Origin of the sequence: Streptomyces sp. NPDC086549 (assembly GCF_044746205.1) — a bacterium.
Taxonomy (GTDB): domain Bacteria; phylum Actinomycetota; class Actinomycetes; order Streptomycetales; family Streptomycetaceae; genus Streptomyces.
This window is the reverse complement of record NZ_JBIVBS010000026.1, coordinates 1-54,945: the sequence shown is the minus strand read 5'-3', so window position 1 is coordinate 54,945 and position 54,945 is coordinate 1. Positions and strand designations below refer to the sequence as shown.

Sequence of the window (54,945 nt, the reverse complement as noted above, 5' to 3'; positions counted from 1 at the left end):
CCGCTCAGGCCCCTATCTCGGGGGCGTAGGTACCGAAGCTCCAGATGTTGCCCTCGGTGTCCCGGGCCATGTAGTCCCGCGAGCCGTAGTCCTGGTCCGTCGGGGGCATCAGGATCTCCGCGCCGTGGTCCACCGCGCGCTGGTGGTGTGCGTCGGCGTCGTCCACCACGACGTACACCCCCGCGGAGCCCGCGTTCGTCATGGCCGTGTCGAAAGCGCCGCCGCGGCCCTTGGAGCCGAGCATCACCGCGCCGTTGCCCTGCACCAGCTCGGCGTGCAGTACCGAGCCGTCCTCGCCCTCGTACACCGACAGCTCGGTGAACCCGAAGGCCTCCGTGAGCTGTTTGATCGCCGCTTTCGCGTCCGCGTACAGCAACGTCGGAAAGATGCTCGGCCGCCCACCGCCCGTACCTGCCATGCCGATCACTCCCTGTGCATCGGTGATGAACCGGTGTCGTGGAAACCACCGGGAATTCCCGGGATCCAGCCTGCTGCCCAGTCTTGCACCCGCCACTGACAGCGCCCCGCGACAGGCAGCCGGGGGCCGTCCGTGCGAGGGGGACGCGGGTGTGCGGCCCGGACGTGCCGTACGTCACGTCGTGGTTCCGCCCGGCGCCCGGCCTGGTACGAAAGCGGTCCGGCGCGGTCACCAGGGCCCGCACGGGCGGGTCGAACACGCGCACGCAGAAAAAGCGCTTGCCCCGCCCCGTTAGAATCGGCTCATGGCCATTCTCCTCGCGCATTAGACAGCGGGAACGTCCTCAGCCGCCCACCCGCCAATCCCAGTCTGCCCTGGAGTCTGTCCGTGATCTCCGCCTCCGGTATCGAGCTGCGCGCCGGTGCCCGCATCCTCATCGAGAGCGCCACCTTCCGTGTCGCCAAGGGCGACCGCATCGGCCTCGTCGGCCGCAACGGCGCCGGCAAGACCACCCTCACCAAGGTCCTGGCCGGTGACGGCATCCCCGCCGCGGGCACCGTCACCCGCTCCGGCGAGGTCGGCTACCTCCCGCAGGACCCGCGCACCGGCGACCTCGACGTCCTCGCCCGTGACCGCATCCTCTCCGCGCGCGGCCTCGACGTGCTGATCCGGAAGATGCGCGACAACGAGCAGCGGATCGCCAACGGTCAGGGCGCGACCCGCGAGAAGGCCCTCAAGCAGTACGAGCGCCAGGAGACCGAGTTCCTCACCAAGGGCGGGTACTCCGCCGAGGCCGAGGCCGCCACCATCGCCGCCGCGCTCAACCTGCCCGACCGCGTGCTCGGCCAGCCCCTGCACACGCTCTCCGGCGGTCAGCGCCGCCGTATCGAGCTGGCCCGGATCCTGTTCTCCGACGCGGACACGCTGCTGCTCGACGAGCCGACGAACCACCTCGACGCGGACTCGATCATCTGGCTGCGCGACTACCTGAAGACCTACCGCGGCGGCTTCATCGTCATCTCGCACGACGTCGACCTGGTCGAGACGGTCGTCAACAAGGTGTTCTACCTGGACGCCAACCGCTCCCAGATCGACGTCTACAACATGGGCTGGAAGCTCTACCAGCAGCAGCGCGAGGCCGACGAGAAGCGCCGCAAGCGCGAGCGCGCCAACGCCGAGAAGAAGGCCGCCGCCCTCAATGCGCAGGCCGACAAGATGCGCGCGAAGGCCACCAAGACGGTCGCCGCGCAGAACATGGCCCGCCGCGCGGACAAGCTGCTGTCCGGCCTGGAGGCGGTCCGCCAGTCCGACAAGGTCGCCAAGCTCCGCTTCCCCGAGCCCTCTCCCTGTGGCAAGACCCCCCTGATGGCCGAGGGACTGTCGAAGTCGTACGGCTCGCTGGAGATCTTCACCGACGTCGACCTGGCCATCGACAAGGGTTCGAGGGTCGTCATCCTCGGTCTCAACGGCGCCGGCAAGACCACCCTGCTGCGGCTGCTGGGCGGGGCGGAGCAGCCCGACACCGGCGAGGTCGTCCCCGGCCACGGCCTCAAGCTCGGCTACTACGCCCAGGAACACGAGACCCTGGACGCCGACCGCACAGTCCTGGAGAACATGCGTTCGGCAGCCCCGGACATGGACCTGGTCGAGGTCCGCAAGGTGCTGGGTTCGTTCCTGTTCTCCGGTGACGACGTGGACAAGCCCGCCGGTGTCCTCTCCGGCGGCGAGAAGACCCGTCTCGCCCTGGCCACGCTAGTGGTGTCGTCGGCGAACGTCCTGCTCCTCGACGAGCCGACCAACAACCTGGACCCGGCCAGCCGCGAGGAGATCCTCGGCGCGCTGCGCACCTACAAGGGCGCGGTCGTCCTCGTCACCCACGACGAGGGCGCCGTCGAGGCGCTCCAGCCGGAGCGGATCATCCTGCTGCCGGACGGTGTCGAGGACCTGTGGGGCGCGGACTACGCGGATCTCGTCGCCCTGGCTTGATCGAATGAATGATCCACTGGCTATGGATCATTCGGTCCATCCGTGATCCATCATCTGTGTGAGATCTTCTCGTATCGAGGTGTGTCCTACATCGATTTCGCGGCCGATCCCTTTGTCGACAAGGGGTCGGCCGTACTGCGTCTCTGAGCTGGCACTTCGCGAAAGAACCCGTTCGGCCGTATGAACGCCATCGTTCGGAATGGCGGATTCCGCTTGTGGGGATGTGCTCCTGTCGTCACAACCTTGTCTCACGGACCTTGCCGAATGGGTGGCCATGAAGCCCCGGAGGGGTGATCATGAGGGGACCAGAGCGCACTTCCCATGAGGAGGCACGGGTGGCCGAGACTCTGAAGAAGGGCAGCCGGGTGACCGGCGCCGCGCGCGACAAGCTCGCGGCAGACCTGAAGAAGAAGTACGACTCCGGTGCGAGCATCCGGGCGCTGGCCGAGGAGACCGGCCGCTCGTATGGCTTCGTACACCGGATGCTCAGCGAGTCGGGCGTCACGCTGCGTGGGCGTGGCGGAGCGACTCGGGGCAAGAAGGCCGCATCGTCCTGACCTCGGGCGGCCCATCGGCTTCGATGGTGGCCACCCGGTCGGTCAGGTAATCGGCCGGGTGGTTACTGTGCAGTCACTTAGCTGTGTCGTCGTACGGCTCGATGTCGTACGGTGCGCAGGATGACCGCACTCATCGGAGGCGCCCCATGGCTTCGCCCGACCAGGACCTCGCTCCTGTACTCGACAAGGACGGCGTACGGCTCACCGTCGACGACGCGCTCGCCACGGTGACGCTGACCAACCCGGCCAAACGCAACGCCCAGAGCCCCGCACTGTGGCGGGCGTTGGCCGAGGCCGGGCGGGTACTGCCGGGCTCCGTCCGGGTCGTCGTGCTGCGCGGCGAGGGCAAGTCCTTCTCCGCCGGGCTGGACCGTCAGATGTTCACCCCGGAGGGGATCCCGGGCGAGCCGACGTTCACCGAGCTCGCGCGCCGCGACGACGCCGGACTGGATGCGTCCATCGCCGAGTACCAGGAGGGTTTCACCTGGTGGCGGCGGAACGACATCGTGTCCATCGCCGCTGTCCAGGGGCATGCCATCGGTGCCGGCTTCCAGCTCGCCCTCGCCTGTGACCTGCGCGTCGTCGCGGACGACGTGCAGTTCGCGATGCGCGAGACCGCCCTCGGCATCGTTCCCGACCTGACGGGGACGCATCCGCTGGTCGGGCTGGTCGGATACGCCCGCGCGCTGGAGATCTGCGCGACCGGGCGGTTCGTGCACGCCGAGGAGGCCGTGAGTACGGGCCTGGCGAACCTCGCCGTGCCGGCCGGTGAACTCGACGGCGCGGCGCGGGACCTCGCGTCGGCGCTCCTCGCCGCGCCCAGGGACGCCGTCGTGGAGACCAAGGCGCTGCTGCGCGGGGCGAGTGGCCGTACGTACGACGAGCAGCGTGCCGCGGAACGGCAGGCGCAGGCCCGGCGGCTGCGGGACCTGGCCGGCGTGGGCGAGTGAGCCTTCGGGCGCTCAGCTCACCGTGGTGACCAGCACCGCCACCGTCGGGTGATCCTCCAGCGACTCCCGCACGGCCGCACGCACCTGCCGGGCCACGTCCAGGGCCCGGTGCCGCCCGTCCACCGCCACCTCGACACTGACATGGCGGTGCGGCAGCGCGGCGCCCTCCTGCCGTTCCTCGATGTGCACCGCCCGGCCCAGGCCGGCCAGGGCAGCGGTCAGGTGGGTCACGCCCGGGACGGAGAGCGCCGCCGCTGCCGCACGGGCCTCGTCCGGATCCGTGCTCTCGCGAGCCCGCGCCGGCCGCGTCGGACCCACCGCTGCGGCGCCCGCCGGCTCCTCTTCCTGCCCCTCCTCCAGCAGGTCCGTCACCCGTAGATCGACCTCCGTGACCGAGAGGCCGAGGCGCTCCGCCGCCGTGGCCGCCAGCACCAGGCGCACGCGGGACGCCGTCGTCGGCAGGGGGTCGGTCGCCGCGGCCGCGAAGTCCGCCGTCACCCGGAGCGGGCCCGGGGGCAACGCGCTCGTCGGCGGCGGTACGACGGGCTCGTGCACGTCCTCCGGGTCGGCGAGCGTGATCCGCAGCGACCCCGGACGCACCCCCGGTACCTCCGCCACCGCGCGCCGCAGCACCGCCCCTGCCGCCGCCTCCGCGATCCACGCGCCGTCGCGCGGGCCGCCGAGCGGCAGCAGCCTGCCGGGCCCCAACTGGTGCCGTACGGCCTGTGTCCACCGGTCCGCCGTCATTGCTCCAGCCTGCCGCATCCCCGGCGCGCGACCGGGCATTCCTGCTTACCTTGGTCGGAGGGGACGACGACCGAAAGGGACGTGCGGCCATGACCGACATGACGGAGCAGAACCGGGCGACGACCCCCGAGGGCGACACGCAGCCGTCCGTGCAGACCCGCAAGGCCACCCGACGCGGTGGCGGGGACCCGGCGAGCCGGGGGCGGACGACCATCGCCGACGGCGTCGTGGAGAAGATCGCCGGACTCGCCGCGCGGGACGTCCTCGGCGTCCATGCCATGGGCAGCGGGCTCTCGCGGACCTTCGGGGCCGTACGGGACCGGGTGCCGGGCGGCTCGAAGTCGGTGACCCGCGGAGTGAAGGCCGAGGTCGGCGAGGTGCAGACCGCGCTCGACCTGGAGATCGTCGTGGACTACGGCGTGTCGATCGGCGACGTGGCCCGGGACGTGCGCGAGAACGTGGTCGCGGCGGTGGAACGGATGACCGGACTGGAGGTCGTCGAGGTCAACATCGCGGTGAGTGATGTCAAGCTTCCCGAGGAAGAGGAAGAGGAGCCGGAGCCCCGGATCCAGTGACGCCGGCGACCGGACAACGCACGGCTGAGGAGCTGAGGAGCGCAGCATGAGCATGGCCGTGGTCGGCATGATCGCCGGAATGGCGCTGGGCTTCGCCGGGTATTTCGGCGGGTTCGGTGCCTTCCTGCTGGTGGCGGCGCTGGGCGTCGTCGGGTTCGTCGCCGGCCGGTTCCTGGAGGGGGATCTGGAGTTGGGTGACTTCTTCCGCACCCGCGACGACCGGCGCGACCGGCGACGGTGACGGTGACGGTGACGTCCGTGAGCAGCGAGGCCGGTGAGCCGCGCAGATCCGCGGCCGCGGTGGCACCGGGTGAGCGCGGTGCGATCCGGATCGCCGACCGGGTCGTCGCGAAGATCGCGGCGCAGGCGGCGCGCGAGGCCGTCGGACCGCGGACGGCGGAGGTCGCGGCACCGCAGGCCACCGTGACCGTCCACCACGAGACGGCCCGCGTCCGTGTCCACCTCGAACTCGACTACCCGACCGACATCGGCGCCCGGTGCGCGGCCGTGCGTCGCCATGTCGCGGAGCGGGTAGGCGCGTTGGTGGGAATGGAGGTGCCGGAGGTCGCCGTCCACGTGGAACGGCTGCATCTGACACACCCACAGGGCACGGAACAGGGGAGGACGCGATGAGCGAGCCCCGGGGATCCGAGAACAGCACACAGCCACTGCCGGTCATCGAGAAGGAGCCCGAGCCGCCCCCGCCGGCGGTCGCGGAGCACGCCGACGGGGGCGGCGGCCGCTTCTGGTCGGCGCGCCGCGTCCCCGCGGGCATCGTCGCGCTGCTGCTCCTGATCGGCGCGGGCGCCTTCCTGTACGACGTCGCCGCCGTACGAGCCCACCGGCCCGCCATGCGCTGGCGCCGAGAACTGGCCGGGCAGCTCGCCGTGCGGCCCCTCGACGACACCTGGGTGCTGGTCGGCGCGGGCGTCGCCATGGCGCTCGGCGTGTGGCTGATCGTGCTCGCCGCCACGCCCGGTCTGCGGGCCCTGCTGCCGATGCGGAGCCCGCACTCCGACGTCCGGGCCGGGCTGCGACGGGATGCCGCCGCCCTGGTGCTGCGCGACCGGGCCATGGAGATCGCGGGCGTGCGGGCGGTGCGCGTGCGGATGCGGCGGAGGAGGGCCCACATCCGCGCGGTCTCGCACTTCCGTGACCTCGACGAGGTACGTGCCGACCTGGACGTGACGTTGGGCGACGCGATCAAGGGACTCGGCCTGACCCGGCCGCACACACTGTCGTGGCACGTCGCGCGGCCCGGACGGAAGGGGTGAGGGCGGTGCTCGGGGCGGTCAACCGCGTGCTGATCGGAGTCGTCGGGCTGCTGCTGGCTGTCCTCGGCGGCTCGGTGCTCGCCGTGGGCCTGGGCGTGCGGCCCCCGTCGTGGTGGCTCCACGACGGGCGGCACGACGTACTGCTCAGCCATGCCCGGCAGACGCGGTGGCGGGACACCGGCTGGTGGTGGCCGACCGTCCTCGCGGTGCTCGCGCTCCTCGTCCTGTTCGCGCTGTGGTGGCTTGCCGCGGTGCTGCACCGCCGTCGGCTCGCCGAGGTGCTCGTGGACACCGGTGACGGCGAGGGCGCGCTGCTGCGCGGGCGGGCCCTGGAGGGCGTACTCGCCGCCGACGCGGCGCGACTGGACGGCGTCGCCCACGCGCAGGCCACGCTGACCGGCAGGCGCGACGCGCCCGAGGCGCGTGTCCGGCTCCTGCTGGAGCCGGACGTGGACCCCGCGACCGTACTGCGCGAACTCGCCACCGAGTCCCTGGCGCACGCCCGCGGTTCGGCGGGCCTGGCGAAGCTGCCGGCGGAGGTGCGCCTGCGGGCGGTCAGGCACCGGGCGGAAAGGGTGACTTGACGGCCGACGCCGTCAGAACCCGTGACGCATCCCGCCATCGACGGGCACCATGATCCCGGTCAGATAAGAAGCGGCCGGAGACAGCAGAAACGCGGCCACCCGCCCGAACTCCTCCGGCGTTCCGTACCGCCGCAACGGAATCCGGGACTCATTGGCCGCACGCGTGGCCTCGGGATCCGCCGACAGGCCGTCCAGCTCGCGCACGCGATCCGTGTCGATCCGCGACGGCAGCAGCCCCACGGCGCGAATACCCCGCGGCCCCAGTTCGTCCGCGATCGACTTGGCGAACCCGGCGAGACCGGGCCGCAGCCCGTTGGAGATCGTCAGAGCCGGAATCGGCTCGTGCACCGAAGCCGACAGCACGAACCCGATGACACCGCCCTCCTCCAGCTCCGCGGCCGCCGCGCGCGCGATCCGCACCGCCCCCAGGAACACCGAGTCGAACGCCGCACGCCACTGTTCGTCCGTGTTGTCGGCGACGAAGCCGGGCGGCGGGCCGCCGACGCTGACGAGGATGCCGTCGAAGCCGCCGAAGTGCTCACGGGCGGCCGCGATCAGCCGCGCCGGGGCCTCCGGGTCGGCGTTGTCGGCGGCCACCCCGGCCGCGTTCGGGCCCAGTTCGGCCGCCGCGTCCGCGACGCGCTTCTCGTCCCGCCCCGTGACGACCACCTTCGCCCCGTCGGCGACGAGCTCGCGCGCGGCGGCGTTGCCCAGTCCGCGCGTGGCCCCGGTGACGACGTACACCCGGTCCTTCAGTCCAAGATCCATGGCCCCTATCCTGCCCCGTCGCCCCCGAACAGGGCGAGGGCGGTGCTGACCAGTGCGATGTGGCTGAACGCCTGGTGGAAGCTGCCGAGCTGACGGCCGGCCACCGGGTCGTACTCCTCGGCGAGCAGTCCCGCGTCGTCGACGGTCGTGTCGTCGGTGTCATGACAGCGCAGGAGGCCGCCGTGGCCGAGTTCCTCGCGGATCGCGTCGACCGTGCCGACCAGGGCCGCCGTCTGTTCGTCGCCGATGAGGGCGTAGTCCTCGATCCGGGGGTGCACGGGGTGCGGGTTCCCGGTGGGCGGCGGGGCCGATCAGGGGCGGGGCCGAGCGGGTGAGGCGCGGTCGGTCACACCCCGGCCGGTTCCGCCTCCGCGGTCGCCTCCGGAGCCGCCTTCTCCGTCCGCTCCCGGTCCTCGCGGCGTACCAGGACGACCCAGCCGACGGGGACGCCCGCGGCGAACAGCCACCACTGGATCATGTACGCGTAGTTCAGCGGGGCGTCTTCCTTGCCGGGGTCGGAGATCTGCTCCGGGGTGTCGCCCTTCGGCTCGGGGGCCGTCTGCTCGACATAGCCGCCGAGCACCACGGCGCCGAGGCGCCGTGCCTCCTGCCCGCTGTTGATCAGCATGACCTGCCGGTCCGGCAGCCCCTTGACGTCCTTGATGCCGCTCGCCGCGGTGGTCTCGTCGGCCTTCAGCCGCCCGGTGATGGTGGTCCGGCCGCCGGGCGGGGCGGGGATCTTCGGGAAGGCGGTCTGCACGCCGTTCGCGGGGATCCAGCCGCGGTTGACCAGCAGCACCTTGCCGTCCGTCAGCACGAACGGGGTCAGGACGTGGAAGCCGACCTCGTCGTCGGAGTTGACCCGGCGCCGGACCACGACTTCCCGGGAGGTGTCGAAGGTGCCCGTCGCGGTGACGGTGCGGTACCGCTCGGTGCGGGTCACGGTGTGCCCCGGGGAGGTCAGCTTCTCCACGGGGACCGGCTCGGCGTTCAGCGCGTCGGAGACCAGCTGGTTCCGGGCGCTGCGCTCCTGGTACCGGTGCTCCTGCCAGAAGCCGAGCCTGATCATCGTCGGGATCAGCGCGATCGCGACGAGGGTGAGGATCACCCACTGGCGGGTCAGCAGGAAGCGGTAGCGGTGCACCCCACGACGGTACAACTCGGTCGTGGGGTGCAATCGGGCGGGTACCGGCTCACACGCGGTCGACGATCCCCACCTTCCCCGCCTCACGGGCGCAGTGGGCGCCGCAGTAGAAGGCGCCGTCGGCCTCGGCGCCCTGGCCGATGATCGAGACCTTGCAGTGCTCGCAGATCGGGGCCATACGGTGGATCGCACAGGAGAAGCAGTCGAAGACGTGCACCGCGCCCTGCGCGTGCACCTCGAAGCTCATTCCGTAGTCATTGCCGCAAACTTCGCATTTCGCCATGCGCCACAGGGTGAGTGGTCGTCGCTGTCCGGGCGAGTGGGCTCCGGGCGAGTCGCACGGCAATCACCCATCCGTACGGTCACCGCTCCGACGCGGGCTCGACGTCCCTGAGGAGTTGCCCGAACGCCGCCTCGTCCACCACCGGCGTACCGAACTGCCGCGCCTTGGCCACCTTCGACGTGCCCGAGTCGGGGTCGTTGGTGACGAGCAGGCTGGTCAGCCGGGAGATGCTCGTCGCGACGTGCAGTCCGGCCTCGGCCGCCCGGTCCTCCAGCAGTTCGCGGTCGACCGAGGTGTCCCCGGAGAACGCGACCCGCATGCCCTGCTTGAGGTGTTTGCCCTCTTCGTACCGCCCCGGGTTGGGATACGGGCACGCGGGCCGCTTGCGGGACGGGCGCCAACTCGTCGGCCGGTAGCCGCCGTGACCGCCGCCCGGCTGCCGGCCGATCAGCGGCGCCGGCCGGTCGTTCCACTCGGTCAGCGGCCGGCATTCCAGCAGCGGCAGCCGTACGTCGCCCGCCGCCGCGGCCCGCAGACTGGGCCGGAACGCCTCCGCCAGCACGCGCGCGTCGTCCAGCGCGTGGTGCGCCCGCTGCTGCACGACACCGAAGTGCGCCGCCAGCGACTCCAGCTTGTGGTTGGGCAGCGGCAGGCCCAGCTCCTTGGAGAGCGCGATGGTGCACAGCCGCTGCCGCACCGGAGCCTCACGCTTCGCGCGCGCGTACTCACGCGCGATCATCTGCCAGTCGAAGACCGCGTTGTGCGCGACGAGCACCCGGCCGTCGAGACGGGCGGCGAACTCCTCCGCGACGTCCTCGAAGAGCGGCGCGCCCTCCAGCACCTCGCTGGTCAGACCGTGGATCCACACCGGGCCCGGGTCGCGCTCCGGATTGACCAGCGTGTACCAGTGGTCCTCGACCTCGCCGCGCGCGTCCAGCCGGTAGACGGCCGCGGAGATTATCCGGTCGTCCCGGGCCAGTCCGGTGGTCTCCACGTCAACGACCGCGTATCCCTTCGGATACGCGGCCGGCCACCGGGTGGGGGAGGACGCTGCGGTCGTGCGGTCTTCGAGCATGGTCATTGAGGATACGGGCCACAACTGACAGTGCGGTCGCGGAGCCTCCTCAGCGGCCCCGCCGACGCCGCTCGTTCGAACACCGGCCCTGTGCCGCGCATGTTCGTGCGCGCGGCTATGGACCTTTTCACCGCCCGGTGCAAGCGTGCTGCCGCCCGGCGGATGACGGCCGACGGAAGGGCGGTACGGCGTATGGCACGCGTACGGTACGGCGCACGGACCGAGGCGGAGATCACCGCCGCGCGCACCGCGAGCACGAAGCTCCCCCCTATCTGGTCCACCGGCGTGGTGGCCGTCTGGGAGACCGACCCGGACGCGGTCGCCGCGGTCCTGCCACCCCCGCTCAAACCAGCGGCACGACCACTCGTCCGGGTGAACATCAGCAAGGTCGACCTGCCCGGATACCCGCTCGGCGCCGGTTCGTTCTCGGTCGCCGCCGCCCACGACTCGGTGGAGGGCTGGTATCCGCTCGTCATGCCGATGACCCACGAGCGCGCCCTCACCGGCGGCCGCGAGGTCTTCGGGGAACCCAAGAAGCTCGGCGAGGTGACCGTGGAGCGCGACGGCCTCGGCGTACGCGCCGCCCTCGCCCGGCACGGCATCGCCTTCGTGGAGGTGCGCGGGGCGGTGACCGGCGAGCTGCCCCTGCCGGAGCCGTCCCGGAAGACCGACTTCTACTTCAAGTTCCTCCCCGCGGTGGACGGTTCCGGATTTGACGCCGACCCCGTGCTCGTGCATTGCGTGCGCCACGAGAAGGTACGCAGGCTGGAACGGATCACCGGGGACGTCGTCCTGCGGGAGTCCAGGCACGACCCGGTCTCGGACCTCCCCGTCGTCCGTCTCCTGGAGGTCACCCTCGGGGAGAAGACCAGCGACCAGCGCGGCCGGGTCGTCGAACGGGTCGACGCCCAGGCCCTGCTGCCGTACGTCCACCAGCGCTACGACGATCCTCTGCAGGTTCTCGACGCGCCTCCCGAGGGGAGCCTCTGATGGACCTGCGAGCGGGACAGGTCGCCGTCGTCACCGGAGCGGCGAGCGGCATCGGGCTGGCGATGGCCCGGCGGTTCGCCGCGGAGGGACTGAAGGTGGTCCTCGCCGACGTCGAGGAGGCCGCACTGGAGAAGGCCGCGTCGGACCTGCGCGCGGAAGGCGCCGAGGCACACGCGCGCGTGGTCGACGTCGGGGAGCGCGAACAGATCCTGGACCTCGCGGAGTCGGCGTACGCCACGTACGGAGCGGTCCACGTCCTGTGCAACAACGCCGGGGTCGGCTCGGGTGCCGAGGGCCGTATGTGGGAGCACGAGCCGAACGACTGGCAGTGGGCCTTCGCGGTCAACGTGTGGGGCGTCTTCCACGGCATCCAGGCGTTCGTCCCGCGGATGCTCGCCTCGGGCGAGCCCGGTCATGTCGTCAACACGTCCTCCGGCGACGGCGGCATCGCCCCGCTGCCCACCGCCTCCGTGTACGCCGTCACCAAGGCGGCCGTCGTCACGATGACCGAGTCCCTGTACGCCCATCTGAAGGCCGAGCACGCGCGCGTGGGCGCGTCGGTGCTCTTCCCCGGGCCGCACATGCTGCGCACGGGCCTGTGGGAGTCGCACCGCAACCGGCCCGCCCGGTACGCCAAGCAGCGGCCGCGCAGGACCCCGTACCGCAGCCTGGACCAGTGGGAGGCGGCGATGCGCGCGGCCGGACGTGAGGTGCGCTTCACACCGGTCGAGGAGGTCGCGGACCTCGTCGTGGACGGCGTCCGCGCGGACCGCTTCTGGCTGCTGCCCGAGAGCGAGCACAGCGACGCACAGATCCGGGCACGGGCGCGGTCGATGCTCGACCGGGCGAACCCGTCGTACCTGGAGAGCTTCGTCCTGGACTGAGGAGGCACCCCCGATGACGAACCAGGACCCGTACCTGATCATCTCCTCCGACTGCCACGCCGGGCTGCCCACCGAGGAGTACCGGCCCTATCTGGACTCCCGGTTCCACCGGGAGTTCGACGAGTTCCTCGCGGGCCGCGACCGGCGCCGTGAGGAGATGACACGGCTCGGCATCCGCAACGAGGCGTTCGCGAACAAGTGGTTCCAGGACAACGAGGAGGGCTTGCGCGGGGGATGGGACACCGCACAGCGTCTGAAGGAGCTCGACGGGGACGGGGTGGCCGCCGAGGTGGTCTTCCCGGACGCCGACGCCGTCGACAGCCGCACGGCCGCGCCCTTCGGGGTCGGCCTGGGCCTCTCCGGCGACCAGAACCCGGAGCTGGGCCTGGCGGGTGCACGGGCGCACAACCGCTGGCTGGCGGAGTTCGTGTCGCAGAACCCCGAACGGCACTGCGGAGTCGCCCTGTTGCCGATCACCGGCGAGGTCTCCGCCGTCGTCGCCGAGGTCCACCGGGCCAAGGAGTCCGGCCTGGGCGCCCTGATGATCCCCTCCATGTGGGTCGACAAGGAGCCGTACCACGACCGCCGTTACGACCCCGTGTGGGCGGCGGCCGCCGAGTGCGCGATGCCCGTCGTCACCCACTCCGGCGCCGCCCCGCGCCACGAGTACGGCGACCATCTGGGCATCTACGTCTCCGAGGTCACCTGGTGGCCCGCGCGGCCGCTCTGGTTCCTGCTGTGGTCGGGGGTGTTCGAGAGGCACCCCGGCCTGAGGTTCGGTGTCGCCGAGTCGGGCTGCTGGTGGCTGCCCAACCTGCTGTGGTTCATGGACCGGCTCTACCTCGGTGCGCACGGCGGCAAGAAGCTCTCCCCCTTCGAGGAACTCGGGCGCCCCCCGCACGAGTACCTCGACCGCCAGGTCTTCGTCTGCGCGACGAACACCAAGCGCCGCGAACTCGCCCAGCGCTACGAGATCGGCGTCGACAACATCCTGTGGGGCAGCGACTTCCCGCACCCCGAGGGCACCTGGCCCGACACGCGCGCGTGGCTGCGGCGCACCTTCCACGACATCCCGGTGACCGAGACGCGCCGCATGCTGGGCCTGGCGGCGGCTGACGTCTTCGGCTTCGACGTCGAGAGGCTGACGCCGCTGGCCCGCCGCATCGGTCCCACCCCCGCCGACCTCGGCCAGCCGGACGACCAGGCGGCCGTCGAGGCGTCCTGGGCGCGCTCGCGCGAAGTGGGCCGCCACTGGCTGACGGACAACGACTTCCCGGTCCTGGGGGTGACGTCATGAACGACGACCGCTACACGGTGATCTCCGCCGACTGCCACGCGGGGGCCGATCTGCTGGACTACAAGCCGTACCTGGAGAAGCGCCACCACGACGCGTTCGACATATGGGCCGCCACGTACGTCAACCCGTACGAGGACCTGCTCGCCGACACGGCCGACCGGAACTGGAACTCCGAGCGGCGGGTGGCGGAGCTGGAGGAGGACGGCATCGTCGCCGAGGTCGTCTTCCCGAACACCATCCCGCCGTTCTTCCCCTCCGGCTCGCTGATGGCCCCGGCACCGACGGCGGGGGAGTTCGAGCTGCGGTGGGCGGGCCTGCGCGCCCACAACCGCTGGCTGGCGGACTTCTGCGCCGCCGCGCCGGGCCGCCGGGCAGGGGTCTTCCAGATCCTCCTGAACGACGTGGAGGAGGCGGTGAAGGAGATCCGGTGGGCGGTGGCGGCGGGCCTCAAGGGCGGCCCCATGTTGCCGGGCACCCCGCCGGGATCCGGCCTGCCCGAGCTGTACTCGAAGGCGTACGACCCGATCTGGGCCGTCTGCGAGGAGCTGGGCGTCCCCGTCAACCACCACGCGGGCTCGGCCTCCCCGCCACTCGGCGACGAACCGGCCGCCCGCGCGGTCTTCATGGTCGAGACGACATGGTTCTCCCACCGCGCGCTGTGGCACCTGGTGTTCGGCGGTGCCTTCCGCCGTCACCCGGGGCTGAAGCTGGTCCTGACCGAGCAGGGTTCGGGCTGGATCCCCGGCGTGCTCGACATGCTCGACTACTACCACGGCCGCATGATCGCGGCGGCGACGAAGGCGGCCACGGCGGAGGCCAGGTTCGGCGCGGGCCTCGCCGCCGACATGGGGGAGGCGCCGTCCCGGGTGTGGCGCGACAACTGCTTCGTCGGCGCGAGCTTCATGCGCCCGCACGAGGTACCGCTCCGCGACCGCATCGGCCTCGACAAGATCATGTGGGGCAGCGACTACCCGCACGACGAGGGCACCTACCCCTACTCCCGGGAAGGCCTGCGCTTCGCGTACGCGGGCGTGCCGCGGGAGGAGGTCGCCGCGATGCTCGGGGGCAACGCGGCCCGGGTGTACGGCTTCGACCTGGACTTCCTCGACCCGATCGCGGCGAAGGCGGGCCCCACGGTCGAGGAGCTGGCGGAGCCCTTGGCGGAGCCGCCCGCAGACGCGACGAGCCCGGTGTTCGCCCGGGGAGCGTCGGTACGGGTCTGGTGACATCAGGGGTGCGATCCTCGGTCATATGACCGAACCAACCCATGACGAGGCGCACGGCGGCGCGCTCGGCTCCCGGCTGAACTGGCTGCGGGCCGCGGTACTGGGCGCGAACGACGGCATCGTGTCCACCGCGGGGCTCGTCGTCGGCGTGGCCGGGGCGACGGGCGCCCGGGCCGCCCTGCTGACGGCGGGCCTGGCGGGGCTGCTCGCCGGGTCGATGTCGATGGCGGCGGGGGAGTACGTGTCCGTCTCCACGCAGCGCGACTCGGAGCTGGCCGCGCTGGCCATGGAGAAGCGGGAGCTGCGGGAGCAGCCGGAGGCCGAACTGGAGGAGCTGACCGAGTTGCTGGAGAGGCGCGGGCTGTCCCGGGACGTGGCGCGGGAGGCCGCGGTCCAGCTGACGGAACGGGACGCCCTGAAGGCCCACGCGCGCGTGGAGCTCGGTATCGATCCGGACGACCTGACCAATCCCTGGCACGCGGCGTGGGCCAGCTTCCTGGCCTTCACCGTGGGCGCCCTGCTCCCGCTCCTCGCCATCGTCCTGCCGCCGGCGCACCTGCGGCTCCCGGTCACCGTGGTGTCCGTGCTGGCCGCGCTCGCCCTCACCGGCTGGAGCAGCGCACGGCTGGGCGCGGCCGACCCAGGGCGGGCGGTGCTGCGGAACGTGGCGGGCGGGGCGCTGGCCATGGGGGTCACCTATGCCGCGGGGAGCCTGCTGGGGGCGGTCGGCGTGTAGCACCCTCGGGGAGCGGTCGGCGTCCGCGACGACGTACGGTGAAGTGCGCTCGACCACCCCCTGAGCGCACTCGAACGCGGATCAGAGAAGGACCCTCGCCATGCGCGCCACCACCATCCACGCCCCGTACGACATGCGGGTGCAGGACGTTCCCGAGCCCGTGGTGCAGCTGCCCACCGACGCCGTCGTGCGGGTGCTGCGCGCCTGCATCTGCGGCAGCGACCTGTGGGCGTACCGCGGCGAGGCGGCCCGGCAGCCGGGCCAGCGGATCGGCCACGAGTTCCTCGGCATCGTCGAGGAGACCGGCTCCGAGGTGAGCACCGTCCGGCGCGGCGATCTGGTCGTCGCACCGTTCATGTGGTCCGACGGCGTGTGCGACTACTGCCGCGAGGGCCTGACGACGTCCTGCGAGCACGGCGGCTTCTGGGGCTCCGTCGGCTACGACGGTGGCCAGGGCGAGGCCGTGCGCGTGCCGTTCGCCGACGGCACCCTCGTGCAGCTGCCCAAGGACGCGGCCTCCGACGAGCACCTGCTGTCCGCCCTGCTCACCCTGTCCGACGTGCTCGGCACCGGCCACCACGCCGCCCTCGGCGCGGGCGCCCGGCCCGGCGCCACCGTGGCCGTCGTCGGGGACGGAGCGGTCGGCCTGTGCGCGGTGCTGGCCGCCAAGCGCCTCGGCGCCGAGCGGATCATCGCCCTCGGCCGCCACCAGGTCCGCACCGACATCGCGCGTACCTTCGGCGCCACCGACGTCGTCGCCGAGCGCGGGGACGCGGCGGTCGAGGCGGTACGCGAACTCACCCGCGGCCAGGGCGCGCACGCCGTCGTCGAGGCGGTCGGCACCGAGCAGTCCATGCGTACCGCGGTCAGCATCACCCGCGACGGCGGCGCGATCGGCTTCGTCGGTGTGCCCCACGGCAGCGGCACCGGTCTCGACCTCGGCGTCATGTTCGACCGGAACATCGCGCTGCGCGGTGGCGTCGCGCCGGTCCGCGCGTACATCCCGGAGCTGCTGCCCGACGTCCTGGAGGGCACCATCGACCCGTCGCCCGTGTTCGACATGACGGTCGGCCTGGAGGGCGTGCCGGACGGCTACAAGGCGATGGACGAGCGCACCGCGCTCAAGGTGCTGGTCACCAACGGCTGATCAGGACCAGCGGATCGGCAGCGGCAGCGCCGTCAGCAGGCCCGACACCGCGACCACCACACCGAGGACGACCACCTCGGCCCGCGCGGGCACGTGCGCGCTCAGCGGGTCGGGGGCCCGGCCCAGCCGGATCCGCGCCCACAGCGCGAGCAGGGCGACGGCGGCCACGAGGATCACCTTGGCGAACAGGGCCCGGCCGTACGCCGTCGTCGTCAGCTGGTGCAGCACCGTGTCCGCCGGCATCCGGCGCAGCGCGCTCCACACGCCGGTGGCGGTGATCGCCGCGAGCAGAACGGCGGCCACGCGCGCGTAGAGCCCCAGCAGCGCGGCACCGGCACCGGCCTCGTCGCCGCGCCCACGCCAGAGCCGAAGCGTCCGCAGCACCCGCAGCAGGGCGCCCGCCCACAGGGCCGCGCACGTCAGGTGCACGAGTGTCAGGCCCGATCCGACCAGGGGGCCGTGCTCCGTCGTGGGGTGTGCCCGCAGGGCCTCCGCGAGGACGACCGCGGCCAGCGGCCAGACCTGGAGGGCGGGCCGGCGCGAGAGGGCGCACAGACCGGCCACGAAGAAAGCGTTGACCTCCACCAGCGCGAGCGCGCCGTCACGGCTGCCGTACAGCCCGCCGACGTCGATCTGGGAGAGGCTGTGCGGCACCAGATTGCCGGTCGCCACGACCGACGCGAGCCCGAGCGCGGCGACGAGACCGGCGGCCGCCGCGTACGCGGACCAGCTGCGCGGTGTGTCCGGAGGCGCGCCGGGTAACCGGCGGGCCAGCCGGTCCACGAACAGCTCGCCCACCGGTACGCACAGCGCCGCGAACAGCGCCGTGCGCAGCAGGGCTATGCCGCCGACGCCGGGCGCGGCGGCCTCACCGGTGCCGTCCAGCGCGGCGGACGGGCCGAGCAGGGATATCAGCGCGGCCAGGGCCACCAGGGCCAGGACGGCGCCGGCCCGGAGCGCTCCGGGCCGGCGGCCGGCCGGGCTCGCACCGTCCGTCTTCGCGGTCGGTCGTATCAACGTCACCCCTGGATCCTCGCCAGTGGTCACAAATCGGGGCAAGCAAAGGAAAGCAACCGGGGGACGGGCGTTCCACCCATTGGTACGTTTCCGGCCACCCCGGCGCTCAGGACCACCCCGGCGCTCAGCACCACCGCAGTGCGTCCGACCCCCAGGGCACCGGCGGCCGTGCCCAGTCGACCGGCCCCCCGGCGAAGGACACCGGCGGCGGGGCGTACCGCAGCCGTCCGAGCGCGCTGTCCCGTTCGGCGAGCCGGGGATCCGCCGCGTCGTACGCGGTGTCGCCCGCCGCGCCGTGCTCGATCCCGTGCGTCAGCCAGGCCCCGGTCCGGGCCAGCGCCAGCCGCACGAACCGGCTGCCGCCGTCGTAGGACTGCTCCGTCAGCGCCCGCAGCACCGCGGCCGCCAGCAGATAGCCCGTGCCGTGGTCGAGGGCCTGTGCGGGCAGGGCACCGGGGTGCCCGGCCGATCCCTCGATCGCCGCGATGCCGGTCGCGACCTGCACCAGGCTGTCGAAGCCCCGCCGCCCGCCCCACGGCCCGTACGCGCCCCATGCCGACACCTGCGCCACGACCAGCCCCGGCCGCCGCTCGGCCAGTGCCCGCGGGGACAGCCCGAACCGGTCCAGGGCGCCCGGACGGTAGCCGGTGACCACGACGTCCGCCCCGGCCAGCAGATCCTCGAAGGCCGCGCGGCCGGTGGTGAGGTCCAGCGTCGCCGACCGCTTCCCGATGCCCGTGTCCGCGTGCAGGTCGGGGAGCTCGGGCAGCTGCGGGGCGTCCACGCGCAGCACGTCCGCGCCGAGCAGGGCGAGCGTGCGGGTGGCGACCGGGCCCGCGAGGACCCGGGTCAGGTCCAGTACGCGCAGTCCGGCGGCCGGCAGCAGCGGGCTGTCCCCGACGTGCGGGAACACCCGCGCGGGCGCCCGGTCCAGCCGTTCGCGCTCCACCAGCGGCCGCTCCGCCAGCACGGCGGACTGCCCGTGCGCGGCCCACTCCTCGGGCGTGCGCAGGGCGACGGCGAGGCCTCCGGCGCCGTACACGGTCTCCTCCACCTCCAGGGCGGACCGCTCGGCGAACCGGGCGGCGACGTCCTCCACCGGGGCCGAGGCGCCCTCCGGCAGTCCCAGCGCGCCCAGCAGCCGCGCCCGGTGGTGCGGATAGTTGGCGTGCGTGCGCACCCAGCCGTCCGCGGTCCGCCAGAATCGCGACAGGGGCGCGAAGGCGACCGGTGCCCGCCCGTCCACCTGCACCAGCCGCTCACTGTGGAAGGCGGCCGCCACCGCCGCGTCGTCCACCCGGACCTCCGGCACCTCGGCGAGCCCGGCCCGCCGCGCCCCCAGTTCGGCGCCGGCCAGCGCGCAGGCGCCCACACAGGCGCGGGCCAACTCCCGCACGGGCAGCCTTGCTTCGAGCGCTCCCCGGCGTACGACGGTCGAGACGTGCGAGAGAAGGGCGGGATCGCCGCCCACCGCGTCCCATGCGAACTTGATTCCAGTCATGACTGCACTATGCAGTATTGATTCAATCAACCTTGGAGGGGACGGCCCACTCCAGACGTACCGCCTCGCTCACGGCCGAGAAGCGCAGTTCCCATCCCTGCGCGAGGGCCAGGTGACGCACCAGGAGGGCAGATACGCGACGGTCGCGGCGAAGCGGAGCACCAACTGGCGCCGGGGCCTGACCGGTTCGGGTGCCCAGGCCGTCGGGTCTCGGTACAGGTCCATGGCGCGGATCATCCCGCACAGGTGAGCGGGCCGGACACGTGCCCGGCCCGCTCACCTGTGTCAAATCCCTACTTGGTCACCGCGGTCAGCGCGTTGACGACACCGAAACCGTAGAAGCCGTTGACGCGCTTGCCGCCCACGCAGGTCGCGTCCACGACTCCGTCGCCGTCGCCGTCGTACGGGTCCGTCGGGCAGCCCGGGTTGTCCGCCTCGGCCTTGAGCAGCGCCTGCAGCTGGGCCGGGGTGGCGTGCGGATGGGCGGACTTCAGCAGCGCGGCCACGGCGGCCACGTGCGGGGAGGCCATGGAGGTGCCCTGGAGGAAGCCGTACTGGTTGTTCGGCAGCGTCGACAGGATGCGGCCGTTCTTCGACGGCGTGTCCGGGATCTGGTACTTGTCGCCGCCCGGGCCCGCGACGTCGACGACGCCGTTGCCGTAGCTGGAGTAGTACGACTTGGCGCCCTTGACGCCCACCGCGCTCACGGTGACCACGCCGGGCAGCTGGGTCGGCACGTCGAAGCACTTGTGCGGGTCGACCGTCCGGGACGCGGCGGTCGAGTCGTCGGGGCTGGAGTCGTCGACGAGGGCGTCCGAGTCGAGGTCGTCGTTGGAGTTGCCCGCCGAGGCGACATTGAGCGTGCCCTTGTGCTGGGCGTACAGCTGAGCCCTGTTGACCGCGTCAACGATGGCACGTTGATCGGGGTCGTCCATGCAGTTGTACAGCCACGGATCAACGTAGTAACTGTTATTGGTGATCTCCACGCCGTGGTCGGCGGCGAACACGAAGGCGCAGACGACGCTCTCCGGGTAGAACAGCTGCGTCGAGTCGGGCTGGGCGACGGTGATGCTCGATACCTTCACGCCGGGCGCGACACCCGCCACACCTATGCCGTTGCGGGCCGCGGCTATCTCGCCCGCCACGTGCGTGCCGTGGTAATGGTTGGCGTCCGCCGGCCGCCAGGCGCCGTACGTCGTGTCCGCCTTGCCGCTCACGCAGTTCGCCGACTGGGAGGCGGAGAAGTTCGGGGCGATGTCCGGGTGGGTGTCGTCGACGCCGGTGTCGATGATGCCGACGGTCACGTTCCTGCTGCCGGGGTTGATTCCGGCCGCCTTGTCGGCGCCGATCGCCCGAAGGTCCCACTGGTCGGCCTCAAGGGGCTCCTCCCCGGACGCCGAACTCTGCGCGACCTTCGCGGCCTCGGCCTTCGACAGGACCTGCACCGCGCCCTCGTCGGTCGTGCCCGCGGCGCTGAGCGGCGCCGTCCGCGTGGCACCGGCGGACTGCACCCCGCGGACCGCGCGTATCTCCTTGCCGAAGTCCGGGTTCGACGAATGGACGACGATCACGCCGATCCGGTCGTACGTCACCACGATCGAGCCGCCGTGCGCCGTGATCGCCTTCTGCACCGACGCGATCGTGCGCTGGTCCAGCCTGGTGTTGACCACGTAGGCGAGGTTCGGGCCGTCGGCCGCCTGGGCCGCGGTGCTCGTCAGCGGGAGCGCCGAGGCCCCGGACGGCAGGAAACCGAGCGAAGCGGTCAGCGACAGTACGACCGGCACGGCGAGAGCGAGCCGGCGTCTGGAGCGCAGATGAGCCATGGGATCTCCACATCATCCTGAAACGAAACCGCCCGGGCACAGGTGGTGCTCGGGCGGGTACATGACGGGTGGTGCAGGGCGAAGCTATCTTCCCCGGCCGAGTTCCGAAAGAAGTCGGGGCAGTTGAACCACCCCTCGCGTGGCGCCGTGACCTTGGGCAGGAAGCACAAGGACGATGTGCTCTCCGTCACAATTGAGCCCGTAACTCGAGGAGACTCCGTGGCTACCGAGACACCGCCCCCCTCGAAAGCGCAAGCCCAACTCCCTTCAGCCGAGGAGTTCGCCGAGGTGCAGCAGAGCGCGGAGTTCGGTGATCTGCGCCGCTCGTACCGCTCCTTCGCCTTCCCGCTGACCGTCGCGTTCATCGCCTGGTACCTGCTGTACGTCCTGCTCTCCAACTACGCGGGCGACTTCATGGGCACCAAGGTGGTCGGCAACATCAACGTGGCCCTGGTCCTGGGCCTCGCCCAGTTCCTCACCACTTTCCTCATCGCCTGGTGGTACTCGCGGCACGCCGCCGCCGAGCTCGACCCCAAGGCCGAGGCCATCAAGTCCCGGATGGAGGGCGGCGCATGAGCATCGCGCAGCAGAGTGTGCACAGTGTGCTGGCCGCCGGCGAGGCCAGTGAGCACCGGCCGCTGATCATCTCCCTGTTCGCGGTGTTCGTCGCCGCGACCCTCGTCATCACGGTCTGGGCGGGCCGCCAGACCAAGGACGCCGCCGACTTCTACGCCGGCGGACGGCAGTTCACCGGCTTCCAGAACGGCCTCGCCGTCTCCGGCGACTACATGTCCGCGGCGTCCTTCCTCGGCATCGCGGGCGCCATCGCCCTCTTCGGCTACGACGGCTTCCTGTACTCCATCGGCTTCCTGGTCGCCTGGCTGGTCGCCCTGCTCCTGGTCGCCGAGCCGCTGCGCAACTCCGGGCGCTACACGATGGGTGACGTGCTGGCGTACCGGATGCGCCAGCGCCCGGTACGTACGGCCGCGGGCACGTCCACGATCGTCGTGTCGATCTTCTACCTGCTGGCGCAGATGGCGGGCGCGGGCGTCCTGGTCTCCCTGCTGCTCGGCATCACCAGCGACGGCGGCAAGATCGGTATCGTCGCCCTCGTCGGCGTCCTGATGATCGTGTACGTCACCATCGGCGGCATGAAGGGCACCACCTGGGTCCAGATGGTCAAGGCCGTGCTCCTCATCGCCGGCGCGCTGCTGCTGACCTTCCTGGTCCTGCTGAAGTTCCATTTCAACGTCTCCGATCTGCTCGGCAAGGCCGCCGACAACAGCGGCAAGGGCGCCCCCTTCCTGGAGCCCGGCCTGAAGTACGGCGCGACGGGCACCACCAAGCTGGACTTCATCTCGCTCAGCCTCGCTCTGGTCCTGGGCACCGCTGGCCTGCCGCACATCCTGATCCGCTTCTACACCGTGCCCACCGCCAAGGCCGCCCGTAAGTCGGTCATCTGGGCGATCGGCCTGATCGGCGCCTTCTACCTGATGACCCTCGCCCTCGGCTTCGGCGCCGCCGCGCTGATCAAACCGGAGGAGATCATCGCCTCCAACAAGGCGGGCAACACGGCGGCCCCGCTCCTGGCCCTGCACCTGGGCGGGGTGGACTCCAACTGGGGCGCGATCCTGCTGGCCACCATCTCCGCGGTCGCCTTCGCCACGATCCTCGCGGTCGTCGCGGGCCTCACCCTGGCCTCGTCCTCGTCCTTCGCCCACGACATCTACGCCAACGTCATCAAGAAGGGGCAGGCCACCGAGAAGCAGGAGATCAACGCGGCCCGGTACGCCACCGTCGGCATCGGCGCCGTCTCCATCCTGCTGGGCGCCCTGGCCCGCGACCTGAATGTGGCCGGCCTGGTGGCCCTGGCCTTCGCGGTCGCCGCCTCCGCCAACCTGCCGACGATCCTCTACAGCCTCTTCTGGAAGAGGTTCACCACGTCCGGCGCCCTGTGGTCGATCTACGGCGGCCTGGTCACCGCCGTCGGACTCGTCCTGTTCTCGCCGGTCGTCTCCGGCAAGCCGACCTCGATGTTCCCGGACGCCGACTTCCACTGGTTCCCGCTGGAGAACCCGGGCATCATCTCGATCCCGGTCGGCTTCCTGCTCGGAGTCGTCGGCACCCTCCTGTCGAAGGAGGCACCGGACACCGCCAAGTACGCGGAGCTGGAGGTACGGTCCCTGACCGGCACCGGAGCGCACTGACGGAGTGCCGGGAGGCCCGTACGGACGGCCGCGTCGTAGGGAACTACGACGCGGCCGCGTCGTACGTAGTGGGATCGGGCGTCGGTCGATGTCGGTGGTGTCGCGTAGGCTCGCAAGTGACGGAAGACGAGTGATCCGGAACGAGGGAGGGGGCCACGTGCTCATCGACACCTACGGCCGAGTGGCCACCGACCTGAGGGTGTCCCTCACCGACCGGTGCAACCTGCGCTGCACCTACTGCATGCCCGAGGAGGGACTGCAGTGGCTGGCCAAGTCCGACCTGCTCACGGACGACGAGATCGTCCGCCTGATCGACATCGCGGTCCGGACGCTGGGCATCGAGGAGGTCCGCTTCACCGGCGGCGAGCCCCTGCTCCGCCCCGGCCTGGTCGGCATCGTCGAGCGTGTCGCCGCCCTTGAGCCGCGCCCCCAGACGTCCCTCACCACCAACGGCATCGGCCTCAAGCGCACCGCGGGTGCCCTGAAGGCGGCCGGCCTGGACCGGGTCAACGTCTCCCTCGACACCCTCCGCCCGGACGTCTTCAAGGCACTCAGCCGACGGGACCGCCACAAGGACGTCATTGAGGGTCTCCAGACCGCCCACGAGGCAGGCCTCACACCCGTCAAGATCAACACGGTCCTGATGCCGGGCCTCAATCAGGACGAGGCCCCGGACCTCCTGGCCTGGGCGATGGAGCACGAGTACGAGCTCCGCTTCATCGAGCAGATGCCCCTCGACGCCCAGCACGGCTGGAAGCGCGAGGGCATGGTGACGGCCGCGGACATCCTGGCCTCCCTGCGCACCCGCTTCGACCTGGCGCCCGAGGGCGAGGCGGAGCGCGGCTCGGCACCGGCCGAACGCTGGCTGGTCGACGGCGGCCCGTACCGCGTCGGCGTCATCGCCTCCGTCACCCGCCCGTTCTGCGCCGCCTGCGACCGCACCCGCCTCACGGCCGACGGCCAGATACGGACGTGCCTGTTCGCCACGGAGGAGACGGACCTGCGCGCCGCCCTGCGCTCCGGTGCGCCCGACGAGGAGATCGCCCGCATCTGGCGGCTGGCGATGTGGGGCAAGAAGGCCGGATCCGGTCTGGACGACCCGTCATTCTTGCAGCCCGATCGACCGATGTCGGCGATCGGCGGCTAGGTTCTGTCCAAAACCTAGGCAGGTCCTGTCCGGAACCTAGGCCCCCTCGGCCGACTCCCACTCGGTCAGCAGGACGACGTCCTTCAGGAACCCCCGTACACCGAGGAACTGCGACAGATGCTCGCGGTGCTCCTCGCAGGCGAGCCACGTCTTGCGCCGCTCCGGTGTGTGGATCTTCGGGTTGTTCCACGCGAGCACCCACACGGCATCGGCGCGGCAGCCCTTGGCGGAGCAGATCGGGGTCTCGTCACTCACGGGTTCGTCTCACAGGGAAAGCGTTCAGAAGCACTGCAAACAAGGCGACGCCGAGCAGCCACGGGGGGAGCTGCCCGGCGTCGGTCCGTCGCTCCGACGGGGGATGCGGAGCGCGTACGCAGTATGTCACGGGTAACCCGTCGCCCGGCACTGGAACTGCACGATTGATCTGAGCTTTTCTTGAGCTTGGTGCGGAGTCGCCATCCGTTTACCGGACATCCGCGATGGTCACGCAGGGTCGGGCCGCTCTCCACGCACCCCCGCCGCCGGATCGCTCATCGCGTCCTCCGGGACGGGTTCCGTGTGCGTGTCCTCCTCGCGGGGCGGCGTGATCATCGGCCGCGTCGGCGCGCTCACGAAGGTCGACGGGAGGGACGGCGGCCGCTCCCGGCCCGCGTTGGCGATCACCACGGCGACATAGGGGAGGAGCGCCCCGAGTACCAGCGCCACGATCGCGACGTGCCGTTCGACGTTCCACAGCGTGGCCGCGAGGATCACCGAGACGGTGCGCACCGACATCGAGATGATGTACCGGCGCTGCCGACCGCGCACGTCCTCGGCCAGGCCCGTCCGGGCTCCGGTGATCCGGAACACCTGGGCGTTGCCTCCGCCGTGCTGCTTCCGCATCACATTCCACCATCCGCCCGCATCGGACTCCGCCCGGCCCACCAACGCTCCCCGCGCGGTCGGGGAAACCGAGCCGGGGACGGTTTCAACGTTACGCCGCGCCTGCGTCGCCTTCGAGACCGGGTCGCCTCCTGCCTGGGCGAACATCCTGCGCCGTGCTCCGTACGTGCGTACACCGCATGGCCGTACCCGACATGCGCCGTACGGCGGACGGCCCGACACTGACCGTAATGCTCACGTCTATCCGGACGAGGAGGCAGCCATGGGCTGGTTGTGGGCGATCATCGTGGGATTCGTGCTGGGTCTGATCGCCAAGGCGATCATCCCCGGCAAGCAGCACAGCCCCCTCTGGCTGGTCACGATCTTCGGCATTCTGGGCGCCGTCGCCGGCAACGCGATCGCCGCGGCGTTCGGCGTCGCGGAGACCCGGGGCATCGACTGGACCCGGCATCTCTTCCAGCTCATCGCCGCGATCGTCATCGTCGCCCTCGGCGACATGGCGTACATGGCGCTGTGGGGCAGCAAGAAGCAGCGGGTCTGACGGCAGGCGCGGTCCGACGGCAGACACGACGGCAGACACGACGATGGGCGGCTCCCCTTTCGGGAAGCCGCCCATCGTCCTGTCTCACGCGGTCGTGACCTCGACCGCGGCCAGGTTCTTCTTGCCCCGGCGCAGCACCAGCCAGCGGCCGTGGAGCAGGTCCTCCTTGGCGGGGACCGCGTCCTCGGCGGTGATCTTCGCGTTGTTCACGTAGGCACCGCCCTCCTTGACCGTGCGCCGCGCGGCCGACTTGCTGGGAACCAGGCCGACCTCGGCGAACAGGTCCACGACCGGGCCGAGCTCGGCGACCTGGATGTGCGGCACCTCGGACAGGGCCGCGGCCAGCGTCTTCCCATCGAGGTCCGCAAGCTCGCCCTGGCCGAACAGCGCCTTGGACGCGGCGATCACGGCGGCCGTCTGGTCGGCGCCGTGCACCAGTGTCGTCAGCTCCTCGGCCAGCGCCCGCTGCGCGGCCCGCGCCTGCGGACGCTCCTCGGTCTGCTTCTCCAGCTCCTCGATCTCCTCACGGGACCTGAAGCTGAAGATGCGCAGGAACTTGGAGACGTCCCGGTCGTCGGCGTTCAGCCAGAACTGGTAGAAGGCGTACGGCGTGGTGAGCTCCGGGTCGAGCCAGACCGTGCCGGACTCCGTCTTGCCGAACTTGGTGCCGTCCGCCTTGGTGATCAGCGGCGTGGCCAGCGCGTGCACCGCGACGTGCGGCTCGACCTTGTGGATCAGGTCGGCGCCCGCAGTGAGGTTGCCCCACTGGTCGCTGCCGCCGGTCTGCAGCGTGCAGCCGTACCTCCGGTACAGCTCCAGGAAGTCCATGCCCTGCAGGATCTGGTAGCTGAACTCGGTGTAGCTGATGCCCGCGTCGGAGTGCAGCCGCCGGGAGACGGCCTCCTTCGAGATCATCTTGTTGACCCGGAAGTGCTTGCCGATGTCGCGCAGGAAGTCGATGGCCGACAGGCCCTGGGTCCAGTCCAGGTTGTTGACCATGGTCGCCGCGTGCGGCCCCTCGAAGTCCAGGAACTTCTCGATCTGGCCGCGCAGCCGCGCCACCCAGCCGGCCACCACCTCCGGGTCGTTCAGCGTGCGCTCCGCCGTCGGCTTCGGGTCACCGATCAGGCCCGTGGCGCCGCCGACCAGACCCAGCGGACGGTTGCCCGCCTGCTGGATCCGCCGCATCGTCAGGATCTGCACGAGGTTGCCGAGGTGCAGGCTGGGCGCGGTCGGGTCGAAACCGCAATAGAACGTGACGGGACCGTCCGCGAACGCCTTGCGCAATGCGTCCTCGTCCGTGGAGAGGGCGATCAGCCCCCGCCACGTCAGCTCGTCGACGATGTCCGTCACGGTTCTCTTGTCTCCTTGAGTGGTCTCGTAATCAGGTACGAGGTTATACGCCCTGGCTGACAGAGCTCATATTGAAGTCCGGCACCCTCAGCGCGGGCATCGCAGCCCTAGTGAACCAGTCGCTCCACTCCCTGGGCAGCGTCTTTTCCGTGCGCCCGGCCTCCGTCGCCCGCCCCAGCAGGTCCACCGGGGACTCGTTGAACCGGAAGTTGTTCACCTCGCCGGTCACCTCGCCGTTCTCGACGAGGTACACGCCGTCCCGGGTCAGACCCGTCAGCAGCAGCGTCGCCGGGTCGACCTCACGGATGTACCACAGGCAGGTCAGCAGCAGTCCCCGCTCGGTGGCGGCGACCATCTCCTCCAGGGAGCGGTCCTCGCCGCCGTCCAGGATCAGGTTCCCGCCGGCCGGGGCCACCGGCAGCCCGGTGAGACCCGCGCTGTGCCGGGTGGTCGTCAGATGCTTCAGCTCGCCGTTCCCGACCCACTCGACGGTGCCCACCGGCAGCCCGTTGTCGAACACCGACTGGTCGCCACCGGAGGAGTGGGCGACGACGAACGGCGCGGACTCCAGGCCCGGCTCGTTCGGGTCGCTGCGCAGCGTCAGCGGCAGCTCGGTCAGCTTCTCGCCGACGCGGGTGCCGCCGCCCGGCTTGGAGAACACCGTCCGCCCCTCGGCCGCGTCCCGGCCCGAAGCCGACCACAGCTGGTAGATGAGGAGGTCGGCCACGGCGGTCGGCGGGAGCAGCGTCTCGTAACGGCCCGCGGGCAGCTCCACGCGCCGCTCGGCCCAGCCGAGGCGTACGGCCAGCTCGGCGTCGAGCGCGCCCGGGTCGACGTCCTTGAAGTCACGGGTGGAGCGCCCCGCCCACGCCGAGCGCGTACGGTCGGGGGACTTGGCGTTGAGCTCCAGCGTGCCGTTGGGCTGGTCGTGCCGCAGCCGCAGGCCCGTCGACGTGCCCACATACGTGGAGACGAGCTCGTGGTTGGCGAAGCCGTACAGCTCACGGCCGCCCGCACGCGCGCGTGCGAAGGCCTCGCCGAGCGCGGGGGCGAAGTCCGCGAACACCGCGGAGGAGGTCTCGGCGGGCGCGTCCGTGAAGTCCGGCGACTGAGGCACGCCCGTGACCAGCGGCTGCGCGTCCTCGGCGGGCCCGGCGCCGCGCGCGGCGGCCTCCGCGGCCCGGACCAGCGGCTCCAGCTCCTCAGCCGTCACGGCCGAGCGGGACACGACGCCGGAGGCCGTGCCCTCCTTGCCGTCCACGGTCGCGACGACGGTGAGCGTGCGCCCGCGCGTGACACCGTTGGTGGTCAGCGCGTTCCCCGCCCAGCGCAGGTTCGCGGTCGAGTGCTCGTCGGCGATCACGACGCACCCGTCGGCCCGGGACAGCTCCAGAGCGCGCTCGACGATCTCGTGCGGCTTGTGCGCCTTGCTGGTACCCGCGCTCATCGACCGGCCTCCTGGGTGGTGTTGAGGATGTTGACGCCCTTGAAGAGGGCGGAGGGGCACCCGTGCGACACGGCGGCCACCTGACCGGGCTGGGCCTTGCCGCAGTTGAAGGCACCGCCCAGGACGTACGTCTGCGGGCCGCCTACGGCCGCCATGGAGCCCCAGAAGTCGGTGGTCGTCGCCTGGTAGGCGACGTCCCGCAGCTGACCGGTGATCCGCCCGTTCTCGATCCTGAAGAAGCGCTGCCCGGTGAACTGGAAGTTGTAGCGCTGCATGTCGATGGACCAGGACCGGTCCCCGACGACATAGATACCGCGGTCCACGCCCCCGATGAGGTCCTCCGTGGACATCCCCGCCGGATCCGGCTGGAGCGACACGTTGGCCATGCGCTGCACGGGCACGTGCCCGGGAGAGTCGGCGAACGCGCACCCGTTGGACCGGTCGAACCCGGTCAGCTTCGCGATCCTGCGATCCAGCTGGTAGCCGACGAGTGTGCCGTCCTTCACCAGGTCCCAGGACTGCGCCTGCACGCCCTCGTCGTCGTACCCGACGGTGGCCAGACCGTGCTCGGCGGTGCGGTCACCGGTGACGTTCATCTGCTCGGAGCCGTACCTGAGTTTGCCCAGCTGGTCGAAGGTGGCGAAGGAGGTGCCGGCGTACGCGGCCTCGTAGCCGAGCGCCCGGTCCAGCTCGGTGGCGTGGCCGATCGACTCGTGGATGGTGAGCCACAGGTTGGACGGGTCCACGACCAGGTCGTACAGGCCCGCCTTCACGCTCGGCGCCCGCATCTTCTCGGCGAGCAGCTCCGGGATCTGCTCCAGCTCGGACTCCCAGTCCCAGCCGGTGCCGGTGAGGTACTCCCAGCCGCGCCCGACCGGCGGTGCGATCGTCCGCATCGAGTCGAACTCACCGCTCGACTCGTCGACCGACACGGCGGTCAGCTGCGGATGCAGCCGCACCCGCTGCTGCGTGGTCACGGTCCCCGCGGTGTCGGCGTAGAACTTGTTCTCGTGCACGGTGAGCAGCGACGCGTCGACGTGATCGACACCGTCCGCCGCCAGCAGCCGCGAGCTCCAGTCCGTCAGCAGCGCCGACTTCTCCTCGTCGGGCACCGAGAACGGATCGATCTCGTACGAGGAGACCCACGTCTTCTCGGTGTGCACCGGCTCGCCGGCGAGCTCGACCCGCTCTTCGGACCCGGCCGCCTTGATCACCTGGGCGGAGAGCTTCGCCATCGCCACGGCCTGCGAGGCGACCTTGGCCGCGGCGTCGAGGGTCAGGTCCACGCCCGACGCGAAGCCCCAGGTGCCGCCGTGCACGACCCGTACGGCGTATCCGAGGTCGGTGGTGTCCGACGATCCGGCCGGCTTGGCGTCCCTGAACCGCCAGGACGCGCTGCGCACCCGCTCGAACCGGAAGTCGGCATGCTCGGCCCCGAGCGCACGCGCGCGTGCCAGCGCCGCGTCGGCCAGGGCGCGTAGGGGTAGCGCCAGAAATGTCGGATCGATTCCGTGGGCCACAGGAGGCTCCCCCAAGTCGTTGAGTTCTCTTCTGCTCAAGTCTGCTCAAGCGGCGCTAGCAGGTGGATGCGCCGGTGAAGCGCCAGTGAAGTATGTCGCGCGGCCGCGTCGGGGTCGCCCCGGATATCGACACGACGCCCCAAACCCGACCGCGTACCCACTGTGATCATGAGGTGGCATTATGACGCGCTGAAGAGCCGCGGGGAGCGATTTTCAGGCCGGCCTCCATGCGTCGACGAGCCGTGTCACGCGCGGTGTCCCGCCGACGGAACGGCAGCCCGGGCCTCCGGGCGATCTCCGGCGCGCCGCAGCCGGACGAAACTGTAGGGATCCGACAGCGACTCCCGCACGCCACTGTCGGTGCCCGCTTGTCCACGGACGGCCCGGTACCGATAGGTTTTCGATGAAGCCGCCTGTCATCCAGCTGTTCGGGCGGGTGAGTCAGACCGCTATCGAAAGGGTGATCCGTTGAGCCGCTCGGTTCTCGTCACCGGAGGCAACCGGGGCATCGGCCTCGCCATCGCCCGCGCTTTCGCCGACGCCGGCGACAAGGTCGCGATCACATACCGCTCGGGTGAGCCGCCGGCCGCCCTGACGGACTTGGGTTGCCTCGCCGTCAAGTGCGACATCACCGACGCCGAGCAGGTGGAGCAGGCCTACAAGGAGATCGAGGCCGAGCACGGCCCCGTCGAGGTCCTTGTCGCCAACGCCGGCATCACCAAGGACCAGCTCCTGATGCGCATGTCCGAGGAGGACTTCACCTCGGTCATCGACACCAACCTCACCGGCACCTTCCGCGTGGTGAAGCGTGCCAACCGCGGCATGCTCCGCGCCAAGAAGGGCCGCGTCGTCCTCATCTCGTCGGTCGTCGGGCTGTACGGCGGCCCCGGCCAGGCGAACTACGCCGCGTCCAAGGCCGGCCTGGTCGGCTTCGCGCGCTCCCTCGCCCGTGAGCTGGGCTCGCGCAACATCACGTTCAACGTCGTCGCGCCCGGCTTTGTCGACACCGACATGACACAGGCACTCACCGACGAGCAGCGCGCCAACATCATGGCGCAGGTGCCGCTCGGCAGGTACGCCCAGCCCGAGGAGATCGCCGCGACGGTGCGGTTCCTCGCCTCGGACGACGCCTCGTACATCACTGGAGCCGTCATCCCTGTTGACGGCGGACTGGGAATGGGTCACTGATCACCATGAGCGGAATTCTCGAGGGCAAGCGCGTCCTGATCACCGGTGTGCTGATGGAGTCCTCCATCGCCTTCCACACCGCCAAGCTGGCCCAGGAGCAGGGTGCCGAGATCATCCTGACCGCGTTCCCGCGGCCCACGCTCACCGAGCGCATCGCCAAGAAGCTGCCCAAGCCCACCAAGGTCATCGAGCTCGACGTGACCAACGACGAGCACCTCGCGCGGCTGGCCGACGTGGTGGGCGAGGAGCTCGGCGGCCTCGACGGCGTCGTCCACTCCATCGGCTTCGCCCCGCAGGACGCGCTCGGCGGCAACTTCCTCAACACGCCGTTCGAGTCGGTCGCCACGGCCATGCACGTCTCGGCGTTCTCCCTGAAGTCGCTGACCATGGCCTGCCTGCCGCTGATGCAGAACGGCGGCTCGGTTGTCGGCCTCACCTTCGACGCTTCCTTCGCCTGGCCGCAGTACGACTGGATGGGCCCGGCCAAGGCCGCCCTGGAGGCGACCAGCCGCTATATGGCACGCGACCTGGGCAAGCAGAACATCCGCTGCAACCTCATCTCCGCGGGCCCGATCGGCTCCATGGCCGCCAAGTCCATCCCGGGCTTCGCGGAGCTGGCCTCGGTGTGGGACAACCGCTCCCCCCTGGAGTGGGACCTGAAGGACCCGGAGCCGGCCGGCCGCGGTGTGGTCGCCCTGCTGAGCGACTGGTTCCCGAAGACCACCGGCGAGATCATCCACGTGGACGGCGGTCTGCACGCCGTCGGCGCGTGATCGCCACCACCGCATGACCGCCACCACCGCGTGAGCGCCACCGCCAGGGCCTGATCCGGCGGCCGAGGCCCGCACCCTCCGGGGTGCGGGCCTCGGTGCGTGCGTGTGTCACCCGTTCGGCTCACCGGCCGGGCGCGGACGTGCGGTGACGGCGCACTCTGGAGTACGCGTCCACCGCGCGAAACCCCTCCCCAGCTCGGTCGAGGAGGTCCCCTTGTGCGCCTGTCCCACAGCCTGGCCTCACTGACCGTGGCCGTCGCTCTTGTGCTGTCCCTGCCGTACGAGGCGATGCCGCACGCGCGCGTGCGGGACAAGAGACCCACGGCCCCGTCGCTGTTCGGAGCGGAGTGCCGCACGACCGTCCGCGGCTCCCGTGTCGTGGCCTACTGCCACAACCCCTATGTCGACACCGACAGCGTGACTCTGCACATCGAGTGCGCCCGCTGGTGGGACATCGACACCGACGGCGACCCGGTCGACACCGGGCCCGCGATGACCGTACGGCTCACCGGCCGGTGCTGGAAGGAAGTCGGCTCGGTGTGGGTCAGCCACCAGAAGGCGGGCTGAACCGCCCCGGACGGCACAGGAACGGGTAGCTCGCGGCCTCCGCCGCGGCCGACTCCGCGTCGCCCGCGCGGATCGCGTCGACGAGCCGGGCGTGGTCCATGTGCGTCTCGGGCGTCAGCACCTCGCCGACGTCCGCGCGCAGCCAGTCCCGCAGCACCTCGCCCAGGTCGGCGTACATCGCCGTCATGACCTCGTTGCGCGAGGCGGACACCACCGCCAGGTGGAACGTCGCGTCCGCCGTGACGAAGGCCTCCGCGTCACCCGACTCCCAGGCCTCCTCGCGCCGGACGAGCAACGCGTCGAGCTGCTTGAGGTCCTTCTCGGTGCGTCGCTCGGCCGCCAGCTTCGCCGCCGACGCCTCCAGCGTGGACCGCAGCTCGGCGATGTGCCGCGGGTCGGCGCCGGAGAAGCGGCGGTGCATCACGCCCGCCAGCTCACTGGTCGCCGCCACATAGGTGCCGGAGCCCTGACGGATGTCCAGCAGGCCGTTGTGCGCCAGCGCCCGTACCGCCTCGCGGACCGTGTTGCGGGCGACGCCGAGCTGCTCGACCAGCTCCGGCTCCGTCGGGATGCGCGAGCCGACCGGCCACTCGCCCGAGGTGATCTGGTTCCGCAGCTCGGCGATGACCTGCTCGGACAGCGCCGAACGACGGGGGTGGCTCAGGGGCATGGCACACCTTCGCACGAGAGGGCCGGGTGGATGCGGCCCGGGGATGGACAACCAATCATCCCATGATTCTATGATGGGCGACATGGTGAGCGAGGAAACCCGGAGCGACAAAACCCGGACGAGGACGTCCACGACCGAACGCGCCACGACCGAACGCGCCACGACCGAACGTGCCACGACCGAACGCGCCACGACCGAACGCGCCGCGGCCCCGGGCGCCGACCGGGCCCAGATGTCCGCCGCACCCGTCGCGACCGCCCCGCGCGCGTGGGCGACGCGGCTGGTCGTCGTCGGCATCGTGCTCACCGCCGTGAACCTGCGCCCCGCCATCACCAGCCTCGGCGCCCTCCTCGAAGAGGTCCGCGGCGGGCTCGGCATGAGCGGCAGCGTGGCCGGACTCCTCACCTCGGTGCCCCCGCTCTGCTTCGCGGCCTTCGGCGTCATGGCACCCCGCCTCGCCCGCCGCTTCGGACCGGCCGCCGTGGTGTGCGCCGGCATGGTCGCCATCACCGCGGGTCTGCTCATACGGCCGTACGCCGGGTCGACGGCCGGGTTTCTGGCCGCCAGCGCGCTCGCGCTCATGGGCATCGCGGTCAGCAATGTCCTGATGCCGGTCATCGTCAAGCGCTGGTTCCCGGACCGGGTGGGCCCCATGACCGGCCTGTACTCGATGGCCCTCGCCCTCGGCACCTCGGCCGCCGCCGCGGTGACCGTGCCGATGACCGCGGCCCTGGGCGGCGGCTGGCGATCGGGACTCGCCGTGTGGGCGGCGCTCGCCGCCGCGGCCGTCCTGCCGTGGGTGGCGCTGGTACGGGACCGGGGGGCGTCGCCGGCCCGCGCCGAGCCGGTGCGGCGGGCACACGCGCGTGGGGAGCAGCCGCCCGCGCTGCGGATCACCCGGAGCCGTACGGCCTGGGCCCTTGCCGTCTTCTTCGGGCTCCAGGCCACCGCCGCCTACGTCACGATGGGCTGGATGGCGCAGATCTTCCGTGACGCGGGCGTCTCCGCGAGCACCGCGGGCGTGCTCCTCGCCGTCACCATGGTGATGGGCGTGCCACTGGCCTTCGTGATCCCGCGCCTCGCCACCCGGCTGCCCCACCAGGGGCCGATCGCGCTGGTACTCGGCGTCTGCGGTCTGGCCGGCTACGCGGGCCTGTACTTCGCACCGGCCGACGGCGCCTGGGCCTGGGCCCTGCTGCTCGGCGTCTCCAACTGCGCCTTCCCGCTGGCCCTCACGATGGTCGGCATGCGGGCCAGGACCGGCGCGGGCGTCGCCCAGCTCTCCGCCTTCGCGCAGAGCACCGGCTACCTGATCTCCATCCCCGGGCCGCTGCTGGTCGGTGTGCTCTACCAGCACAGCGGCGGCTGGGGCCTCCCGATCGCCCTGATGGCCGGCCTCATGCTCCCGCAGATGGCGGTCGGCGTCCTGGCGGGCCGGGACCGGACGGTGGAGGACGAGGCGGGGCGCTGACCTCACCCCGGCGGAACCGACACCGACCTCACCCCGGCAGAGCCGGAGCGGGGAGAGGATGCGACACTGGCCGCATGCCTGTGCTCGACCCGAACCCCCAGAACAGCCAGAAGAAGATGCTGCTCGTCTTCGGCGCGTTCTTCGCCATCTTCGTGCTCATCGCCATCATCGCGACCATCGCGTCCCCGTGACCACTGTCCCCATGGCCGATGGTGGGGCTAGCACCACCATCCCCTAGGGGGTGAGTGTCAGGGGCAAGTGGGTGGGTCACCGGATGGGTTGGCCGCGACGGATTCCGTAGCTTCGAGATGTGACCGCGGGAGGCGGTCACGGACCACTCGGAGACCAGCGGAGGCGTTCATGTCGGCCCGTACGCACACCCGGCCCCACCCGGCGACCACGGGCGGCGTCGACATCCGGCTGCCCTGGTGGGCCCTCGCACTGCCCACGCTCGCCTTCGTCGCCCTGTTCCTGCTGATACTGAGCCCCTCGAACGCCCATGCGGCCACCGGCGACCCCGCGCTCACCCACCTCTTCGAGCGTGCGCAGCAACTGATCGCGCGCTAGTTCCAGGGCGTCCTCACCCGGCGAATCCGCATGTCAACTCCCTGCGCCGCGTGGCCTGTTTCATGCGAAGCTGGGACCCATGAGCGTCGCAGAACCCCGCAGGATCGTCCTCTTCCGGCATGCGAAAGCCGACTGGCCACAGGTGACCGACCATGAGCGGCCCCTCGCTGAGCGGGGTCGCATGGACGCGGCAGTCGCCGGACGCAAGCTGGCCGACACCGACATCAGCTTCGACCTGGCCCTCTGCTCCACCGCGGCCCGGACCCGCGAGACCTGGAAGCTCGCCGTTCACGAACTTCCGCACCGGCCGAAAACCGTCTACGAGGAGCGGCTCTACGAGGCCTCGCCCGGCGAACTGATCGCCGTGCTGAACGAAACTCCCGACGACGCGCAGAACGTGATCCTGATCGGTCACAATCCCGGTGTGCACGGTCTGGCCGAGATCCTCTCCGGCTCGGCCGACGGCGACGCCCGCGAGCGCATGAACCGCCGGGGCTTCCCGGCGGCGGCCTTCGCCATCGTGACGTTCGAAGGCTCCTGGAAGAGCCTGGAGCCGGGCGTGGGCGAGCTGGCCGACTACTGGGCTCCGTCCGAGTGACCCCGGCCGACTGACGGCGTACGGCGAAGGGCCCGGCACCACGGTGGTGCCGGGCCCTCTCATACGGCGCGTGTACCGGAGGCCCAGGCCTCGGCGTGTGCCCCGGAGGCTCAGGCCTCGTCGTGTGTGTCGGCCGCCTCGACCTCCTCGCGGGTGACGCCCAGCAGATAGAGGACCGTGTCCAGGAAGGGGAAGTTCACCGCGGTGTGCGCGGCCTCACGGACGACCGGCTTGGCGTTGAAGGCCACGCCCAGTCCGGCCGCGTTCAGCATGTCCAGGTCGTTGGCGCCGTCGCCGATCGCCACCGTCTGGGAGAGCGGGACACCGGCCTCGGCGGCGAACCGGCGCAGCAGCCGCGCCTTGCCCGCCCGGTCCACGATCTCGCCGGTGACCTTGCCGGTCAGCTTCCCGTCGACGATCTCCAGGGTGTTCGCCTGGGCGAAGTCCAGCCCCAGCCGCTCCTTGAGGTCATCGGTGACCTGGGTGAATCCACCGGACACCACGCCCACTTGATAGCCGAGCCGCTTGAGCGTACGGATCAGGGTGCGGGCGCCCGGCGTCAGCCGCACCTCGGCGCGCACCTTTTGCACCACCGAGGCGTCCAGCCCCTCCAGCAGGGCCACGCGCGCGTGCAGCGACTGCTCGAAGTCCAGCTCCCCGCGCATCGCGGCCGCCGTGACCTCGGCGACCTTGTCCTCGCAGCCGGCGTGCGCGGCGAAGAGCTCGATCACCTCGTCCTGGATGAGGGTGGAGTCCACGTCCATGACCACCAGGCGCTGGGCCCGCCGGTGCAGCCCCGCCGACACCACCGCGATGTCGACGCCGAGCGCCGCCGCGTCGGACACCAGCGTGGTGCGCAGCGGCTCGGTCTCCACGCCCGACACAGCGAACTCGACCGCCGTCACCGGATACTTGGCGAGCCGGAAGATACGGTCGATGTTGCCGCCGGCCTTGGCGATCCGGGCGGCGATGGCGGCGGTCGACTCGGCGGTGAGGGGGTGACCGAGGACGGTCACCAGGGAGCGGCCGTGGCCGCGCGGACGGTTGTCACCACGGCCGGAGATGATCTCCGCCTGCATCTTCACCGACTCGGCCCAGCTGTGCACGGTGGCTCGGAGGTCGCCCTCCAGCCCGGCGGGCGGCTGCGTCACGAGCGCGCACAGCACCAGGCGGCCGCGGGTGACGACCTGCTCGATGTCGACCACGTCGACGGAGAAGGCGGCAAGGGTGTCGAAGAGGCCGGCCGTGATGCCCGGCCTGTCCTTGCCGAAGATCTTGACGAGGAGGGTGGGGAGCTCGGAGGTCTGCGAAGCGCTCATGGTGTAACCACCGTATCCGGCACCCAGTGCCTAATGCCCATGAGGTCCGCCTAGCGGACAGGGAACAATGGATGACAGACCGGTGGCGGAGGCCCTACTTCCTCCCTACGGATTGATCACATCCCTCACCACCGCTTGATCACCGGCCCTTCCCCCGTGGCGGTGGCGGCGGGGGCGGCGGCGGTGCCGAAGGCGGAGGACCGTCGCCGGAGGCGTCCGGGGGCCAGTCCCGTGACCGAGAACCGGGGCGGCGCCGCGGAGAGCGCGGCGGCGGATCGATCGGCCGGGCCATGGTGGGGGCGCCGTACAGATCGGTGGACGCGGGGGGACCGTCGGACTGCCCGTCGTCCGAGGTCCGAGCGTCGCCGCGGGGCAGGTCGCCGCCGGGAGCCGGAGGCCGGCCGTGCGGCGGACGGGCTTCGCCGGGGGGCCGAGCGCCGCCGTGGGGCGGGGCGTCATCGGCGGGCGGGACATTGCCGTACGGCCGTGGCTCACCGTATGGCCCGGCGCCGCCGGGATACCGGCTCCCATCACCGCGGCCCCCGTAATCCCCGGGCTCCCGCAGTTCGTCCGGCACCCGGAGGTACGGATTCGTGGCGGGGTTGGGCGCCCGGTACGGCGCACCGGGCGTGTAGGGGCCGGGCTGCCCGACGCCCACCGCGTCCTCGCCCCCGGCGTGTCGCGTGTGGTCCGGGTACCCGGTGCTGTCTCCCCCGTCACCCAGTGCCAGCGGTGCCGCCCGCCGTCCCGCTGCACCGGTCACCCACGCCAGCAGCGCCCCGGCGGCTCCGGCACCCGCACCCCAGGCCGCCCCGAGAAGCAGTGCCATGCCGAGATGGCCGTGGAGCCGGATCCCGGCGCCGAACGCGTCGAAGCCGAGCACGGACAGCGAGGCGTCCACGGACACGTCCGTCAGCCAGGCGAGCAGGGGCAGCGCCAGCGCCGTCGCGGCCCCCAGCCGCAGCGCACACCGCCCTGCGAAACCGAGGGCACCCGTACCCCGTACACCCGCACCCCGCACGTCCGAGCCGCCCGCAGCCGTACCGGCCCCCACCCCCACCGGCGTCCGCACCGCCGTGAGCACCCCCGCGAGCAGCATCATCAACGCCGCCGCCACCCCCAGCAGCCACACCCGCCCGTCCAGGTCCGCCAGCCGCCCCAGCGTCACCGGCTGGTCGGACTTCACGCTCAGCAGTTCGTCGAGGGGGTGGGGCAGTACCGTGGCCAGCGCGCCGGTGGCCTTGCCGTCCCACGGCACGAGCAGGCCGATGGGGATGCCGAGCCACACCCCGTTCGGCGCGCCGAGGAGTGCCGCACCCGCGATGCGCCCCGGGTGGTCGTCGCCGACCGCCGCGTACGCCGCCGCCGCGAGCCCGGCTGCCACGGCCACGAGCAGCACCATGACGAGTGCCGAGACCGCGGGCCGTACGACCCGGTGCACGGCTTCCCAGCCACGCGGCAGGGGAGTGCGGCGGGAGGCCAGCAGGGCGATCAGGAGGATGCCCGCGGACCAGCCGAGTCCGCCGAGGAGGGTGGGCGCGGTGTCCACCGTGAAGCCCACCGCCGCCTTGGCGTCGATGAGGTCGCCGATCCGGTCGGGCAGCAGTCCGCCGATGTCCCCGAGGCCGGGGATGTTCAGTCCGCCGCCTTTGCCCCCGCCGCCCCCCGCGCCGGGCAGCTTGTCGAGGCCGAGCGAACCCCCGTCGATCGTGATGACGTCGTGCCCGGCCCAGGCCAGCCCGCCCAGAGTCGCCACGAACAGCGCGACCACCGCGCCCGCGCGTGCCAGGAGTTCGGACGGCGCGATCACAACTCCCGCCGTACGCAAGGACCGTAGGAAGAGCCATGACAACAGCAGGGCGCCCACCAGGCCGACGCCGAGTGGCGTGATCTCGATGACCGTGTTCGCCTCCGCGCCCTTCAGGCCGAAAGCGGACACATCTCCCGACGGCGAGACCGAACCACCAGCCCCGAGCGCCACAACAGCCGCCGTCATCGGGCCGAGTGAGCCCGCCGTGTCCGCCTGCAGCAGGTGCAGGCCCAGCGCGGCCGTGCCCGCCATACCCATCAACGCCCAGCTCACCGCGGCGACCGCGGACAGCAGGATGTCTCCCCACGGCAGCCTCGTGCCGTGCCTCGTGGTCTCGACTCCCGTGGCAGCACTCATGGCAGACCCCCCGATCCGCGGCGCGGCCGGCCGCCGCGCATGTCCCCCTCGCGAGGGATTACCACTCTCAGGCCCGGTTTCAACCCCGTCAACGGGAGCAGTTGAAGCGCTCGGCGGCGCTCGCCACAAGGCCCGACTTTCGGTCAGAGGGCGGAGCCTGAAATAGTTCCCCACGATGTTCGACATCCCTAGACTCCCTGTGACGGGGGTAATTCGGGGGACAACTCAGTGGGGCATGGAGTGCCGGAACTCGTACTGGAATCAAACGGACGGACCTGGACGCTCGATTCGTCCAGGACCTACACACTCGGACGCGATCCGCAAGGAGACATCGTGTTCGACGACGCCAGGGTCTCCTGGCGCCACGCCACGGTCAGCTTCAACGGCCGCAGTTGGGTCATCGAGGACCATGGCAGCACCAACGGCACGTTCGTGCAGGGGCAGCGGATCGGCCAGACCGAGATCGGCCCCGGCTCGGCCGTGCACCTCGGCAACGCGACCGACGGACCGCGGCTGAACCTCTCGGGCGCCGCTGCCGCTGCCCAGCCGCAGCAGCAGGCCGCGCCGTATGCCGCCCAGGGCGCGGGGGCCGGCTGGGCGCAGCAGGCCCCGCCGCAGCAGGAGGCCCCGGAGCAGCAGGCTCCGCAGGCCGGTTGGCAGCAGCCGCAGCAGGCCGCGTCCATTCCGCAGCAGCAGGGCGCTCCGGCCGAGCAGCACGCGCAGAAGGTGCCCGGTGGTGGCGCGGGGGCGCCGCCGGTCTACGGCGACCGCAGCCCGACCACGTTCCACCAGTTCTCCATCGGCCGCGTGATGCGCATCGGCCGTGCCCTGGACAACGAGCTGGTCGTCTCCGACCTCCAGGTCTCCCGGCACCACGCCGAGTTCCACTCGACGCCCGACGGCCGCATGGAGATCCGCGACCTCGGCTCGCACAACGGCACGTACGTCAACGGCCAGCCGATCCCCAAGGGCGGTTCGGCGCTGCTCGGTCCGAACGACATCGTCGGCGTCGGCCACTCCACCTTCCGTATCGTCGGCGACCGCCTCGAGGAGTTCGTCGACACCGGTGAGGTCTCCTTCTCCGCCCGCCACCTGACCGTCACGGTCGACGGCGGCAAGCAGATCCTCAAGGACGTCTCCTTCGGCGTCCCGGAGAAGTCGGTCATCGCGGTCATCGGCCCCTCCGGATCCGGCAAGTCGACCCTGCTGAAGGCGCTCACCGGTTACCGGCCCGCCAACGAGGGCGACGTCCTCTACGACAACCGGAACCTGTACAAGCAGTTCGCCGAGCTGCGCCAGCGCATCGGTCTGGTCCCGCAGGACGACATCCTGCACAAGGAGCTGACCGTCAAGAAGGCCCTCAAGTACGCGGCCAAGCTGCGCTTCCCCGCCGACACCACGACGCAGGAGCGCGAGGCCCGCATAGACGAGGTGCTGCGCGAGCTGAAGCTCGACATCCACAAGGAGAAGAAGGTCACCTCCCTCTCCGGCGGCCAGCGCAAGCGCGTCTCCGTGGCCCTGGAACTGCTCACCAAGCCGTCGCTGATCTTCCTCGACGAGCCGACCTCCGGCCTCGACCCGGGCATGGACCGCGACGTCATGCAGCTGCTGCGCGGCCTCGCCGACGACGGCCGTACGGTCCTCGTCGTCACGCACTCCGTGGCCGAGCTCGCGCTGTGCGACAAGCTCCTGGTGATGGCGCCGGGCGGTTCCGTCGCCTACTTCGGCCCGCCGGAGGAGGCACTGAACTTCTTCGGCTACGACACCTGGGCCGACGTCTTCTCCGCCTTCGAGAACTACCGCGACTACGACTGGGCGGGCCGCTGGAAGGGCTCGCAGCACTACCAGATGTACGCCGCGGACATCGACGCCGTTGCGCCGCAGGCCGTACAGATGCCTCCGATGCAGGCGATGAAGCCGCCGAAGCCGCAGGGCTGGATGTCGCAGTTCAGCACTCTGGTGCGCCGCTATGTGTCGGTGATCGTGTCCGACAAGGGCTTCCTCGCGCTGATGGTGATCCTGCCGGCCGTGCTCGGCGCGGTGAGCCTGCTCATCGACTCCGACAAGGGCCTGCTGCCCAACCCGGCGAACCCGCAGACCGGCCGGATCATCCCGAACGGCACGGCCACCACGGTCCTGCTGATCCTCGCGGTCGGCGCCTGCTTCGCGGGTGCCGCCAACTCGGTCCGTGAGCTGATCAAGGAACGGGTGATCTACGAGCGGGAGCGCGCGACCGGCCTGTCCCGCTCGGCGTACCTGATGTCCAAGGTGTTCGTGCTCGGCGCGATCACCGTGTTCCAGGGTGCCCTGGTCGGTGCCATCGGCTTCTTCAGCCGGGAGATCCCGGACAAGGGCCTGGTCCTCGGCAGTGCCACGATTCTGGAGCTCTCCGTGCCGATCATGGCGCTGGGCTTCACCTCGATGATGTTCGGCCTGATCATCTCCTCGCTGGTGAAGACGGCCGAGAAGACCATGCCGCTGCTGGTCATGTTCGCGATCATCCAGGTCGTGTTCACGGGCTGCCTGTTCACCCTGCACGGCTCGATCGGCGTCAACGAGTTCTCGTACCTGATGCCGTCCCGCTGGGCGGTCGCCGCGGCCGGCGCCACGCTGGACTTCAACAAGATCAGCCCGCCGGCGGAGGGCGCGAGCGCGGACCCGCTGTGGGAGCACACCGTCGGCGCCTGGGGCATGGACATGGCCGCCCTGATCGCCATCGGCGTGATCTGCGGCTTCTTCGTGGCCCGCTTCCTGCGCCGCCACGAGCCCGAGGTCATGCGCAAGTAACGCGAGTGACCGGACCCGTACGACGCCGAAGGGCGGCACCCCGGATGGGGGTGCCGCCCTTCGGCATACGCGAGGAGAGGTCCGCGCCGCCTCAGTACGCGCTGTTCACGTTGTCCATCGAGCCGTACTTGTCGGCCGCGTAGTTGCAGGCGGCCGTGATGTTGGCGACCGGGTCGTAGATGTTCCACGAGGTGCCGGGCACGTGGTAGGCGTTGAAGGTCGGCGGGATGACCTGGAGCAGACCCTTCGACGGGATGCCGTTGATCGCGTTGATGTCCCAGTCGTTGATGGCCATCGGGTTGCCGGAGGACTCCCGGATGATGTTGCGGTGCAGGCCGCTGTACGAGCCGGGGATGCCCTTGGCCTTCATGATGTCCAGGGACTGACGGATCCAGCCGTCGAGGTTGTTGGCGTAGGTCTTCGCGGCCGGCTTGACGGCGGCGCGCTGGGTGGACCGGGTGGCGGCCGCCTTGGCGGCGCGCTCCTGGGCGGCCTTCTTGACGGCCTGGGCGATCGCCTTCTGCTTCGCCGCGGCCTCGGCCGTCTTCTTGGTGAGCGCTTCGGCGGCTGTCTTCTCCTGCGCCGCCGTCTGCGCCGCCTTCTGCGCCGCGATGGTCTCGACCTTGACCGTCTCGGTGGCGAGCTGGTCGGTGACCGCGCCCTTGACGTCCTTGATCTGCTCGGTGCTGTACGCCACCCGGGCGGCCGGGGCGGGGGCTCCGGTCGTGATCGTCTCGGCGCTGCTGGGAACCGCCGAGATGGCGACGGCGGCGGTACCGAGGGCGGCGACACCGGTGATCGCGATCTTGTGGTGCTTGGTCAGGCTGCGACTGAGACCACGAGTGTTGGTGTTCTTGAGCATGGCAGGGACCTCTTCGAATAGCGCGGAGCCGCTCTCCGTGCGACGGCGGAACGGGGTCCGTCCCGTACGAACGCCGCGGGGGGAAACCCGCGGCGTCGAGCGACGAGAGCAATTCTTAGCGGCCGCAAAATCTCGTGGCAAAGGTGTGACGTACGATCCCGGGTAGTGGATCAGGGAAGGGCAAAACGGGACAGACTGGAACGTCTGCCCCGTTCGCGGCGCGACCCTTTATCTCCTATGTCCGTTCGTACGTGATGTGCACCCTATGCGCGGGCTCACATCGCAGAAGAGGAATCCTCACCGATAGTTGCCGTTGCAATGCTCTACGTGAGGGCCTTTCTCCGGCAGGACGAGATGCACGTCGCCGAACTCGTGCCACAGGTAGAGCCCACGCAACGCCTCCTCGTAACCGCGGTCGACCGCCGCCCGCCCCGCGATCGCCTCCAGCATCAGAAGGTGCGAGGCCTCCGGCTCGTGCAGCCCGGTCAGCAGCCCGTCGACGACCCGCACCCCGCGCTCCGGCGTCACCACCAGATCGGTCCACCCCCCGGCCGCCCGCACCACCCCGTCCGCCGAGGCCGCCGACTCCACGGCCCGCACCGCCGTCGTACCGACCGCGATCACCCGGCCGTCCCCGGCCCGCACGTTGTTGATCAGCCGCGCCGACGCCTCCGGCACCGCGTACCGCTCCGGATACGGCGGCTCGTGCGCCTCCATCGACGCCACCCCGGTGTGCAGCGCGACCGGTGCGAACCGCACTCCCCGGCTGACCAGCTCCGCCACCAGCCGCGTGGTGAAGGGACGGGCGGCACTCGGCATCTCCGCACTGCCCGCCCCGTCGTCGGACGGCAGCGCGAACACCGTCTGGTACACCGACAGGGGCTGGTCCCTCTCCGTATAGGAGTAGCGGATGGGCCGCCCGTGCTCCCGCAGCAGCCCGAGCACCTCCGCCCCGGCCACCCGCGCCCACCACAACCGCTCGCCCCGCGCGCTCAGCGGCTCCTCCAGAACCAGCCCCGTACCCCCGGGAAGCCGTACCTCTGTCCCCGCGGGCGCCCCCGCATGTGCGCGCGTGGTGCCCGTTCCGTCCGGTTCCCGCAGCTCGACCGCCCACCGCCCGTCGTCCCCGCGCGTGGAGAAGTGCACCACCACGCGTGCGTGCCCGATCCGCCCGTCCACCGCGGCGGCCAGGGTGGGAGACGTGTTCACGACCAGTAGATCCCCGGCCCGCAGCAGCCGCGGCAGCTCCACGAACGCGTGGTGCGACACCTCGGTCCCATGCGACACCAGCAGCCGTACGGCGTCCCGCTCCAGCCCCGGCCCGCGCTGCTCGGCCGGCACCCGCGCCGACAGCTCCTCGGGGACCCTCACCGCCAGCGTCATCGCCGCCCCTCCAGCAGGGCGGCCGCCCCATAGCGGCCGCTCGCCGGACGCTCGTCCAGCAGCCGCAGGAAGGCGGGCACCACACCGGCCGGCTCCGGCCGAGGGGCGTCGTCGTCCGGCACGGCCGCCGCGTACAGCTCCGTGGCCATGTCCCCCGGGTCGACCGCCCACACCCGCAGCCCCGGCTCCTCCTCGGCGAGCACCGCGGCGAGCTGGTCCAGGGCCGCCTTCGACGCCCCGTAGCCGCCCCAGGTCCCGTACGCCTCGGCGGCCGCGTCCGAGCTGACCGTGACCACCGCGCCCGCCGGCGCCTCCCGCAGCAGCGGCAGCGCGTCCTGGACCAGGCCCAGCGCGGCCACCACGTTCACCTCCAGCGCCCGGCGCAGCCCCTCCAGGGGCAGCTCCGCCAGCCGTACCAGCGGCTCGGCGCCCAGCGCGCTCGCGTTGTTCACCAGCAGGTCGACACCGCCCAGCTTCCCGGCCGCCGCCACCAGCTCGGCCCGGTGGGCCGCGTCCGTCACGTCTCCGGGCAGTACCTCCACCCGCGTGCCGTGCCCGGCGACCGCCGTGGCCGCCTCCGCGAGGGCGCCGGCGCCCCGGGCGTCGAGCACCAGGTCCCAGCCGCGCGCGGCCAGCGCCTCGGCGAGCGCCCGTCCCAGCCCCTTCGAGGCCCCCGTGATGATCGCTACCGGCATGACAACCGTCCCCTCTCCGTCGCCGCCTTGCGAACCGTGTTCCGATCGGCGGTGGCAACAACGTAGGAACGCGACCGCCCCGCCCGCCTCGGACGCGGGCCGCAGAGCGGCGGGGCCATTCGCCCTAAGCCGCGCGTCCGGGGCCCCCGGCCTAAGCCACGCGGCCTAGGCCCACCGGCCCAGGTCCTGCCGTCACAGGCCCGATCCGCGCTGTCACACCCCGCCGGTACCGTGAGGACATGAGTCAAGGCCCCCGGTCCGGCCTAGCCGCGGTGAGTTCCGCGTTGCTGGCCATGAGCAGGCACCTGGAGGTGCGCGACGTCCTCAAGACGATCGTCGCCTCGGCCCGCGAGCTGCTCGACGCGCAGTACGCCGCCCTCGGCGTCCCGGACGACCACGGCGGCTTCGCCCAGTTCGTGGTCGACGGCGTCAGCGACGAGCAGTGGAAGGCCATCGGCCCGCTCCCGCGCCAGCACGGCATCCTCGCCGCGATGCTCCAGGACGCCCGGCCGGAGCGCCTCGCCGACGTGCGCAAGGACCCGCGCTTCGAGGGCTGGCCGGCCGCCCACCCCGACATGTCCGACTTCCTGGGCCTGCCGATCCGCGACGGCGACGAGATCATCGGCGCGCTGTTCCTCGCCAACAAGAACTGTGTCAAGCCGGAAGGCAGCTGCGGCTTCACAGAGAAGGACGAGGAACTGCTCTCCATCCTCGCCCAGCATGCCGCGATCGCCCTCACCAACGCCCGCCTGTACGAGCGCAGCCGCGAGCTGACCATCGCCGAGGAACGCTCCCGTCTCGCCCACGAACTCCACGACGCGGTCAGCCAGAAGCTGTTCTCCCTGCGCCTCACGGCACAGGCGGCCGCGGCCCTGGTCGACCGCGACCCGTCCCGCGCCAAGGGGGAACTGCAGGTGGTGGCGCGACTCGCCGCGGAGGCGGCCGACGAACTGCGCGCCGCCGTCGTGGAGTTGCGCCCCGCCGCCCTGGACGAGGACGGCCTGGTCGCCACCCTGCGCACCCAGATCCAGGTCCTCGACCGCGCCCACAGTGCGCGCGTGACCTTCGAGAGCAGTGGATTCCGCGCGCTGCCCGCCGCCCAGGAGGAGGCCCTGCTGCGCGTCGCCCAGGAGGCCCTGCACAACGCCCTGCGGCACTCGGACGCGAAACACGTGGAGGTCACCCTGGCCCGCCGCGCCTGCGGAGCCGTCCTGCGCGTCACCGATGACGGCAACGGCTTCGAGCCGCAGTCCGTCCGCCGTGCGGGACGCCATCTGGGGCTGGTCTCCATGCGGGACCGGGCGGACGGGGTCGGCGGCGCGCTGACGGTGGAGTCGGCGCCCGGCAAGGGCACCACGATCGAGATGGAGGTCCCCGGTGGCTGACGCAATCAGGGTGCTGCTCGTCGACGACCACCAGGTCGTCCGCCGGGGCCTGCGCACCTTCCTGGAGGTACAGGACGACATCGAGGTCGTGGGCGAGGCGGCCGACGGTACCGAAGGAGTCGCCCGCGCCGAGGAGTTGAAGCCCGACATCGTCCTCATGGACGTCAAGATGCCGGGCATGGACGGCATCGACGCGCTGCGCAGGCTCCGCGAACTCGGCAACCCCGCGCGCGTGCTGATCGTCACCAGCTTCACCGAGCAGCGCACGGTGGTCCCGGCCCTGCGCGCGGGCGCCGCCGGATACGTCTACAAGGACGTGGATCCCGACGCGCTGGCCGGCGCCATCCGTTCGGTGCACGCCGGCCACATCCTCCTCCAGTCGGAGGTGGCCGGCGCCCTGCTCTCCCAGGAAGAGGCCGGCTCCGGCCAGGGCAGGGGAGGGTCACTCACCGAACGGGAGCGCGAGGTACTGGGCTTGATAGCGGACGGCCGCTCCAACCGCGAGATCGCCCGCGCCCTGGTCCTGTCCGAGAAGACCGTGAAGACGCATGTCTCGAACATCCTGATGAAGCTCGACCTCGCGGACCGTACCCAGGCCGCGCTGTGGGCGGTACGTCACGGTGTGACAGGGTGAGATTCATACCGTCGGGGGAATGTCACCCGGGCGGCGCACCCTCCGGAGACCTCCGCCGTTCTCCAGTGCGTGCTGCGGCGACTGCCGCGGCGATCGCCTAGGAGGGGTTGAACGTGAAGAACCTGAAGAAGGCAGCGGCCGTGACGATGGTGGCCGGTGGCCTGATGGCCGCGGGCGCGGGGATGGCCTCCGCGACGACCGGCGGCGCGTGGGCCGGCGGCGAGGCCAAGCACTCCCCGGGTGTCATCTCGGGCAATGTCGTTCAGGCCCCGGTGCACATCCCGGTGAACGTGGTCGGCAACAGCGTGAACGTCATCGGAGCCCTGAACCCGGCCTTCGGCAACGTGGGCATCAACCACTGAGCCCACCCCGCTGACTCCCGGCCTCCCGACACCTCACCGGGAGGCCGGTCGGCCATTGCGGCGCAGGTCGGTATCACCAGCCCGTCCGGCCATTGCGACACGGGTCGGTATCACCAGCCTGTCCGGCCATTGCGACACGGGTCGGCACCAATCAGCCCGTCCGGCGTTTGAGGACGAGGCCGTCCAGGCCGATACGGGGGTCTGGGGGCAGCGCCCCCAGCTTCGCCGACACCAACGCCGGTCACCACCAAACCCCGCTCACCTCCCCCGCTCCCGCACCTCCACAACGGAGTTGTACGCCGCGACCTGCGCCCGCCGAGCCGTCCGCTCCACCGGCCGCAGCGCATCCCCACGCGCCGCCATCTCCGACGCGCTCACCGCACCCCCGTGCCCCCTCTCGTGGGCGAGCGAAACCAACAGCCCCACCCGCTGCGCCAGCTCCAGCACCCGCACCGACCGCGGCGGGTACCCCGGCGCCAGCACCTCCCGTCCCCGCTCGGCCCGCGCCCGGTACGCGTCGATCGCCGCCTCCGCCACCGGCCCCGACCCGGCGACATCCAGCCGCGAGAGCACCTCCGTCGCGTCGTGCAGGGCCTCCGCCAGCTCCCGCTCTGCCTCACCCAGCGACGGGACATCGGCGGGCGGCGCCTCCCGCACCGGCAGGCAGTGCCAGACCACCTCGACGTGAACATCACCAGCGGGCCCGGCCTCGTGCACCTCGGGCACCAACCCGAACGCGGCGCCGTGACAGATCACCGCCTCCTCGGCCTCCAGCGCCCGCGCATTGAACTCCGGCGGCCCGCTCAGCCCCAGCGGATGCCCCGGAGCGGGCAGCGCCACGCGCAGCCCGGTCACCCCGAGCGTGCGCAGCCGTCCGAGCGCGAGCGTGAGTCCGACGGGTGCCGCCTCGCCCGGCAGCCCCTCGACCCGGTGCACGGCGTCGTCGCCGACGATGGCGAGCACGGCGTCATCCGGAGAGACAAGTCCGGCCAATAGGGCATTTCCCCAAGCGGCGAGGCGTCCTGAACGCGGTTCCGAGAGCATGCCCCCACCCTAAGGACCGGACCGATGGAATGGACGGTGGCACCGGTGGCGTAGATTTCGTAGGGGCTGCGCCCACCGGCGCGGCGGACCGAGCCACAGGCGTACGCGACAGCCGAGACCGGCCACACTGCAAGGGGAGACAACGCGCTCATGAGCGATGTTCTGGAGCTTCAGGACGTATCCGTGGTCCGCGAGGGCCGGGCTCTGGTGGACCAGGTCTCCTGGTCGGTGAAGGAGGGCGAGCGCTGGGTCATCCTCGGCCCCAACGGCGCCGGCAAGACCACCCTCCTGAACGTCGCCTCCAGCTACCTCTACCCCAGCAAGGGCACCGCCGGCATCCTCGGCGAGACCCTCGGCACGCCCGGCACCGACGTCTTCGAGCTGCGCCCCCGCATCGGCATGGCCGGCATCGCCATGGCCGACAAGCTCCCCAAGCGCCAGACCGTCCTGGAAACCGTGCTGACCGCCGCGTACGGCATGACCGCGCACTGGCAGGAGGACTACGAGGAGGTCGACAAGCAGCGTGCCCGCGCCTTCCTCGACCGCCTCGGCATGAGCGACTACCTGGAGCGCAAGTTCGGCACGCTCTCCGAGGGCGAGCGCAAGCGGACTCTCATCGCCCGAGCCCTCATGACCGACCCCGAGCTGCTCCTCCTCGACGAGCCCGCCGCGGGCCTCGACCTCGGTGGCCGCGAGGACCTGGTCCGCCGCCTCGGCCGCCTCGCCCGCGACCCGATCGCCCCCTCCATGATCATGGTCACCCACCATGTCGAGGAGATCGCCCCCGGCTTCACCCACGTCCTCATGATCCGCCAGGGCAAGGTCCTCGCCGCGGGCCCGCTCGAACTCGAACTCACCTCCCGCAACCTCTCCCTCTGCTTCGGGCTCCCCCTCGTCGTCGAGCAGGTCGGCGACCGCTGGACCGCCCACGGTCTGCCGCTGTCCTGAGCCCCGTTCGCGCCCTGTCCGCAGCGGGACTTGGGGTCATACCATGACCATGTGAACGACATCGACGCATGGGTGTGGTGGCTCGTCGGCGCGGCGGCGCTCGGAATCCCGCTCGTGGTCACCGCGATGCCGGAGTTCGGCATGCTCGCGGTGGGCGCCGTCGCTGCCGCGGTCGTCGCCGGCTTCGGCCTCGGAATCGTGATCCAGGTACTCGTCTTCGTCGTCGTGTCGGTCGCCCTCATCGCCGTCGTACGCCCCATCGCGGCCCGGCACAGCGCCCAACGCCCCAAGCTCGCCACGGGTGTGGAAGCGCTGAAGGGCAAACAGGCCCTCGTCCTGGAACGCGTGGACGGCTCCGGTGGCCGCATCAAGCTCGCCGGGGAGATCTGGTCGGCACGTTCTCTCGACACCGACCGCGCCTACGAGGCGGGGCAGGAAGTGGACGTCGTGGACATCGAGGGGGCCACCGCGATCGTCATCTGACCTCGTAGGACTCAACTGAACCGAACACCCCACGAGTTGTGCGACGGTCTGTCAGACTCGACCAGCAAGATCTTCAACAACCATAAAGATCTGCCGAGGCGCCGAGGCGGAGAAGGGTACGGGGAACCACGATGGAACCGGTCATCATCGTATTGATCATTCTGGTGGTGTTGGTCTTCATCGCCCTGATCAAGACGATCCAGGTCATCCCACAGGCCAGCGCAGCCATCGTCGAGCGCTTCGGCCGCTACACGCGGACACTCAACGCGGGCCTCAACATCGTGGTCCCGTTCATCGACACCATCCGCAACCGCATCGACCTGCGCGAACAGGTCGTGCCGTTCCCGCCGCAGCCGGTGATCACCCAGGACAACCTGGTGGTCAACATCGACACGGTCATCTACTACCAGGTGACGGACGCCCGCGCGGCCACCTACGAGGTCGCCAGCTACATCCAGGCCATCGAGCAGCTCACCGTCACCACGCTCCGCAACATCATCGGCGGCATGGACCTGGAGCGCACCCTGACCTCCCGCGAGGAGATCAACGCGGCCCTGCGCGGCGTGCTCGACGAGGCCACCGGCAAGTGGGGCATCCGCGTCAACCGCGTCGAGCTCAAGGCCATCGAGCCGCCAACCTCCATCCAGGACTCGATGGAGAAGCAGATGCGCGCCGACCGTGACAAGCGCGCCGCGATCCTCACCGCGGAAGGCACGCGCCAGGCGGCCATCCTCACCGCCGAGGGTGACAAGCAGTCCCAGATCCTGCGCGCCGAGGGTGAGGCCAAGGCCGCCGCCCTGCGCGCCGAGGGCGAGGCCCAGGCCGTCCGTACGGTCTTCGAGGCGATCCACGCCGGCGACCCCGACCAGAAGCTGCTCAGCTACCAGTACCTCCAGATGCTCCCGAAGATCGCCGAGGGCGACGCCAACAAGCTCTGGATCGTCCCCAGCGAGATCGGCGACGCCCTCAAGGGCCTGTCCGGCGCCATGGGCAACTTCGGCTCCCTGGGGGGCGGTTCGGGCGGCGGAGGCTCGGTCCCGCCCCAGGGCAACGGCTCGGAACGCCGCGAGAAGCCGTCGATCGACTGACATCGCGCGTACACGGAGAGGGGCTCACCTTCGTCGGAAGGTGAGCCCCTCTCCGTGTACCGGCTAGGCGGCCGTCTGGGACAGCCACTCCGGCAGCGCCTCGAAGTCCTCGTGCCCCAGCGCCAGCAGCATCGCGTCCTGAGGCGTCGGCTCGAACGGCAGCCGCAGCAGCGGCATGCCCGCCTGCTCCGGAGTCCGGTCGGCCTTGTGGTGATTGTCCTCCGCGCACGAGGCGACCGTGTTCAGCCACGAGTCCGCACCACCCTGCGCCCGCGGCACCACGTGGTCCACGGTCGTCGCCCGCCGCCCGCAGTACGCGCACCTGTGCCGGTCCCGCACCAGCACACCCCGCCTCGACCACGGGGCTTGTCTTCGGAACGGCACCCTCACATACCTGCAGAGCCTGATCACCCGCGGCGCGGGTATGTCCACCTCGGCACCGCGCATGCGCAGTTCGGGGTGGGCCTGCTCGACGACGGCCTTGTCCTGCAGCACCAGAACAACGGCGCGGTTGAGTGTCACCGTCGACAGCGGCTCGAAGCTCGCGTTCAGCACCAGCGTGTCCCGCATCCAGCCCACCTCCCGTGTGCACCGCCCACCCCCCGGCGGGCTTGGATCAACTCTGGACGGGCGCGCCGAGATGGACAACGCAATAAAAAATGCCCGCCTCTGATCACTTCCAAGACCAGAGGCGGGCAAACGTTCAATGAACGCTCGACTGATTCAGCGGGTGTCAGCCCTCGGCGGGGTTCTCGTACTCACCGATGAGCTGGGCGCGCGCGATCGCGTGGAACCGCAGGTTGAAACCGACGACGGCGGGAGAGGCGTCGGCGTCCGGACCGAGCTTCTCCTGGTCCACCGCGTACACCGTGAAGACGTACCGGTGCGGCCCGTCCCCGGGCGGCGGAGCGGCACCGCCGAAGTCCTTCGACCCGTAGTCGTTACGCGCCTGGACCACGCCCTGAGGCAGCCCCTCGAACTTGCCGCTGCCCGCGCCCGCCGGCAGCTCGGTCACCGAGACCGGGATGTCGAACAGGACCCAGTGCCAGAACCCGCTGCCCGTCGGGGCGTCCGGGTCGTAGCAGGTCACGGCGAAGGTCTTGGTCTCGGGCGGGAAGCCCTCCCACCGCAGCTGCGGCGAGGTGTTGCCGGCCGCGTAGACCTGAGCGTCCTTGAGGGTCGCACCCTCCTCGATGTCCTCGCTCGTCACCGTGAACGACGGCACGGGCGGGTGGAAGTCATGGGGGAGCGGCCGCCTTTTGAGCTCGGTCACCTCGGTACCTCCTGATCGGTTCCGTTCATTAGGACCCGAGCCTAGAACCAGTTGCGCTTGCTGCCGACCTCGGACAGCCACTGGTTGAGGTACGCCGCCCAATCGGTCCCGTGGAAGTCGTGCAGACCCACCTGGAACGACCGGTAGGTGTCACTGCCCTCGCTGAACAGCCCCGGCTTCTTGTCCATTTCGAGGATGACGTCCATGGCGTGCTCATCGGCCACGAAGCTCAGCTCGACCTGGTTCAGACCCCGGTACTGCGACGGCGGGTAGAACTCGATCTCCTGGTAGAACGGCAGCCGCTGCCGGGTGCCCCGGATGTGGCCGCGCTCCATGTCCGCGTTCTTGAAGCGGAAGCCGAGCTGGATGAACGCGTCCAGGATCGCCTTCTGCGCCGGCAGGGGGTGGACGTTGATCGGGTCCAGGTCACCCGAGTCCACGGCCCGCGCGATCTCCAGCTCTGTGGTCACACCGATGTGCATCCCGCGCAGCGCCTGCCCGTCGATCATGGTGATCGGCGTCTCCCAGGGGATCTCAAGCCCGAACGGTACGGCGTGCACGGCGCCGGCCTGCAGCTCGAAAGCGCCACCGAGCCGCACCTTGGTGAACTCGATGTTCTGCTTGTACTCCTCGTCGCCGCTCTCCACCTCGACCCGCGCCTGCAGGCCCACTGACAGTCCCTGGATGTCCTGGTTCACGGACCCGCCCTGGATCCGCACCTCACCCTGGACGACGCCGCCAGGGACCACGTTGACCTCGGTCAGCACCGTCTCGACGGAAGCCCCGCCGGCCCCAAGGCTCGCGAGCAGCTTCTTGAACCCCATGACTCTCCCTTTACGTATGGATCCCTGACCCCTACAAACGCGATCCGGACGTGACCGGTTCCGCGCCACACCCTGGCAATCGGGGGATCCTTTGACCACCCCTTGGCACAGACCCGCCTGGACTACGCTCGTACGACATGATCGCGCCCCCGGACCGTACGCCACTGCCGAGGAGGTTCTTCGACCGCCCTGCACTGGAAGTCGCCCCCGACCTCCTCGGCCGGACCCTCGTACGGCAGACCCCGGACGGGCCGATCGCGGTGCGCCTCACGGGGGTGGAGGCGTACGACGCTCCGAACGACCCCGGCTCGCACGCCTGTCGCGGTCGCACACCCCGCAACGACGTGATGTTCGGTCCCCCCGGACACGTGTACGTCTACTTCACCTACGGCATGCCAAGTCGGTCAGCATGAACGTTGTGGATCTCGCTCGCCCTGCTGAAGAAGTCGCCCCCGAGCTGCTCGGTGCCACCCTCACCCACGACACCCCCGCGGGAACCGTGAGCATCACCATCACGGAGACCGAGGCTTACTCCGGCACGGCCGACCCTGCCTCCCACGCCTACCGGGGCAGGACACCCCGCAACGCCGTGATGTTCGGGCCCGCCGGACATCTGTACGTCTACCGATCTCACGGCCTCCACTGGTGCGCCAACATCGTCACCGGAACCGACGGCATCGCCTCGGCCGTCCTCATCCGCGCAGGCAGGGTCATCGAAGGGGAAGACCTGGCACGCGAGCGGCGAGGAGCGGAGGTCGAGACCCCACGCCTTGCGCGGGGTCCGGGGAACTTCTGCCAGGCGCTCGGCATCACGGCAGAGCACAACGGCACAGACCTGCTGACGGGCCCCTCGGTCGAGCTGTCCGAGGGCGAGCCAGTACCCGCAGCACTCATCCGGGTCGGCCCTCGGGTAGGCGTGAGCAGAGCCCACGACTGGCAGCACCGCTTCTACCTCGCCGGTGATCCAACAGTCTCGGCGTACCGCCTGAGCCCGAGAGCCAAGCCGTCCGGCGGAGCCTGAGCCGCTGTGCGCCTCGCAGCGGCTCGCCGCTGAGTAGGCGCGGAGCTCGTGCGTAAACGTCGACTCTCGGCCCGAAATGACAAGGAACTGGCCAAAGGGCCGGCCCGCCTGGCCGCGTCCCTGGGCGTGGACCGCGCACTCGACGGCACGGACGCGTGCGCCGTCGGCGAGACGCCGCCGAGGATGCTCGGCCGACACGTCCGTGGCCTCCGACCAGGTACGCAACGGCCCCCGAACCGGCGTGGCCGGCGACGGAGGCGTCCACCCTTGGCGTTTCTGGATCGTCGACGACCCGACCGTGAGCCCCTACAGGGCCCACGCGCCCAGGCGTCGCTCAAGTTGACTCGTCCCTGGGAGGTGCGTAATGTAGCCCGAGCCGCTGAACCGGGTACGGCAATCGCCAGCAGCCGGAGCGGCCACCCACTACCTGCGATTTCCCCCTGACGGGGGCGAATTTTGGCGTGCCCGCATGCCTGAATTCGATCCCGCGGAACTCGATTATGAGTTGCCGGGAGGATCGGCTAACGTAGTGAATGTCGAAAGGCCGACGGGTGAAAGCCCAAAAGCCTCAGACAAACCCCGCCGACTGGGAATCAGGGCCGAAAGGATCTGATAGAGTCGGAAACGCAAGACCGAAGGGAAGCGCCCGGAGGAAAGCCCGCGAGGGTGAGTACAAAGGAAGCGTCCGTTCCTTGAGAACTCAACAGCGTGCCAAAAATCAACGCCAGATATGTTGATACCCCGTCTCCGGTCATCA

The 54,945-nt window shown here is 70.9% G+C and carries 57 protein-coding genes and 3 pseudogenes; 35 read left to right on the top strand and 25 right to left on the bottom strand.

The window, feature by feature from the left end:
* Positions 1-4: 4 nt before the first annotated feature.
* Positions 5-418, bottom strand: a complete 414-nt coding sequence (locus ACIPSA_RS45895; protein WP_402646854.1) for a VOC family protein — start codon at positions 416-418, stop codon at positions 5-7.
* A 387-nt stretch (positions 419-805) separates the two neighbouring features.
* Here ACIPSA_RS45895 and ACIPSA_RS45890 point away from each other — a divergent pair, with 387 nt between their 5' ends.
* The 3 genes from ACIPSA_RS45890 (at position 806) to ACIPSA_RS45880 (ending at position 3,911) form a co-directional block, all read left to right on the top strand.
* Entirely contained in the window at positions 806-2,404 is a 1,599-nt protein-coding gene (locus ACIPSA_RS45890) for an ABC-F family ATP-binding cassette domain-containing protein (RefSeq protein ID WP_402646851.1), read from the top strand.
* Positions 2,405-2,739: 335 nt separating this feature from the next.
* Complete coding sequence (locus ACIPSA_RS45885; protein WP_004002281.1) at positions 2,740-2,961, top strand: helix-turn-helix domain-containing protein; 222 nt, start codon at positions 2,740-2,742, stop codon at positions 2,959-2,961.
* A gap of 146 nt (positions 2,962-3,107) precedes the next feature.
* On the top strand, positions 3,108-3,911 hold the full coding sequence (locus ACIPSA_RS45880) for an enoyl-CoA hydratase/isomerase family protein (protein WP_402646849.1): 804 nt from the start codon (positions 3,108-3,110) through the stop codon (positions 3,909-3,911).
* 12 nt (positions 3,912-3,923) lie between these two features.
* On the opposite strand, the gene ACIPSA_RS45875 is transcribed toward ACIPSA_RS45880, so the two are convergent.
* Positions 3,924-4,658, bottom strand: coding sequence for a nucleopolyhedrovirus P10 family protein (locus ACIPSA_RS45875; protein WP_402646846.1), 735 nt, complete (start codon positions 4,656-4,658; stop codon positions 3,924-3,926).
* A gap of 89 nt (positions 4,659-4,747) precedes the next feature.
* On the opposite strand from ACIPSA_RS45875, the gene ACIPSA_RS45870 reads away from it, so the two are divergent.
* From ACIPSA_RS45870 to amaP, 5 genes are read left to right on the top strand one after another with little or no spacing between them, the layout of a single operon-like run.
* The gene (locus tag ACIPSA_RS45870; protein WP_402646843.1) at positions 4,748-5,233 is read left to right on the top strand and encodes an Asp23/Gls24 family envelope stress response protein; all 486 of its coding nucleotides are present in this window, start codon (positions 4,748-4,750) and stop codon (positions 5,231-5,233) included.
* 46 nt (positions 5,234-5,279) lie between these two features.
* A complete protein-coding gene (locus ACIPSA_RS45865) occupies positions 5,280-5,474 on the top strand; it encodes a hypothetical protein (RefSeq protein WP_402646840.1) in 195 nt (64 codons plus the stop codon).
* Between the two features lie 8 nt (positions 5,475-5,482).
* The gene (locus tag ACIPSA_RS45860; RefSeq protein WP_402646837.1) at positions 5,483-5,866 is read left to right on the top strand and encodes an Asp23/Gls24 family envelope stress response protein; all 384 of its coding nucleotides are present in this window, start codon (positions 5,483-5,485) and stop codon (positions 5,864-5,866) included.
* On the top strand, positions 5,863-6,507 hold the full coding sequence (locus ACIPSA_RS45855; protein WP_402646834.1) for a DUF6286 domain-containing protein: 645 nt from the start codon (positions 5,863-5,865) through the stop codon (positions 6,505-6,507). The genes ACIPSA_RS45860 and ACIPSA_RS45855 overlap by 4 nt, the downstream gene beginning before the upstream one ends.
* Entirely contained in the window at positions 6,504-7,091 is a 588-nt protein-coding gene (gene amaP, locus ACIPSA_RS45850) for an alkaline shock response membrane anchor protein AmaP (protein WP_402646832.1), read from the top strand. The genes ACIPSA_RS45855 and amaP overlap by 4 nt, the downstream gene beginning before the upstream one ends.
* Positions 7,092-7,103: 12 nt before the next feature.
* Here the strand turns inward: amaP and ACIPSA_RS45845 are convergent, their stop codons facing one another.
* From ACIPSA_RS45845 to ACIPSA_RS45825, 5 genes and pseudogenes are all read right to left on the bottom strand, one after another.
* Positions 7,104-7,859 carry an SDR family oxidoreductase gene (locus ACIPSA_RS45845; protein WP_402646830.1) on the bottom strand — a complete coding sequence of 252 codons (756 nt, stop codon included), beginning with the start codon at positions 7,857-7,859 and terminating at the stop codon, positions 7,104-7,106.
* A gap of 5 nt (positions 7,860-7,864) precedes the next feature.
* A pseudogene (locus ACIPSA_RS45840) lies at positions 7,865-8,083 on the bottom strand (glycoside hydrolase family 15 protein); the annotation flags it as partial.
* A gap of 122 nt (positions 8,084-8,205) precedes the next feature.
* Entirely contained in the window at positions 8,206-9,003 is a 798-nt protein-coding gene (locus tag ACIPSA_RS45835) for an SURF1 family protein (RefSeq protein WP_402646828.1), read from the bottom strand.
* A gap of 49 nt (positions 9,004-9,052) precedes the next feature.
* The gene (locus tag ACIPSA_RS45830) at positions 9,053-9,286 is read right to left on the bottom strand and encodes a hypothetical protein (protein ID WP_402646826.1); all 234 of its coding nucleotides are present in this window, start codon (positions 9,284-9,286) and stop codon (positions 9,053-9,055) included.
* Positions 9,287-9,365: 79 nt separating this feature from the next.
* Positions 9,366-10,361: a DEDDh family exonuclease gene (locus ACIPSA_RS45825; protein WP_402646824.1), complete on the bottom strand. Its 996-nt coding sequence runs from the start codon at positions 10,359-10,361 to the stop codon at positions 9,366-9,368.
* 192 nt (positions 10,362-10,553) lie between these two features.
* On the opposite strand from ACIPSA_RS45825, the gene ACIPSA_RS45820 reads away from it, so the two are divergent.
* From ACIPSA_RS45820 to ACIPSA_RS45795, 6 genes are all read left to right on the top strand, one after another.
* Entirely contained in the window at positions 10,554-11,351 is a 798-nt protein-coding gene (locus ACIPSA_RS45820; RefSeq protein WP_402646821.1) for an acetoacetate decarboxylase family protein, read from the top strand.
* A complete protein-coding gene (locus tag ACIPSA_RS45815; protein ID WP_402646819.1) occupies positions 11,351-12,235 on the top strand; it encodes an SDR family NAD(P)-dependent oxidoreductase in 885 nt (294 codons plus the stop codon). The genes ACIPSA_RS45820 and ACIPSA_RS45815 overlap by 1 nt, the downstream gene beginning before the upstream one ends.
* Positions 12,236-12,248: 13 nt before the next feature.
* On the top strand, positions 12,249-13,532 hold the full coding sequence (locus tag ACIPSA_RS45810) for an amidohydrolase family protein (RefSeq protein WP_402646816.1): 1,284 nt from the start codon (positions 12,249-12,251) through the stop codon (positions 13,530-13,532).
* The gene (locus ACIPSA_RS45805; RefSeq protein WP_402646815.1) at positions 13,529-14,758 is read left to right on the top strand and encodes an amidohydrolase family protein; all 1,230 of its coding nucleotides are present in this window, start codon (positions 13,529-13,531) and stop codon (positions 14,756-14,758) included. Before ACIPSA_RS45810 ends, ACIPSA_RS45805 begins: the two co-directional genes overlap by 4 nt.
* 25 nt (positions 14,759-14,783) lie before the next feature.
* Complete coding sequence (locus ACIPSA_RS45800) at positions 14,784-15,494, top strand: VIT family protein (protein WP_402646812.1); 711 nt, start codon at positions 14,784-14,786, stop codon at positions 15,492-15,494.
* A 100-nt stretch (positions 15,495-15,594) separates the two neighbouring features.
* The gene (locus tag ACIPSA_RS45795) at positions 15,595-16,641 is read left to right on the top strand and encodes a zinc-dependent alcohol dehydrogenase family protein (protein ID WP_402646809.1); all 1,047 of its coding nucleotides are present in this window, start codon (positions 15,595-15,597) and stop codon (positions 16,639-16,641) included.
* Here ACIPSA_RS45795 and ACIPSA_RS45790 read toward each other — a convergent pair whose 3' ends face one another.
* From ACIPSA_RS45790 to ACIPSA_RS45780, 3 genes are all read right to left on the bottom strand, one after another.
* Positions 16,642-17,664 carry a CopD family protein gene (locus ACIPSA_RS45790; RefSeq protein WP_402646807.1) on the bottom strand — a complete coding sequence of 341 codons (1,023 nt, stop codon included), beginning with the start codon at positions 17,662-17,664 and terminating at the stop codon, positions 16,642-16,644.
* Positions 17,665-17,782: 118 nt separating this feature from the next.
* Entirely contained in the window at positions 17,783-19,159 is a 1,377-nt protein-coding gene (locus ACIPSA_RS45785; RefSeq protein ID WP_402646804.1) for a CoA transferase, read from the bottom strand.
* A 293-nt stretch (positions 19,160-19,452) separates the two neighbouring features.
* Positions 19,453-20,982: a S8 family peptidase gene (locus ACIPSA_RS45780; protein WP_402646801.1), complete on the bottom strand. Its 1,530-nt coding sequence runs from the start codon at positions 20,980-20,982 to the stop codon at positions 19,453-19,455.
* 219 nt (positions 20,983-21,201) lie between these two features.
* On the opposite strand from ACIPSA_RS45780, the gene ACIPSA_RS45775 reads away from it, so the two are divergent.
* The 3 genes from ACIPSA_RS45775 to moaA all read left to right on the top strand — a co-directional run bounded on the left by ACIPSA_RS45775 (position 21,202) and on the right by moaA (position 24,336).
* A complete protein-coding gene (locus ACIPSA_RS45775) occupies positions 21,202-21,558 on the top strand; it encodes a DUF485 domain-containing protein (RefSeq protein WP_402646799.1) in 357 nt (118 codons plus the stop codon).
* Positions 21,555-23,189, top strand: a complete 1,635-nt coding sequence (locus ACIPSA_RS45770) for a cation acetate symporter (RefSeq protein ID WP_402646796.1) — start codon at positions 21,555-21,557, stop codon at positions 23,187-23,189. The genes ACIPSA_RS45775 and ACIPSA_RS45770 overlap by 4 nt, the downstream gene beginning before the upstream one ends.
* Positions 23,190-23,346: 157 nt before the next feature.
* Positions 23,347-24,336, top strand: a complete 990-nt coding sequence (gene moaA / locus ACIPSA_RS45765) for a GTP 3',8-cyclase MoaA (protein WP_402646793.1) — start codon at positions 23,347-23,349, stop codon at positions 24,334-24,336.
* Positions 24,337-24,372: 36 nt separating this feature from the next.
* Here the strand turns inward: moaA and ACIPSA_RS45760 are convergent, their stop codons facing one another.
* Both ACIPSA_RS45760 and ACIPSA_RS45755 read right to left on the bottom strand, forming a co-directional pair.
* Positions 24,373-24,591: a hypothetical protein gene (locus tag ACIPSA_RS45760; protein WP_402646791.1), complete on the bottom strand. Its 219-nt coding sequence runs from the start codon at positions 24,589-24,591 to the stop codon at positions 24,373-24,375.
* Positions 24,592-24,819: 228 nt separating this feature from the next.
* Positions 24,820-25,218 (bottom strand): DUF3099 domain-containing protein, encoded by a 399-nt coding sequence (locus ACIPSA_RS45755; RefSeq protein WP_402646788.1) that lies wholly within the window; start codon positions 25,216-25,218, stop codon positions 24,820-24,822.
* Between the two features lie 262 nt (positions 25,219-25,480).
* Between ACIPSA_RS45755 and ACIPSA_RS45750 the strand changes: the two genes are divergently transcribed.
* Positions 25,481-25,759 carry a GlsB/YeaQ/YmgE family stress response membrane protein gene (locus tag ACIPSA_RS45750; protein WP_402646787.1) on the top strand — a complete coding sequence of 93 codons (279 nt, stop codon included), beginning with the start codon at positions 25,481-25,483 and terminating at the stop codon, positions 25,757-25,759.
* A gap of 84 nt (positions 25,760-25,843) precedes the next feature.
* On the opposite strand, the gene tyrS is transcribed toward ACIPSA_RS45750, so the two are convergent.
* From tyrS to ACIPSA_RS45735, 3 genes are read right to left on the bottom strand one after another with little or no spacing between them, the layout of a single operon-like run.
* Entirely contained in the window at positions 25,844-27,112 is a 1,269-nt protein-coding gene (tyrS, locus tag ACIPSA_RS45745; RefSeq protein ID WP_402646784.1) for a tyrosine--tRNA ligase, read from the bottom strand.
* Between the two features lie 43 nt (positions 27,113-27,155).
* Complete coding sequence (locus ACIPSA_RS45740; RefSeq protein WP_402646782.1) at positions 27,156-28,559, bottom strand: metallopeptidase TldD-related protein; 1,404 nt, start codon at positions 28,557-28,559, stop codon at positions 27,156-27,158.
* Positions 28,556-30,079, bottom strand: coding sequence for a TldD/PmbA family protein (locus ACIPSA_RS45735; protein ID WP_402646780.1), 1,524 nt, complete (start codon positions 30,077-30,079; stop codon positions 28,556-28,558). Before ACIPSA_RS45735 ends, ACIPSA_RS45740 begins: the two co-directional genes overlap by 4 nt.
* A gap of 468 nt (positions 30,080-30,547) precedes the next feature.
* Between ACIPSA_RS45735 and fabG the strand changes: the two genes are divergently transcribed.
* From fabG to ACIPSA_RS45720, 3 genes are all read left to right on the top strand, one after another.
* Positions 30,548-31,267 (top strand): 3-oxoacyl-[acyl-carrier-protein] reductase, encoded by a 720-nt coding sequence (gene fabG / locus ACIPSA_RS45730; RefSeq protein ID WP_402646778.1) that lies wholly within the window; start codon positions 30,548-30,550, stop codon positions 31,265-31,267.
* A gap of 5 nt (positions 31,268-31,272) precedes the next feature.
* Positions 31,273-32,040, top strand: coding sequence for an enoyl-ACP reductase FabI (fabI, locus tag ACIPSA_RS45725; RefSeq protein ID WP_402646776.1), 768 nt, complete (start codon positions 31,273-31,275; stop codon positions 32,038-32,040).
* Between the two features lie 216 nt (positions 32,041-32,256).
* Complete coding sequence (locus ACIPSA_RS45720; RefSeq protein WP_402646774.1) at positions 32,257-32,607, top strand: hypothetical protein; 351 nt, start codon at positions 32,257-32,259, stop codon at positions 32,605-32,607.
* Here the strand turns inward: ACIPSA_RS45720 and ACIPSA_RS45715 are convergent.
* Positions 32,585-33,277 carry a FadR/GntR family transcriptional regulator gene (locus ACIPSA_RS45715; protein WP_402646771.1) on the bottom strand — a complete coding sequence of 231 codons (693 nt, stop codon included), beginning with the start codon at positions 33,275-33,277 and terminating at the stop codon, positions 32,585-32,587. The genes ACIPSA_RS45720 and ACIPSA_RS45715 overlap by 23 nt on opposite strands.
* Positions 33,278-33,509: 232 nt before the next feature.
* Between ACIPSA_RS45715 and ACIPSA_RS45710 the strand changes: the two genes are divergently transcribed.
* The 4 genes from ACIPSA_RS45710 (at position 33,510) to ACIPSA_RS45695 (ending at position 35,913) form a co-directional block, all read left to right on the top strand.
* Positions 33,510-34,748 (top strand): CynX/NimT family MFS transporter, encoded by a 1,239-nt coding sequence (locus ACIPSA_RS45710; protein ID WP_402646964.1) that lies wholly within the window; start codon positions 33,510-33,512, stop codon positions 34,746-34,748.
* A gap of 74 nt (positions 34,749-34,822) precedes the next feature.
* Complete coding sequence (locus ACIPSA_RS45705; RefSeq protein ID WP_402646770.1) at positions 34,823-34,939, top strand: SGM_5486 family transporter-associated protein; 117 nt, start codon at positions 34,823-34,825, stop codon at positions 34,937-34,939.
* Positions 34,940-35,108: 169 nt separating this feature from the next.
* Positions 35,109-35,315, top strand: coding sequence for a hypothetical protein (locus ACIPSA_RS45700; RefSeq protein WP_402646769.1), 207 nt, complete (start codon positions 35,109-35,111; stop codon positions 35,313-35,315).
* Between the two features lie 79 nt (positions 35,316-35,394).
* On the top strand, positions 35,395-35,913 hold the full coding sequence (locus ACIPSA_RS45695; RefSeq protein WP_402646766.1) for a SixA phosphatase family protein: 519 nt from the start codon (positions 35,395-35,397) through the stop codon (positions 35,911-35,913).
* A gap of 110 nt (positions 35,914-36,023) precedes the next feature.
* Here the strand turns inward: ACIPSA_RS45695 and serB are convergent, their stop codons facing one another.
* Positions 36,024-37,232, bottom strand: coding sequence for a phosphoserine phosphatase SerB (gene serB, locus ACIPSA_RS45690; RefSeq protein WP_402646764.1), 1,209 nt, complete (start codon positions 37,230-37,232; stop codon positions 36,024-36,026).
* Positions 37,233-37,371: 139 nt separating this feature from the next.
* Positions 37,372-39,399, bottom strand: a complete 2,028-nt coding sequence (locus ACIPSA_RS45685; protein ID WP_402646761.1) for a streptophobe family protein — start codon at positions 39,397-39,399, stop codon at positions 37,372-37,374.
* Positions 39,400-39,639: 240 nt separating this feature from the next.
* On the opposite strand from ACIPSA_RS45685, the gene ACIPSA_RS45680 reads away from it, so the two are divergent.
* The gene (locus tag ACIPSA_RS45680) at positions 39,640-42,186 is read left to right on the top strand and encodes an FHA domain-containing protein (RefSeq protein ID WP_402646758.1); all 2,547 of its coding nucleotides are present in this window, start codon (positions 39,640-39,642) and stop codon (positions 42,184-42,186) included.
* Between the two features lie 91 nt (positions 42,187-42,277).
* On the opposite strand, the gene ACIPSA_RS45675 is transcribed toward ACIPSA_RS45680, so the two are convergent.
* The 3 genes from ACIPSA_RS45675 to ACIPSA_RS45665 all read right to left on the bottom strand — a co-directional run bounded on the left by ACIPSA_RS45675 (position 42,278) and on the right by ACIPSA_RS45665 (position 45,126).
* On the bottom strand, positions 42,278-43,048 hold the full coding sequence (locus tag ACIPSA_RS45675) for a transglycosylase SLT domain-containing protein (RefSeq protein WP_402646756.1): 771 nt from the start codon (positions 43,046-43,048) through the stop codon (positions 42,278-42,280).
* Between the two features lie 297 nt (positions 43,049-43,345).
* Positions 43,346-44,431, bottom strand: a complete 1,086-nt coding sequence (locus ACIPSA_RS45670; RefSeq protein ID WP_402646754.1) for an S-adenosylmethionine:tRNA ribosyltransferase-isomerase — start codon at positions 44,429-44,431, stop codon at positions 43,346-43,348.
* Positions 44,428-45,126, bottom strand: a complete 699-nt coding sequence (locus ACIPSA_RS45665) for an SDR family NAD(P)-dependent oxidoreductase (RefSeq protein ID WP_402646751.1) — start codon at positions 45,124-45,126, stop codon at positions 44,428-44,430. The genes ACIPSA_RS45670 and ACIPSA_RS45665 overlap by 4 nt, the downstream gene beginning before the upstream one ends.
* Positions 45,127-45,365: 239 nt before the next feature.
* Here ACIPSA_RS45665 and ACIPSA_RS45660 point away from each other — a divergent pair, with 239 nt between their 5' ends.
* The 3 genes from ACIPSA_RS45660 to ACIPSA_RS45650 all read left to right on the top strand — a co-directional run bounded on the left by ACIPSA_RS45660 (position 45,366) and on the right by ACIPSA_RS45650 (position 47,507).
* A complete protein-coding gene (locus ACIPSA_RS45660; protein ID WP_402646748.1) occupies positions 45,366-46,511 on the top strand; it encodes a GAF domain-containing sensor histidine kinase in 1,146 nt (381 codons plus the stop codon).
* Positions 46,504-47,145, top strand: coding sequence for a response regulator (locus ACIPSA_RS45655; protein WP_402646745.1), 642 nt, complete (start codon positions 46,504-46,506; stop codon positions 47,143-47,145). The genes ACIPSA_RS45660 and ACIPSA_RS45655 overlap by 8 nt, the downstream gene beginning before the upstream one ends.
* A gap of 113 nt (positions 47,146-47,258) precedes the next feature.
* Positions 47,259-47,507, top strand: a complete 249-nt coding sequence (locus ACIPSA_RS45650; protein WP_402646743.1) for a chaplin — start codon at positions 47,259-47,261, stop codon at positions 47,505-47,507.
* Between the two features lie 258 nt (positions 47,508-47,765).
* On the opposite strand, the gene ACIPSA_RS45645 is transcribed toward ACIPSA_RS45650, so the two are convergent.
* The gene (locus ACIPSA_RS45645) at positions 47,766-48,551 is read right to left on the bottom strand and encodes a hypothetical protein (protein ID WP_402646740.1); all 786 of its coding nucleotides are present in this window, start codon (positions 48,549-48,551) and stop codon (positions 47,766-47,768) included.
* 150 nt (positions 48,552-48,701) lie between these two features.
* On the opposite strand from ACIPSA_RS45645, the gene ACIPSA_RS45640 reads away from it, so the two are divergent.
* The 3 genes from ACIPSA_RS45640 to ACIPSA_RS45630 all read left to right on the top strand — a co-directional run bounded on the left by ACIPSA_RS45640 (position 48,702) and on the right by ACIPSA_RS45630 (position 51,070).
* Positions 48,702-49,499, top strand: a complete 798-nt coding sequence (locus tag ACIPSA_RS45640) for an ABC transporter ATP-binding protein (RefSeq protein ID WP_402646738.1) — start codon at positions 48,702-48,704, stop codon at positions 49,497-49,499.
* Positions 49,500-49,550: 51 nt separating this feature from the next.
* On the top strand, positions 49,551-49,982 hold the full coding sequence (locus ACIPSA_RS45635) for an NfeD family protein (RefSeq protein WP_402646735.1): 432 nt from the start codon (positions 49,551-49,553) through the stop codon (positions 49,980-49,982).
* 131 nt (positions 49,983-50,113) lie between these two features.
* Entirely contained in the window at positions 50,114-51,070 is a 957-nt protein-coding gene (locus tag ACIPSA_RS45630) for an SPFH domain-containing protein (protein ID WP_402646733.1), read from the top strand.
* 63 nt (positions 51,071-51,133) lie between these two features.
* On the opposite strand, the gene ACIPSA_RS45625 is transcribed toward ACIPSA_RS45630, so the two are convergent.
* The 3 genes from ACIPSA_RS45625 to ACIPSA_RS45615 all read right to left on the bottom strand — a co-directional run bounded on the left by ACIPSA_RS45625 (position 51,134) and on the right by ACIPSA_RS45615 (position 53,167).
* On the bottom strand, positions 51,134-51,640 hold the full coding sequence (locus ACIPSA_RS45625) for an HNH endonuclease (RefSeq protein ID WP_402646730.1): 507 nt from the start codon (positions 51,638-51,640) through the stop codon (positions 51,134-51,136).
* A gap of 163 nt (positions 51,641-51,803) precedes the next feature.
* Positions 51,804-52,343, bottom strand: a complete 540-nt coding sequence (locus ACIPSA_RS45620) for a YbhB/YbcL family Raf kinase inhibitor-like protein (protein WP_402646727.1) — start codon at positions 52,341-52,343, stop codon at positions 51,804-51,806.
* Between the two features lie 41 nt (positions 52,344-52,384).
* Positions 52,385-53,167, bottom strand: a complete 783-nt coding sequence (locus ACIPSA_RS45615; protein WP_402646724.1) for a sporulation protein — start codon at positions 53,165-53,167, stop codon at positions 52,385-52,387.
* Between the two features lie 137 nt (positions 53,168-53,304).
* On the opposite strand from ACIPSA_RS45615, the pseudogene ACIPSA_RS45610 reads away from it, so the two are divergent.
* The 3 genes and pseudogenes from ACIPSA_RS45610 to ACIPSA_RS45600 form a co-directional block, all read left to right on the top strand.
* Positions 53,305-53,562: pseudogene (locus ACIPSA_RS45610) on the top strand (DNA-3-methyladenine glycosylase); the annotation flags it as partial.
* 14 nt (positions 53,563-53,576) lie between these two features.
* Positions 53,577-54,188 carry a DNA-3-methyladenine glycosylase gene (locus tag ACIPSA_RS45605; protein WP_402646720.1) on the top strand — a complete coding sequence of 204 codons (612 nt, stop codon included), beginning with the start codon at positions 53,577-53,579 and terminating at the stop codon, positions 54,186-54,188.
* Between the two features lie 36 nt (positions 54,189-54,224).
* Positions 54,225-54,531: pseudogene (locus ACIPSA_RS45600) on the top strand (DNA-3-methyladenine glycosylase); the annotation flags it as partial.
* Positions 54,532-54,945 lie beyond the last annotated feature (414 nt).

Coding starts and splice junctions, on each gene's coding strand:
- serB (WP_402646764.1), bottom strand. CDS start 37,232: ATGAGCGCTTCGCAGACCTCCGAGCTCCCCACCCTCCTCGTCAAGATC.
- ACIPSA_RS45755 (WP_402646788.1), bottom strand. CDS start 25,218: ATGCGGAAGCAGCACGGCGGAGGCAACGCCCAGGTGTTCCGGATCACC.
- ACIPSA_RS45750 (WP_402646787.1), top strand. CDS start 25,481: ATGGGCTGGTTGTGGGCGATCATCGTGGGATTCGTGCTGGGTCTGATC.
- ACIPSA_RS45800 (WP_402646812.1), top strand. CDS start 14,784: ATGACCGAACCAACCCATGACGAGGCGCACGGCGGCGCGCTCGGCTCC.
- ACIPSA_RS45780 (WP_402646801.1), bottom strand. CDS start 20,982: ATGGCTCATCTGCGCTCCAGACGCCGGCTCGCTCTCGCCGTGCCGGTC.
- ACIPSA_RS45785 (WP_402646804.1), bottom strand. CDS start 19,159: ATGACTGGAATCAAGTTCGCATGGGACGCGGTGGGCGGCGATCCCGCC.
- ACIPSA_RS45700 (WP_402646769.1), top strand. CDS start 35,109: ATGTCGGCCCGTACGCACACCCGGCCCCACCCGGCGACCACGGGCGGC.
- ACIPSA_RS45830 (WP_402646826.1), bottom strand. CDS start 9,286: ATGGCGAAATGCGAAGTTTGCGGCAATGACTACGGAATGAGCTTCGAG.
- ACIPSA_RS45625 (WP_402646730.1), bottom strand. CDS start 51,640: ATGCGGGACACGCTGGTGCTGAACGCGAGCTTCGAGCCGCTGTCGACG.
- ACIPSA_RS45845 (WP_402646830.1), bottom strand. CDS start 7,859: ATGGATCTTGGACTGAAGGACCGGGTGTACGTCGTCACCGGGGCCACG.
- ACIPSA_RS45685 (WP_402646761.1), bottom strand. CDS start 39,399: ATGAGTGCTGCCACGGGAGTCGAGACCACGAGGCACGGCACGAGGCTG.
- ACIPSA_RS45670 (WP_402646754.1), bottom strand. CDS start 44,431: ATGACGCTGGCGGTGAGGGTCCCCGAGGAGCTGTCGGCGCGGGTGCCG.
- ACIPSA_RS45805 (WP_402646815.1), top strand. CDS start 13,529: ATGAACGACGACCGCTACACGGTGATCTCCGCCGACTGCCACGCGGGG.
- ACIPSA_RS45640 (WP_402646738.1), top strand. CDS start 48,702: ATGAGCGATGTTCTGGAGCTTCAGGACGTATCCGTGGTCCGCGAGGGC.
- ACIPSA_RS45710 (WP_402646964.1), top strand. CDS start 33,510: ATGTCCGCCGCACCCGTCGCGACCGCCCCGCGCGCGTGGGCGACGCGG.
- ACIPSA_RS45675 (WP_402646756.1), bottom strand. CDS start 43,048: ATGCTCAAGAACACCAACACTCGTGGTCTCAGTCGCAGCCTGACCAAG.
- ACIPSA_RS45660 (WP_402646748.1), top strand. CDS start 45,366: ATGAGTCAAGGCCCCCGGTCCGGCCTAGCCGCGGTGAGTTCCGCGTTG.
- ACIPSA_RS45665 (WP_402646751.1), bottom strand. CDS start 45,126: ATGCCGGTAGCGATCATCACGGGGGCCTCGAAGGGGCTGGGACGGGCG.
- ACIPSA_RS45820 (WP_402646821.1), top strand. CDS start 10,554: ATGGCACGCGTACGGTACGGCGCACGGACCGAGGCGGAGATCACCGCC.
- ACIPSA_RS45810 (WP_402646816.1), top strand. CDS start 12,249: ATGACGAACCAGGACCCGTACCTGATCATCTCCTCCGACTGCCACGCC.
- ACIPSA_RS45825 (WP_402646824.1), bottom strand. CDS start 10,361: ATGCTCGAAGACCGCACGACCGCAGCGTCCTCCCCCACCCGGTGGCCG.
- ACIPSA_RS45645 (WP_402646740.1), bottom strand. CDS start 48,551: ATGCTCTCGGAACCGCGTTCAGGACGCCTCGCCGCTTGGGGAAATGCC.
- ACIPSA_RS45740 (WP_402646782.1), bottom strand. CDS start 28,559: ATGAGCGCGGGTACCAGCAAGGCGCACAAGCCGCACGAGATCGTCGAG.
- ACIPSA_RS45875 (WP_402646846.1), bottom strand. CDS start 4,658: ATGACGGCGGACCGGTGGACACAGGCCGTACGGCACCAGTTGGGGCCC.
- ACIPSA_RS45605 (WP_402646720.1), top strand. CDS start 53,577: ATGAACGTTGTGGATCTCGCTCGCCCTGCTGAAGAAGTCGCCCCCGAG.
- ACIPSA_RS45855 (WP_402646834.1), top strand. CDS start 5,863: ATGAGCGAGCCCCGGGGATCCGAGAACAGCACACAGCCACTGCCGGTC.
- ACIPSA_RS45705 (WP_402646770.1), top strand. CDS start 34,823: ATGCCTGTGCTCGACCCGAACCCCCAGAACAGCCAGAAGAAGATGCTG.
- ACIPSA_RS45870 (WP_402646843.1), top strand. CDS start 4,748: ATGACCGACATGACGGAGCAGAACCGGGCGACGACCCCCGAGGGCGAC.
- ACIPSA_RS45880 (WP_402646849.1), top strand. CDS start 3,108: ATGGCTTCGCCCGACCAGGACCTCGCTCCTGTACTCGACAAGGACGGC.
- ACIPSA_RS45815 (WP_402646819.1), top strand. CDS start 11,351: ATGGACCTGCGAGCGGGACAGGTCGCCGTCGTCACCGGAGCGGCGAGC.
- ACIPSA_RS45795 (WP_402646809.1), top strand. CDS start 15,595: ATGCGCGCCACCACCATCCACGCCCCGTACGACATGCGGGTGCAGGAC.
- fabI (WP_402646776.1), top strand. CDS start 31,273: ATGAGCGGAATTCTCGAGGGCAAGCGCGTCCTGATCACCGGTGTGCTG.
- ACIPSA_RS45770 (WP_402646796.1), top strand. CDS start 21,555: ATGAGCATCGCGCAGCAGAGTGTGCACAGTGTGCTGGCCGCCGGCGAG.
- ACIPSA_RS45695 (WP_402646766.1), top strand. CDS start 35,395: ATGAGCGTCGCAGAACCCCGCAGGATCGTCCTCTTCCGGCATGCGAAA.
- ACIPSA_RS45615 (WP_402646724.1), bottom strand. CDS start 53,167: ATGGGGTTCAAGAAGCTGCTCGCGAGCCTTGGGGCCGGCGGGGCTTCC.
- ACIPSA_RS45865 (WP_402646840.1), top strand. CDS start 5,280: ATGAGCATGGCCGTGGTCGGCATGATCGCCGGAATGGCGCTGGGCTTC.
- ACIPSA_RS45715 (WP_402646771.1), bottom strand. CDS start 33,277: ATGCCCCTGAGCCACCCCCGTCGTTCGGCGCTGTCCGAGCAGGTCATC.
- ACIPSA_RS45630 (WP_402646733.1), top strand. CDS start 50,114: ATGGAACCGGTCATCATCGTATTGATCATTCTGGTGGTGTTGGTCTTC.
- ACIPSA_RS45895 (WP_402646854.1), bottom strand. CDS start 418: ATGGCAGGTACGGGCGGTGGGCGGCCGAGCATCTTTCCGACGTTGCTG.